This is a genomic window from Nocardia pseudovaccinii NBRC 100343 (assembly GCF_001613225.1).
In the GTDB taxonomy this organism is placed as follows: Bacteria; Actinomycetota; Actinomycetes; order Mycobacteriales; family Mycobacteriaceae; genus Nocardia; species Nocardia pseudovaccinii.
Genome location: NZ_BDBY01000135.1, coordinates 1 through 57,671 on the forward strand (window position 1 = coordinate 1; position 57,671 = coordinate 57,671).

At 65.3% G+C, this 57,671-nt stretch carries 54 protein-coding genes and 2 pseudogenes (1 of these 56 running past the window's edge); 31 read left to right on the forward strand and 25 right to left on the reverse strand.

The genetic code is table 11. The features are described from left to right. From NP3_RS49820 to NP3_RS16075, 5 genes and pseudogenes are all read right to left on the reverse strand, one after another. Positions 1–204, reverse strand: a pseudogene (locus NP3_RS49820) (hypothetical protein); the annotation flags it as partial. 56 nt (positions 205–260) lie between these two features. After that, positions 261–704: an alpha/beta fold hydrolase gene (locus NP3_RS51505; RefSeq protein WP_063042125.1), complete on the reverse strand. Its 444-nt coding sequence runs from the start codon at positions 702–704 to the stop codon at positions 261–263. A gap of 45 nt (positions 705–749) precedes the next feature. Then, the gene (locus NP3_RS16065) at positions 750–2,402 is read right to left on the reverse strand and encodes a thiolase C-terminal domain-containing protein (protein ID WP_063042127.1); all 1,653 of its coding nucleotides are present in this window, start codon (positions 2,400–2,402) and stop codon (positions 750–752) included. After that, positions 2,399–3,631, reverse strand: a complete 1,233-nt coding sequence (locus NP3_RS16070) for an amidohydrolase family protein (RefSeq protein ID WP_063042129.1) — start codon at positions 3,629–3,631, stop codon at positions 2,399–2,401. The genes NP3_RS16065 and NP3_RS16070 overlap by 4 nt, the downstream gene beginning before the upstream one ends. Before the next feature lie 15 nt (positions 3,632–3,646). Then, complete coding sequence (locus NP3_RS16075; RefSeq protein ID WP_063824789.1) at positions 3,647–4,036, reverse strand: pyridoxamine 5'-phosphate oxidase family protein; 390 nt, start codon at positions 4,034–4,036, stop codon at positions 3,647–3,649. 163 nt (positions 4,037–4,199) lie between these two features. Between NP3_RS16075 and NP3_RS16080 the strand changes: the two genes are divergently transcribed. Together NP3_RS16080 and NP3_RS16085 are read left to right on the forward strand one after the other, a co-directional pair. Then, positions 4,200–4,616, forward strand: a complete 417-nt coding sequence (locus NP3_RS16080) for a Zn-ribbon domain-containing OB-fold protein (RefSeq protein ID WP_063042133.1) — start codon at positions 4,200–4,202, stop codon at positions 4,614–4,616. A 17-nt stretch (positions 4,617–4,633) separates the two neighbouring features. Beyond that, positions 4,634–5,782: a thiolase family protein gene (locus tag NP3_RS16085; RefSeq protein WP_063042135.1), complete on the forward strand. Its 1,149-nt coding sequence runs from the start codon at positions 4,634–4,636 to the stop codon at positions 5,780–5,782. A 149-nt stretch (positions 5,783–5,931) separates the two neighbouring features. Here the strand turns inward: NP3_RS16085 and NP3_RS16090 are convergent, their stop codons facing one another. From NP3_RS16090 to NP3_RS16135, 10 genes and pseudogenes are all read right to left on the reverse strand, one after another. Continuing rightward, a complete protein-coding gene (locus tag NP3_RS16090; RefSeq protein WP_063042137.1) occupies positions 5,932–6,153 on the reverse strand; it encodes a hypothetical protein in 222 nt (73 codons plus the stop codon). 152 nt (positions 6,154–6,305) lie between these two features. Further along, positions 6,306–6,902: pseudogene (locus tag NP3_RS16095) on the reverse strand (cysteine hydrolase family protein); the annotation flags it as partial. Between the two features lie 11 nt (positions 6,903–6,913). After that, complete coding sequence (locus NP3_RS16100) at positions 6,914–7,915, reverse strand: aromatic ring-hydroxylating oxygenase subunit alpha (protein ID WP_063042139.1); 1,002 nt, start codon at positions 7,913–7,915, stop codon at positions 6,914–6,916. Between the two features lie 89 nt (positions 7,916–8,004). After that, positions 8,005–8,919 carry a TIGR03619 family F420-dependent LLM class oxidoreductase gene (locus NP3_RS16105; RefSeq protein WP_063042141.1) on the reverse strand — a complete coding sequence of 305 codons (915 nt, stop codon included), beginning with the start codon at positions 8,917–8,919 and terminating at the stop codon, positions 8,005–8,007. A gap of 36 nt (positions 8,920–8,955) precedes the next feature. Continuing rightward, positions 8,956–10,152 carry an acyl-CoA dehydrogenase family protein gene (locus tag NP3_RS16110; RefSeq protein WP_063042143.1) on the reverse strand — a complete coding sequence of 399 codons (1,197 nt, stop codon included), beginning with the start codon at positions 10,150–10,152 and terminating at the stop codon, positions 8,956–8,958. Between the two features lie 13 nt (positions 10,153–10,165). Then, a complete protein-coding gene (locus NP3_RS16115) occupies positions 10,166–11,203 on the reverse strand; it encodes an acyl-CoA dehydrogenase family protein (RefSeq protein WP_063042223.1) in 1,038 nt (345 codons plus the stop codon). Between the two features lie 30 nt (positions 11,204–11,233). Beyond that, positions 11,234–12,073 (reverse strand): amidohydrolase family protein, encoded by an 840-nt coding sequence (locus NP3_RS16120; protein ID WP_063042145.1) that lies wholly within the window; start codon positions 12,071–12,073, stop codon positions 11,234–11,236. Further along, positions 12,070–13,695 (reverse strand): AMP-binding protein, encoded by a 1,626-nt coding sequence (locus tag NP3_RS16125; RefSeq protein WP_063042147.1) that lies wholly within the window; start codon positions 13,693–13,695, stop codon positions 12,070–12,072. Before NP3_RS16125 ends, NP3_RS16120 begins: the two co-directional genes overlap by 4 nt. Before the next feature lie 13 nt (positions 13,696–13,708). Further along, positions 13,709–14,911 carry an amidohydrolase family protein gene (locus tag NP3_RS16130; protein WP_063042149.1) on the reverse strand — a complete coding sequence of 401 codons (1,203 nt, stop codon included), beginning with the start codon at positions 14,909–14,911 and terminating at the stop codon, positions 13,709–13,711. Positions 14,912–15,242: 331 nt separating this feature from the next. Next, the gene (locus NP3_RS16135; RefSeq protein ID WP_245720962.1) at positions 15,243–15,605 is read right to left on the reverse strand and encodes an MTB12 C-terminal domain-containing protein; all 363 of its coding nucleotides are present in this window, start codon (positions 15,603–15,605) and stop codon (positions 15,243–15,245) included. Between the two features lie 533 nt (positions 15,606–16,138). Here NP3_RS16135 and NP3_RS16140 point away from each other — a divergent pair. Continuing rightward, on the forward strand, positions 16,139–16,981 hold the full coding sequence (locus tag NP3_RS16140) for an SDR family oxidoreductase (protein ID WP_063042225.1): 843 nt from the start codon (positions 16,139–16,141) through the stop codon (positions 16,979–16,981). Positions 16,982–17,049: 68 nt separating this feature from the next. Here NP3_RS16140 and NP3_RS16145 read toward each other — a convergent pair whose 3' ends face one another. After that, entirely contained in the window at positions 17,050–18,546 is a 1,497-nt protein-coding gene (locus NP3_RS16145; RefSeq protein WP_063042153.1) for an acyl-CoA carboxylase subunit beta, read from the reverse strand. Positions 18,547–18,599: 53 nt separating this feature from the next. Next, on the reverse strand, positions 18,600–19,835 hold the full coding sequence (locus NP3_RS16150; protein WP_063042227.1) for a cytochrome P450: 1,236 nt from the start codon (positions 19,833–19,835) through the stop codon (positions 18,600–18,602). A 155-nt stretch (positions 19,836–19,990) separates the two neighbouring features. On the opposite strand from NP3_RS16150, the gene NP3_RS16155 reads away from it, so the two are divergent. The 6 genes from NP3_RS16155 (at position 19,991) to NP3_RS16180 (ending at position 25,678) form a co-directional block, all read left to right on the forward strand. Then, positions 19,991–20,776: a coniferyl-alcohol dehydrogenase gene (locus NP3_RS16155; RefSeq protein ID WP_063042229.1), complete on the forward strand. Its 786-nt coding sequence runs from the start codon at positions 19,991–19,993 to the stop codon at positions 20,774–20,776. 124 nt (positions 20,777–20,900) lie between these two features. Continuing rightward, positions 20,901–22,106 (forward strand): cytochrome P450, encoded by a 1,206-nt coding sequence (locus NP3_RS16160; protein WP_063042155.1) that lies wholly within the window; start codon positions 20,901–20,903, stop codon positions 22,104–22,106. Further along, positions 22,093–22,875, forward strand: a complete 783-nt coding sequence (locus NP3_RS16165; protein WP_063042157.1) for an SDR family NAD(P)-dependent oxidoreductase — start codon at positions 22,093–22,095, stop codon at positions 22,873–22,875. The genes NP3_RS16160 and NP3_RS16165 overlap by 14 nt, the downstream gene beginning before the upstream one ends. After that, positions 22,875–24,113 carry a CaiB/BaiF CoA transferase family protein gene (locus NP3_RS16170; RefSeq protein WP_063042159.1) on the forward strand — a complete coding sequence of 413 codons (1,239 nt, stop codon included), beginning with the start codon at positions 22,875–22,877 and terminating at the stop codon, positions 24,111–24,113. Before NP3_RS16165 ends, NP3_RS16170 begins: the two co-directional genes overlap by 1 nt. Positions 24,114–24,125: 12 nt before the next feature. Continuing rightward, positions 24,126–24,926, forward strand: a complete 801-nt coding sequence (locus NP3_RS16175) for an enoyl-CoA hydratase/isomerase family protein (RefSeq protein ID WP_063042161.1) — start codon at positions 24,126–24,128, stop codon at positions 24,924–24,926. A gap of 2 nt (positions 24,927–24,928) precedes the next feature. Then, on the forward strand, positions 24,929–25,678 hold the full coding sequence (locus NP3_RS16180) for a TetR/AcrR family transcriptional regulator C-terminal domain-containing protein (protein ID WP_063042163.1): 750 nt from the start codon (positions 24,929–24,931) through the stop codon (positions 25,676–25,678). A gap of 66 nt (positions 25,679–25,744) precedes the next feature. Here NP3_RS16180 and NP3_RS16185 read toward each other — a convergent pair whose 3' ends face one another. The 6 genes from NP3_RS16185 to NP3_RS16210 form a co-directional block, all read right to left on the reverse strand. Further along, positions 25,745–27,364 carry an MFS transporter gene (locus NP3_RS16185; protein ID WP_063042165.1) on the reverse strand — a complete coding sequence of 540 codons (1,620 nt, stop codon included), beginning with the start codon at positions 27,362–27,364 and terminating at the stop codon, positions 25,745–25,747. A gap of 3 nt (positions 27,365–27,367) precedes the next feature. After that, the gene (locus NP3_RS16190; protein ID WP_063042167.1) at positions 27,368–28,828 is read right to left on the reverse strand and encodes an acyl-CoA reductase; all 1,461 of its coding nucleotides are present in this window, start codon (positions 28,826–28,828) and stop codon (positions 27,368–27,370) included. After that, the gene (locus tag NP3_RS16195; protein ID WP_063042169.1) at positions 28,825–30,246 is read right to left on the reverse strand and encodes a long-chain-fatty-acid--protein ligase; all 1,422 of its coding nucleotides are present in this window, start codon (positions 30,244–30,246) and stop codon (positions 28,825–28,827) included. Before NP3_RS16195 ends, NP3_RS16190 begins: the two co-directional genes overlap by 4 nt. A 366-nt stretch (positions 30,247–30,612) precedes the next feature. Then, the gene (locus tag NP3_RS16200; RefSeq protein ID WP_063042171.1) at positions 30,613–31,794 is read right to left on the reverse strand and encodes an acyl-CoA dehydrogenase family protein; all 1,182 of its coding nucleotides are present in this window, start codon (positions 31,792–31,794) and stop codon (positions 30,613–30,615) included. A 25-nt stretch (positions 31,795–31,819) separates the two neighbouring features. After that, the gene (gene mig / locus NP3_RS16205; protein WP_063042173.1) at positions 31,820–33,484 is read right to left on the reverse strand and encodes an acyl-CoA synthetase; all 1,665 of its coding nucleotides are present in this window, start codon (positions 33,482–33,484) and stop codon (positions 31,820–31,822) included. Positions 33,485–33,599: 115 nt separating this feature from the next. After that, positions 33,600–35,096, reverse strand: a complete 1,497-nt coding sequence (locus NP3_RS16210) for an aldehyde dehydrogenase family protein (RefSeq protein ID WP_245720963.1) — start codon at positions 35,094–35,096, stop codon at positions 33,600–33,602. Positions 35,097–35,421: 325 nt separating this feature from the next. Between NP3_RS16210 and NP3_RS16215 the strand changes: the two genes are divergently transcribed. From NP3_RS16215 to NP3_RS16250, 8 genes are all read left to right on the forward strand, one after another. Continuing rightward, positions 35,422–35,862 carry a hypothetical protein gene (locus NP3_RS16215; RefSeq protein WP_063042175.1) on the forward strand — a complete coding sequence of 147 codons (441 nt, stop codon included), beginning with the start codon at positions 35,422–35,424 and terminating at the stop codon, positions 35,860–35,862. A 24-nt stretch (positions 35,863–35,886) separates the two neighbouring features. Continuing rightward, complete coding sequence (locus NP3_RS16220; RefSeq protein WP_174566223.1) at positions 35,887–36,810, forward strand: alpha/beta hydrolase; 924 nt, start codon at positions 35,887–35,889, stop codon at positions 36,808–36,810. A gap of 177 nt (positions 36,811–36,987) precedes the next feature. After that, complete coding sequence (locus NP3_RS16225; protein WP_063042179.1) at positions 36,988–37,596, forward strand: TetR/AcrR family transcriptional regulator; 609 nt, start codon at positions 36,988–36,990, stop codon at positions 37,594–37,596. A 193-nt stretch (positions 37,597–37,789) separates the two neighbouring features. Then, positions 37,790–39,316 carry a nitric oxide reductase activation protein NorD gene (locus NP3_RS16230; RefSeq protein ID WP_063042233.1) on the forward strand — a complete coding sequence of 509 codons (1,527 nt, stop codon included), beginning with the start codon at positions 37,790–37,792 and terminating at the stop codon, positions 39,314–39,316. Between the two features lie 22 nt (positions 39,317–39,338). Next, complete coding sequence (locus tag NP3_RS16235) at positions 39,339–40,136, forward strand: CbbQ/NirQ/NorQ/GpvN family protein (RefSeq protein ID WP_063042181.1); 798 nt, start codon at positions 39,339–39,341, stop codon at positions 40,134–40,136. A 149-nt stretch (positions 40,137–40,285) separates the two neighbouring features. Continuing rightward, complete coding sequence (locus NP3_RS16240; protein ID WP_063042183.1) at positions 40,286–41,011, forward strand: hypothetical protein; 726 nt, start codon at positions 40,286–40,288, stop codon at positions 41,009–41,011. Between the two features lie 27 nt (positions 41,012–41,038). Beyond that, positions 41,039–41,473, forward strand: coding sequence for a hypothetical protein (locus tag NP3_RS16245; RefSeq protein WP_063042184.1), 435 nt, complete (start codon positions 41,039–41,041; stop codon positions 41,471–41,473). Positions 41,474–41,477: 4 nt separating this feature from the next. Further along, a complete protein-coding gene (locus NP3_RS16250) occupies positions 41,478–42,635 on the forward strand; it encodes a phosphotransferase family protein (protein WP_245720964.1) in 1,158 nt (385 codons plus the stop codon). A gap of 124 nt (positions 42,636–42,759) precedes the next feature. Here NP3_RS16250 and NP3_RS16255 read toward each other — a convergent pair whose 3' ends face one another. Continuing rightward, on the reverse strand, positions 42,760–43,557 hold the full coding sequence (locus tag NP3_RS16255; protein WP_063042186.1) for an SDR family NAD(P)-dependent oxidoreductase: 798 nt from the start codon (positions 43,555–43,557) through the stop codon (positions 42,760–42,762). Positions 43,558–43,773: 216 nt separating this feature from the next. On the opposite strand from NP3_RS16255, the gene NP3_RS16260 reads away from it, so the two are divergent. The 13 genes from NP3_RS16260 to NP3_RS16320 all read left to right on the forward strand — a co-directional run bounded on the left by NP3_RS16260 (position 43,774) and on the right by NP3_RS16320 (position 56,432). Then, entirely contained in the window at positions 43,774–44,601 is an 828-nt protein-coding gene (locus NP3_RS16260; protein WP_063042188.1) for a TetR/AcrR family transcriptional regulator, read from the forward strand. Positions 44,602–44,910: 309 nt separating this feature from the next. Then, positions 44,911–45,678 carry an MlaE family ABC transporter permease gene (locus NP3_RS16265; RefSeq protein ID WP_063042190.1) on the forward strand — a complete coding sequence of 256 codons (768 nt, stop codon included), beginning with the start codon at positions 44,911–44,913 and terminating at the stop codon, positions 45,676–45,678. A 5-nt stretch (positions 45,679–45,683) separates the two neighbouring features. Next, on the forward strand, positions 45,684–46,535 hold the full coding sequence (locus NP3_RS16270; protein ID WP_063042237.1) for an ABC transporter permease: 852 nt from the start codon (positions 45,684–45,686) through the stop codon (positions 46,533–46,535). 15 nt (positions 46,536–46,550) lie between these two features. Further along, positions 46,551–47,708, forward strand: a complete 1,158-nt coding sequence (locus tag NP3_RS16275; protein WP_169814511.1) for an MCE family protein — start codon at positions 46,551–46,553, stop codon at positions 47,706–47,708. Then, on the forward strand, positions 47,705–48,721 hold the full coding sequence (locus NP3_RS16280) for an MCE family protein (protein WP_063042194.1): 1,017 nt from the start codon (positions 47,705–47,707) through the stop codon (positions 48,719–48,721). Before NP3_RS16275 ends, NP3_RS16280 begins: the two co-directional genes overlap by 4 nt. Next, positions 48,718–49,743, forward strand: coding sequence for an MCE family protein (locus NP3_RS16285; protein WP_063042239.1), 1,026 nt, complete (start codon positions 48,718–48,720; stop codon positions 49,741–49,743). Before NP3_RS16280 ends, NP3_RS16285 begins: the two co-directional genes overlap by 4 nt. Beyond that, positions 49,740–50,966 (forward strand): MCE family protein, encoded by a 1,227-nt coding sequence (locus NP3_RS16290; RefSeq protein ID WP_063042196.1) that lies wholly within the window; start codon positions 49,740–49,742, stop codon positions 50,964–50,966. Before NP3_RS16285 ends, NP3_RS16290 begins: the two co-directional genes overlap by 4 nt. Continuing rightward, positions 50,963–52,012 carry an MCE family protein gene (locus NP3_RS16295; RefSeq protein WP_063042198.1) on the forward strand — a complete coding sequence of 350 codons (1,050 nt, stop codon included), beginning with the start codon at positions 50,963–50,965 and terminating at the stop codon, positions 52,010–52,012. Before NP3_RS16290 ends, NP3_RS16295 begins: the two co-directional genes overlap by 4 nt. After that, positions 52,009–53,385: an MCE family protein gene (locus NP3_RS16300; protein ID WP_063042199.1), complete on the forward strand. Its 1,377-nt coding sequence runs from the start codon at positions 52,009–52,011 to the stop codon at positions 53,383–53,385. The genes NP3_RS16295 and NP3_RS16300 overlap by 4 nt, the downstream gene beginning before the upstream one ends. Further along, positions 53,352–54,086 (forward strand): Rv1363c family protein, encoded by a 735-nt coding sequence (locus NP3_RS47975; RefSeq protein ID WP_157124347.1) that lies wholly within the window; start codon positions 53,352–53,354, stop codon positions 54,084–54,086. Before NP3_RS16300 ends, NP3_RS47975 begins: the two co-directional genes overlap by 34 nt. After that, positions 54,083–54,592, forward strand: coding sequence for a hypothetical protein (locus tag NP3_RS16310; RefSeq protein ID WP_063042201.1), 510 nt, complete (start codon positions 54,083–54,085; stop codon positions 54,590–54,592). The genes NP3_RS47975 and NP3_RS16310 overlap by 4 nt, the downstream gene beginning before the upstream one ends. 17 nt (positions 54,593–54,609) lie before the next feature. After that, positions 54,610–55,857: a CoA transferase gene (locus NP3_RS16315; protein ID WP_063042202.1), complete on the forward strand. Its 1,248-nt coding sequence runs from the start codon at positions 54,610–54,612 to the stop codon at positions 55,855–55,857. Positions 55,858–56,003: 146 nt separating this feature from the next. Then, the gene (locus NP3_RS16320; RefSeq protein ID WP_218024862.1) at positions 56,004–56,432 is read left to right on the forward strand and encodes a cupin domain-containing protein; all 429 of its coding nucleotides are present in this window, start codon (positions 56,004–56,006) and stop codon (positions 56,430–56,432) included. Positions 56,433–56,645: 213 nt separating this feature from the next. Here the strand turns inward: NP3_RS16320 and NP3_RS16325 are convergent, their stop codons facing one another. Next, positions 56,646–57,590, reverse strand: coding sequence for a LysR family transcriptional regulator (locus NP3_RS16325; protein WP_063042203.1), 945 nt, complete (start codon positions 57,588–57,590; stop codon positions 56,646–56,648). A gap of 80 nt (positions 57,591–57,670) precedes the next feature. Between NP3_RS16325 and NP3_RS16330 the strand changes: the two genes are divergently transcribed. Further along, on the forward strand, position 57,671 holds a 1-nt sliver of the coding sequence (locus tag NP3_RS16330) for a serine/threonine dehydratase (protein ID WP_063042241.1). The gene runs 926 nt beyond the window's last position; a 1-nt sliver of its 927-nt coding sequence is all that appears in the window; only part of the start codon is in view: it crosses the right edge, with 1 base visible at position 57,671; the stop codon falls past the right edge of the window.

The window sequence follows — 57,671 nt, forward strand, 5'->3', positions numbered from 1 at the left end:
ACCGGTCTGCTCGATCATCTCCCGGTGCGTGCACACCGTATCGAGCCAGTTCGGCCGCCAGTAGAAGTACACGACGAAACACGACAAACGACCCGAATCCACTGCCCGGCAAGCCCATTCATAGTTCGCCGCGAAGTTCGGATCACCGAACGTGCCGTCATTCGACCGGAAACTCAGAATCCCGTACCGGTACGAATCGTCCACTGGCGCCTGAAAATATGACACATCAGCAAAAAGACTGTCGACCATCGGCCGCGGGACTACCCAAGGCAACGGCCTACCGGCTGCTCGACCAGCTGGTCGCGGAAGGGACCGTACAGCGGCTCAGCGGCCGCTATCAGATCGGCCCCCGAGTCTTCCGCCTCGGGCAAACTTGGCAACCCGCGCGGCTGCTGCGGGCCGCCTCGGCACATCCGCTCGGCCAACTGACCACGGCGTCCGATCGTGGCGGCTTCAGCAGCGGACCTTTCACCCGGAAGCGCCGGACCAGCCGACTCGCCGTAGCCGGGCCGGTCCACGGCCAGTACAGTGAATCCGAGGACCGTGCCGATTCGCAAGAGCGACAACCACGGTCGTTCCGGGCAGTCGAAATACCGGGATGTGGTCGCGCCACCATGCACAGCCACCACCACTGCGCGCAAGTCGTCGCCTTGCGCGCACAGCGCCGACATCGCGATCCCATCGATCTCGCTCACCAAAGCCATCGCGCCCCCTGGCGTCGCCGATCAGCAGATCGGCCTCCTCCGCCGTCACCGGTCCGCTCGCAGCAGCAGCACACCGCTCGGCGTCAGCCCACCGCTGGTGACCACACCGACCCGGGCGTCGGGAATCTGTCTGACTCCGGCTTGATTCCGGAGTTGGAGGACGGCCTCGCGGACCAGGCCCATGCCGTGGGTGCGGCCGTGCGAGAGCTGCCCGCCGTGGGTATTGAGCGGCAGTACACCGTCACGGGCGATGTTCTTGCCTTGCGCCAGAAAGTCTTTCGACTCTCCGATACCGCAGAAGCCGAGCGCCTCGATCCAGGACAGACAGTTGAAGGTGAATCCGTCGTAGAGTTCGGCCACATCGACGTCGGCGGGCCTCAGGTCGGTGCGCGTCCACATGTGCGCGGCCTGGCCCAGCACCTGCGGCTCATGGGTGAGGGTGCTCTGATCCCATTCCAGCCGTTCGATGATCTGGGTTCCGACAGCCTCCACCAGGACCGGCGGCTGCGCCAGATCCCCGGCGGTTTCCCGGGCGGAGACGATCACCGCGACCGCACCGTCGCACGGCACATCGCAGTCGTAGAGCCCGAAGGGGGTGGTGATGGGACGCGCCGCGAGGTAGTCGTCCATGGTGAGCGGATCGCGGTAGATCGCGGTGGGATCCAATGCGGCATTGGCTCGTTGGTTGAGTGCGATCCAGCCGAGGGACTCGCGATCGGTGCCGTACCGGTGGAAGTGGCGCTGCGCGGTCTGCGCCAGCAGATGCGCCGCCGATACCGCGCCGAACGGCACGAGCCAGCCGTCGGCAATCCCGCCGGAAGGCGAAATACGCCCGGCGCGAACCAATTCACCGTAGGTCGACTCCCATACGGTGCGGAAACACAGCACGTGCCGGGCGAGCCCGCTGGCCACCGCCAGCATCGCGGCGATGACCGAACCACCGGGCCCGAAGGTCTCGGCGCCGCCATTGTACCAGGTCGGGCGGATACCCAGGGCCGATTCGAGGGCGGTGACACCACCCTCGCCGAATGGGCCGAAGCCACCGGATCCCGGATAGGTCGAGAGCCCGTCGATATCCTCCAGGCGCAGGCCCGCGTCCTCGACCGCCGCCCGGCAGGCGTGCACCGTCAGCGACAGCGGATCGGCCATCAACCGCCGCCCGAGCTCCGACATCCCGATCCCGGTGAGCGCGACCTTGTCCTCGAACTTCTCCGGTGACGCCATCGGCCGCACGTGGCGCGATACCGCGGCAGGCTCGATGTCGTCGATTGGCAAGGGAGCCAACGGCTTCTGCTCATCCGCCGGGCGGAACAGTGGCAGCCACACGTTGCCGAGCTGCTCGAACTCCACCTGCATGCGCATACCGAGAGTCAGCTGCCCCGCCGCACATCCCACCGCATTGGTGGTCAGCCGCACGCGCGGATCCTCTTCCAGGGCAACCTGTGCCACCACGTACGGGGTGGGCAGGCCGGGCACCTGGAAGCGGTGGTTCACGGTGAAACCGATGAGGGTGGCGAAACCGCTCACCGCCCGCACGCCTATCCGGTCGCCCCGACAGTAGCGGCAGACCGGTTGCGGCGGATGGATCAACGCGGCACAGGACAGACATTCCCGGATGCGCAGGCGGCCGTCCGCGCCGGAGGTCCAGAAGAATTCGTTCTCGGGTGTGATGGACGGCTGGGGACGAGTCACGCTCACCGGCTGCTTTCGAATACTGGCGGATGCTGCGCGGCGGGATCGGGATTAGCGATAGGCAGTCCCATGAATCGGCGCGCGTTGTCGCCCATGAAGTCCCAGGTGCGGCGCTCGTCCATACCCTCGGCGTATTTCCAGTAGCTCTTCGGCTCCGGAAGTCCCTCGGGGTGCGGGTAATCCGAACCGAACATCACTCGGTCCCACCCGACCGTCTCGACGACATCGGCGACCGATCCCTCCCAGAACGGGCTGACCCAGATATTGCGCCGGAAAACCTCCAGCGGATCTTCGGGGAAGTTCTGGGGCATCTTCTTGGTCAGATCCGCCAAATCGTGGAAGAGGGGATGAATCCACGAACTGCCGTTCTCCACACTGGCGATGCGTAGCTCGGGGAATCGGGTGAGCGTGCCATGGCAGATCAGGCTGCCGATCATGTCAGAGATCTCCCGATGCCCGAGCGCCAGCCACCGGAATGAACTCATGGCCATGAAGTTCTTGGTGGCCGGTGGTTCCCACTTGTTGATGTACTCATCCAGCGGCGGCTGGCTGGCATGCAGCACGATCGGCAGGCCGGCGTTCTGCACGTCACGCCAGAACGGATCGAACTCCGGCAGTGCGGGGGAGCGCCATCCGTGCAGGCCCTTTACCGGCGCCGGCTTGATCAGGACCACCTTCGCCCCGTTGTCGAGGAGGTATTCGAGTTCGCGCCGGGCGCCGTCGACCTCGGCACAGTTAATGATCGGCGTGCTGAAGATCCGGTCTTGGTAGGCGAAGGTCCAGTGCTCCAGCATCCATTGATTGAGCGCGTGGATGATGGCCAGGGCCAGCTCGGGATCATCGGCCGCCGAGTGCTCGACGAGGCTCGCCAGTGTCGGATAGTTGAGCGTTTCGCGGACACCCTGGCGGTCGAGTTCGATGATCCGGTCGTCCGGATTGCGGGTGGCGGCGGGTGCTTCGATCGCGGCGCCCTGCATTTCGCGCAGGGTGAGGCCTTCGGTGTTCGCACCGGCGAAGAACTTCTCGTGTGCGCCCGGCGCGGCGACACGATCGAAGGTCGGGTTCGGGATGAAGTCCGTGATCCGGCCGTTGATGGCGATCCGGGTGTGCCGTCCGATCTGGACATACTGGACGGCCTGCCGGTACTGCTCGGGCAGGTATCGGGTGAGAGCTTCGACGGTCTCGTACATGTGGGAGTCGGCATCGAAGATCGGGGCGTCCATCGGCTGCGTCATGTCGTGTCTCCTTGGCTATTTGGCGATGAACCTGGTTGCGTCGAGAAGCAGCACGACCCGGTCGTTCACGTCGGCGGGCAGGCCCTTCTCGGGTTCGCCGTACAACTCGTTCAACGTCGAATAGAACGAGCCGTCCGCATCCCCTTTCACGGTGACCAGCCATCCTTGCGCCTCCAAGACCCGGGAAGGGGCGTCCGGGTCGGTGATGAGGAAGGAATAGTTGGGGTTGGCCTGCAGGCTCGTGAACTTCCGCCGCGGAATCGTATGGCTCATGCGTAGGTGTGCGCCGTCCCAGGTGAACCGCATAGGCGTCTGGTCCGGGGATCCGTGTGGGGTCACGGTCGCGAGCACGCCGACGATCGGACGCCGCAGCAGGTCCTCGAATCCAGCAGGCACTTTCGACATCATCCACCACCGTTCACCAATAGCATCGAAATGAATACCGTAATGCTCTCCAGAAACCACCGCAAGCATCGCCGGGAGACAGCTCGACCTCGCGATCCGATGATTGTGAAAGCACTTCCGGTATGGCTTACTGTATAAGTATCTGCAAGCTGGAGGAACGAATATGCGCAGAATGATTGCCCCTGAGATCTCCAACTGGCCGGACGAAGAGTTCCGGCTCGTCGGCGGGTCGTGTGGCGAGTGCGGTGCGACCGTCTTCCCCATCCAGGACCTGTGCCCGCGATGCAGTCGGCAGTCGATCGAATCGATCACACTACCGCGCAACGGAACCCTGGTGGCCTGGACCACCCAGGGGTTCCTCCCGGGAGCCCCCTACCTCGGCGACGAGACGGCGAAAACCTTCGTTCCCTTCGGTGTCGGTCTGGTGCAGCTCGGCGATGTCATCCGAGTCGAAGCTCGGCTCACCGAAAACGACCCGGACAAGTTGGAATTCGGAATGGAAGTAGCGCTGACAGCCGTGCCGCTCGGTACCGACCCCGAAGGCAACGATGTGCTGACCTTCGCCTTCCAACCAGCCTGAGGGACAGGATTTTTCACATGACCAACGATGTAGCGATCATCGGTGTGGGTATGCATCCATTCGGCCGCTTCGAAGGCAAGACGGCGATGCAGATGGGGACGGACGCCATTCGCGCCGCGCTCGCCGACGCGGGATTGGAATGGCGAGACATCCAATTCGCCGTCGGCGGCAGTTGGGAGGTCGCCAATCCCGACGCGATCGTGGGCCTGATGGGACTGACCGGGATCCCCTTCACCAATGTCTTCAACGCCTGCGCCACCTCGGCCAGTGCCACCGAAGCCTGCGCCGACGCAATCCGACTCGGCAAATACGACATCGGCATCGCGATCGGCATGGACAAACATCCACGCGGCGCGTTCACCGTCGACCCCACCCTCGTCGGCATGCCCAAGTGGTACGGCGAGAACGGCCAATACCTCACCACGAAGTTCTTCGGGATGAAAGCCAACCGCTACCTGCACGATCACGGGATCTCCGCGCAGACCCTCGCCAAGGTCGCCGCCAAGAACTACCGCAACGGCGTATCGAATCCGAACGCGTTCCGCCGCAAGGCGGTCTCCGAGGCCGACATCTTGGCCGCGCCGATGCTCAACTACCCGCTGACCCACTACATGTTCTGCGCGCCGGACGAAGGTGCCGCCGCCGTGATCATGTGCCGAGCCGACATCGCCCACCGCTACACCAGCAAGCCGATATACGTGCGCGCTGTCGAGGTGCGCACGCGCAAATACGGTGCGTACGAGGTCAATACGACCTACGCACCGGTGCAGGAAGACGTGTCCCCCTCGGTCTACGCATCACGCGCGGCGTTCGAGTCCGCGGGCATCTCACCGAAGGACATCGACGTCCTCCAGCTCCAGGACACCGATGCCGCAGCCGAGGTCATCCACATGGCCGAGGCCGGATTCTGCGCCGACGGAGACCAGGAGAAGCTGGTCGCCGACGGTGTCACCGAGATCTCCGGTGCGATGCCGGTGAACACCGACGGCGGACTCATCGCGAACGGCGAGCCCATCGGCGCCTCGGGAATGCGCCAGCTGCACGAACTCGTCCTGCAACTGCGCGGGACCGCGGGAGACCGTCAGATAGCCGGTGCTCCCAATGCCGGTTTCGCGCTGCTCTACGGCGCCCCGGGCACCGCAGGGGCAACAATCGTCACCACCTGATCTTCTGGCGAGGTACGTGGTGGACAGCAGAGCCACGAACAGGGTGACGATTGTGATGGATGCGACCCCGGGCACTCCGGTACGTCGAACCCAGCCATGCGGCGATCAGGCCGGCATCAGTAGTACGCAGCCGCGCGGAGCGCTGCCGGTCACGGCCCGAGGAATAATCGTTCGCCCGGCAGGCGCGGCAGCTGCCGAACGTCGTCGGTGATATCGCGGACCAATTCGATTGTGTACCAATTTCTTCGGTTCCAATCGTGGATCAAATTCCGTACCGCCCTCGCGCTGGCCACATAGTCGAAGAACCCGTCGGACAACCAGATCCGCAGGTGTACATCACCCTCGGCTGGGCACCACTGTTCGGCGGTCACGACAGAGTCGACCTTGCGGGGAAGGGCGGGGGAGGCGAAGTTGTCGGCGACGTGTCGCCGCTGCGCGGGCAGGCTGTGCCCGGGGTGTCGGCCTTGCTTTGGTCGGTTCGAATTTCGCCGTTGTTCGCGATGTCGACCCGGGTTGTTGCGCCCCAGGCTTGCAGAAGGTCCTCGGTCGTGGTCACGGTCGCGAGGAGGGACAGCGTGTTCTCGATGACGGCGTTCCCGTACTCGCGCGGCACTCCCGCGACGGCGTCGCGGGGCAGCACAACGCGATAGGCGGCATTCACCGCGTCCATGACCAGGTTCGGGATGGCCACATTGAGTGACACTCCGACCGCGACGATGGTCGAGACACCCAGATTGCGGAGCACCGCATCCAGATCGGTGCCGCCCATGGGACCGAGTCCGTGTCCCCGCGTGAGCACCAGGTCGCTCGGTTCCGGCCCGAGTTCGGGCAGCAGCGCCGCACCGGCACTGCCGGGTATGACAGCGACACCGCGACGGCCGATGGCGAAGAGTTTGGCATTGTGATTGGCTCCTTGGCCGTCGGCCCGCCGCGATACCAGGCAGTGCACCACCCGAACTCCGGCCGCGCGCGCCGCGGGCAGCAGCTTGCCGATATTGGGCAGTGCCTCGCGACGCGCCTCGTCTGCGAGGGCGGGCAGACCGGCCTCGGGCCCGACGACCGCACCCTGGCACTCCTGGGTGAGGATGGCCGTGTGCTCAGGTGCGACCAGATCCGGCAGCGCGAGCCGGCTCACGCGGTGCCGACCGGCGGAACATCGTAGAACTGGGTGGCCCACTTGCGAAGCGACAGATACGGTTTCGCGTCCTTGGGGGAAAGCGGCGGGCGCTCGACGTACTTCTGATGCCGCCAGATGCTCAGGTCTTCCCACACGGTGACCAGGAACTGCTTCTCGACGCGTTCGCGAACCTCCGGCGGCGGAACGTCGGAATCCTCACCCGGATTGCGCGGCCACCAGATCGAATAGAACAGATCCGAGCATTCATCGTCGACCGGCGTCGTGGCGAAAATCAGCCGGTGCTTGGACGATCCGTCGAACGCGCTGATGGAGCCACCCAGACCGAACATCTGCGCGTGGATCTTCAAAGCCATCTTGTCCGGATCGTCACTGCGCGCGTCCGGCCAGCCGGTGAGGAAGTTCCAGGTGTGGTCGACAACGCTGTAGTCCAGCATCCGCGGGGTGACGGTGGCACCGTGCACATACTCGAAATGCAGACTGTCCGGACCGTTCTCCAGCACGACCTGGGGATGCACCGGCTCGCGTTCGGTCTTGCGGGAAAACTCCGGATACGGCCGGTAGAAGTTGTCCGGGTCGGTCTCGAGTTCCGGGAACAGCCGCAGGATATCGGGCATCTCCCACTGCGGTTCCTTGCCGTCGGGCTGATGCCACATGAACACGCAGCCGTTCTGCTCGTTGACCGGATAGACCCGCAATCGCAGACCGCGGTTGGTCCGGTCCTCGCCGGGAATGCGGCGATTGGTGCCGTCCGGGCCCCAGCGCCAGCCGTGGAACGGGCATTCGACACAGTCGCCGACCACTTTGCCCCCGTAGCCGATATGCGCACCGAGATGGCGGCAGTGCCCGGTCAATATGTGCAGTTCACCGGATTCGTCACGGTAGGCGACGAGATCCTCGCCGAAGTATCGGAGCGGGCGAACCTCACCTTGCGGGAATTCGGCCGACCACCCCACCATGAACCACCCGGTGACCTTCCAGGTGAAGGGGACCTTCACGTGACACCTCCAGTCGTGCCAGGCGGAAACCGCCGATACTGATAGCATTACAGTAATATATATGGCATGGGTCTCGCGACCCCCTGCGGTCATCGTTCGCCGATGACGACCTTCCCGAACGTCCGCACGAAATTCACCGCCGCTTCGGGACTCGAACCGTCGACGTGCACCACCGCCCAACCGGCACCGCGCTTTTCGAGATCGTCGAGGTAGGCCCGCGCCGTGCGCACCGTGCCCGCGGCGGCGAAATCCAGATGCGGGCACACCACCTGAACATCGACCGAGTCCGGGTCACGGTCGGCGGCGGCAAGCCGCCGACGCAGTGCGGTGACGGCGTCACCGAACTGGTCGGGATTCTCGATGGCCTTGGTGCGCATCGCGGCGGCCATATCCGCACCCGCGATGATCGGCATCCACCCATCGCCGTGCTGGACCACCCGCCGCAGGGCCGCCGGTCCATTGCCGCCGATCCAGATCGGCGGATGCGGTCGTTGTGCCGGGGCCTGCAGCCACAAAGGCCCCGGTGCCGCGAAATCTCGGCCCTCAACCGGCTTTTCGGGTTCGGTCCAAATCCGCCGCAGCGCGCCCAAAGCCTCGTCGAGTAGTTCGGCGCGGCGTTCGTGGCGCACGCCGACGGCGGCGAACTCCGCCCGCAGATAGCCCGCACCCACACCGGCGATCAACCGCCCACCCGAGACGATATCCAGACTGCCGAGCGCCTTCGCGGACAGATAGGGGTTGCGGAACGGAAGGACATAGAGGTTGGTCAGCAACCGAATTCGCGTGGTGACGCCCGCCATGAAACTCAGCGCGGCGATCGGGTCGAGGGTGTTGTGGCCGCCGTTGCGCCGCCATTTCAGCGACGGGGCCGGATGTTCGCTCAATGCCACCGCCGAGAATCCGGACTCCTCGGCCGCCGTGACGACCGAGCGAATCACCTCCGGTCGCAGGAACGCATCCGAGGCGGTCGGCAGTTCGCTCGGGTATTCGAGCACGTATTTCATTGCGCCGGTGTCCTTGTCGAGTGCCGCGCTCCCCCTTCAGCTCGCCTTCGCCTGCACCGGCGCGGCATAGTTGGGCCGTCCGAGACCGAGCACGTGCTGCGCGATCAGATTGCGGAAGACCTCGAGGGTGCCGCCGTAGATTCCGCACAGCGGCGCCCAGCGGTAGATGTATTCGGCGCCGCCGTCATCGATGGCGCCCTCGGTGTCGATCGGCAACGCCGAGGCGGACCCGAGGATGTCCATCAGATCCGGGGCGATGTCACGCATGGCCTGTGCGATCGCGACCCGGCCGAACATATCCGGCGCCGACAGCGCGGCCTCCAGCCGGGCGATGCTGCGGCCGAGTCGATACGCGACCGACCCGTCGTCGAGCAGCCGACGACCGTCCGGACCAGGCCGCGCGGTTATCGCCGCCACCTTGTCGGCCGACGTCGCCATCACCAAGCCCTGATGCACCAGCACCGACACGTCCTGCAGGCCGTCCGCGGCGACGTCGACCACGCCGTGCTCGACACTGAGCGGCTCCATGAGCACGCGCCAGCCGCCGTTCACCTCGCCGAGCCGATATTTGTCGTCGATCCGGACGTCGCTGTAGTAGACGATATTGGTGCGATCGCCGTCCACCGTCCGGATGCCCTGGATCTCGATGCCCGGGGTGCCCAGCGGGACCAGGAACATGGTGAGGCTCTTGTGTTTTCGCGCCTCGGGATCGGTATTGGTGATCAGGAAGACGTATTGGCAGTTGTGCGCGCCGGTGGTGAACATCTTGGCGCCGTTGATGATCCACTGATCCCCGTCGCGGACGGCGCGGGTCTTGCACGTCGCGACATCGGAACCGCCCTCGGGCTCGGTGTAGCCCAGGCACAATCGGACCTCGCCGGTGAGCACGCGGGGCAATACCTCCTCGCGCAGCTCGGCCGATCCGAACTCTTCGACGGATTGCGCCACGATGATGGTGGTGCCCCAGGTGACCCAGGGCACGTGCGCGCGCCGCTTCTCCAGATCCCAGATGCGCCGCTGCACACGGGTCATGCCGTCGTCGGCGCCGGTATTCATCTCGGCCGTCAGCCACCCTTCGGCGCCCATGGCGAGGTGCACGCCCGCGTCGAAGTTGTCACCGGTTTCGCGATCGCGGCGGCGCACCTCGTCGGTGACGTGGGTGTCGAGAAACGCGCGCACCCGGTCGTGGAAAGCCGCATCCTCGGCGGAGAGCTCAACGAGAGAAAAGTCCATCGGTAGCTCCGTCCTAGGCCCGAACGAACAGCTCGGCGACTCGCACGGCGCTGGCGCCCGGATCGCCCGCCGCCAGCGGCCAGCCCCGGGCACGCACCAAATAGGCCGAGGCGGCCGACTCGGTCGTCACACCCAGTCCGCCCTGGACGTGCACGGCCATGGTGGCCGCCTTGGCGGCTTCCTCGGCCATGTACACAAAGGCCGCCGCCGCGAGTCCGGGCTGGACGTCGGGTTCGTATTCGAGGAACCAGGCGGCCCGCCGAGCCAGGTTGCGCCCGCTCTGCACAACGATCGCGATATTGGCCAGCGGATGGGAGATGCCCTGCAGGGTCGAGATCGGAACACCCATGGTGTAGCGGGTTTTCGCGAATTCGGCTGCGATGCGCATCGTCTCTTCGACGAGTCCGACCAGCGCGGCCGCGGTGAGCACGCGCCATTCGTCAAGGGCGAGCTCGTAGTTCGCGAGCGCCTCGGCTCCGCTGGCCAGCACGACCCGCCCATCGGCGGCCGCCGGTTCGACCCATGCCATCGGCAGACGGCCGATATTGTCGACTTTCGCCGGTCGGCTGGCGAAGCTCAGCGCGACGATATCGTCGCCGTCGCGCACGATGATCCGATCGGCGATCGCCCCCGACGGGATGAGCCGGATTCCGGCGACGGCATCGAGGCGCGGATCCAGCGCAACCACCTGTCTGCCTCCGACCACATCGGCCGCCTCGGCACCTGATGCGCCGAGGCGCCCGAGCAGACGAGCCGCACAGACGTGATCAATCCACGGCACCGGTGCGATGGCGCGGCCGAGTTCCTCCGCGACCAGGACGAGGTCGACCAGTGTCGCGCCGTCGCCGCCCACGGCTTCGGGCAGCGCCATGGTGGTCGCGCCGGTACCGCACAGCTGCTCCCACAGATTCTTGTCGAAACCCGTCGGTTCGGCCGCGCGCACGACCTCCAGGGGGCAGCGGCTTTTGAAGAACTTCGCATACGCGGCCTGGAGTTCCGTTTGGTCTTCCGACAGGCTGTAATCCTGCCTGCGCAATTCGTAGCGGTCCATATTTCCCTTGCTCCTCATTCCGCGCGCGGCTCAGCCGGCAACCGCTCGGTCACCGAAAAAGAATTCCTGTGCATTGTTGTAGAGATAGTTGTCCAGCACGTCTTCGGGGAGGTCGAGCGCCAGCGCTTCCGGCACCACCCGGCTCATGCGAAGCACCGGCCAATCCGAGCCGAAGATCACCTTCTGCTTTCCCCGGGTCCGCATGAAATGCACTAAACTTTCCGGCAGCCGTTTAGGCGACCAGGCCGAGGTCATGAGCCGGAGATTCTCGTATTTCATGAGCAACCGGATCGCGATATCCCACCACGGATCGGCGCCGTGGATCATGCACAGCCGGAGCTCCGGGAACCGGAAGCACACCCGATCCAGGTAGATGGGATTCTGCACCTCGCCCGGAATCGGTGGTCCCGGTATTCCGGTATTCATACACAATGGCAGACCCAGCTCGGCACATTTGTAGTACAGCGGATAGTAGACCGCGTCGGACGGCGGATAACGACCGTCGCCCCAGAAACTCGGCCCGGCCGTCGTGTAGACCACCGGAAGATCCTTGACCAGTGCATCGAGTTCACGCAGAGACCGAATCGGATGCAGGAGATCGACCCCGTTGATGGCCAGACCGAATCGGTCCGGGCGCGCTTCGACGAATTTCAGGGCGGTCTTCGACGGTTTCGCCATCGAATACATCAGGACCGCCTTCTCGACGCCCTGCTCATCCATCTCGTCGAGCAATTCTGCGAGATCGACTTGCGCGTACAACGACGCCGGACCCTTGAAATAGTCGTCCCGGACCTTCAGCATCCAATCCGGCTGGTCGCGCTCACCGAAATGCACGTTCACCAGGCCGTCGATTACTTTGCGCACAGTCATGCCCCAATTTCCTCCGCGACGCCCGGCACCACACGTTTCGCGGCCCAGCGGTAATCAGGCTTACCGTTGCCGAGGCGTCGGATCTCCGCTACGAAAATGAATTCCTTCGGCACCTTGAATCCGGCAAGCTCGAGTTTGCACACCTGCCGCAGCGCCGCATCGGTGATTTCCTCCCCCACCCGAAGGCACACCAGTGCGACGACCTCGTGCCCCCAGCGATGACTCGGCCGCCCCACCACCAATGCGTCGAATATCCCCGGATGCGCCCGCAGCACCTCCTCGACCTCTTCGACGAAAACCTTCTCGCCGCCGGTATTGACGACCAGCGAATCGCGGCCGAGCAACCGGAGGGTGCCGTCGGCATCGACGCTCGCCCGGTCGCCGGGGATAGCCATGCGCTGACCATCGATCTCCGGAAATGTGCGCTCGGTGGCCGCGCGGTCTTCGAAATAGCCCAAGGGAACCCGACCGATTCTGGCCGCCCACCCGATCTCGGTGTCACCGGGCGCGAGAAAACGGGTGCGGTCCGGTGACACCGCGGTCGCGCCGGGGCCTGGATCAAACGTCTCGACCTCGGCGCCGTGCCGACTACGCCCGTAGGCCATACCACCGGTCTCCGAGGCTCCATAACCCTCGACGAGCATGACGTGCGGCAGCAGCTCGAGCAGTTGCCGTTTGTGCAGCGGGTTGGTCGCCGCTCCCCCGGTCCCGAGGACCAGCAAGGACGACAAATCGTAAGGGCGCGTTTGCATTTCGCGTACCAACGGCCCGGCGTAGGCGTCACCGACGATCGTCATCAGCGCGGCGTTCTCACGCTGCGCGGTTTCCAGCGCGATGCGCGGATCGAAGGGATCGCGATCGTCGTACAGGACGATCGTCTGCCCGGCCAGCAGTCCCGCGAGCGCGGTCATGATGCCCGCGGCGTGCGAGAGCGGCGACACCGCGAACCAGACCTGCCCGGTCATCCGTGCGAGATCGCGTAGCGGACCGGCGGAGTCGTGGTCGGCGCCGTTCATCGATGACACATACAGATCGCTCTGCCGCCACAGCACACCCTTGGGCCGTCCGGTCGTGCCGCCGGTGCACAGCATGACCAGATCGTCGGGTGTCGTCGCGATGACCCGGCCCGCGTCCCCGAGGCGCACGGCATCCTCGAATGCCACCGTGCCCTCCGGTTCGGTGGCGTCGCTGCCGTCGTCGACCGATATCAGCAGTTCCACGTCGTCCGGCGCGGTCTCGGCTACCACCGGTCCGAACGACCGGTGGTAGACGATGCCGCGCGGCCGGACATACGCGAGCAGCTCCCGGATCTCGCGCGCGGTGTAGTGATAGTTGATATTCACCGGGACGACGCGCGCCTGCACACACCCGAGCAGCACATCGAGATACTGATCGTTGCGCATGAGCAGGGCAATGCGGTCCTGACCGCACTCCCACCGGTCGAGCCGGTGCCGCGGCGTGTGCTCTCCGAAACCCTGTGCCGCAACGAAATTGGCGAACCTCCGGATGCGCGGCGCCGACTCACCGAAGGTGCTGCGCCGCTCGCCGCAGACGGTCATCGTCCGGTCCGGCACCGCCGCCGCGACAGCGTCGAAGACGGCACCGACACTCCATTCGGTCAACGCGGCCTCGATCTCACGCGGTGGCTGCGACGGGCAGCCCCAGGAATTCCAGAGCGTTGTCGCGCATGATCTTTCGCACGTCGGTCGCGTCGAAGGCGGCCAGCTCGTCGGTGAAGGCAACCGGCTCGGCCAGCCCCTCGCCGTGCGGCCAGTCCGAGCCGAACAGAATGCGCTCGGCACCGATCTTTTCCGCGAGCGGCGGCAGATCGTCCTCGTAGTACGGGGCGACCCACACGTGCTCGCGCAGGGTGTCGACCGGATCGTTCGGGAATGCGCGCGGCGACTGATTGGCCAGCTTCTTCATCCGCTTGGCCAGCCGGTGCACGAAGTCCGAGCCGTTCTCGATACTCGCTACCCGCAGCTTCGGATGCCGATCGAATACACCGTGGATGATCAGCGAGGCCATGGTGTCGTGGATCGCGCGGTCGTCGACGACGATCTTGTCCAGCGCATCCCCTGGCCCGAACGGCTCGAACGTATCCTTACCGCCCCACATGGCGGCGATCTTCAGATATCCGCTGTCGCCGAGGTGGAATGCGACGGGCACATTCGCCTCCGCCAGTCGCGCCCACACCGGATCGTGCGAGCGATCACCGAGCGAGCGCGGCTTGCCGACACCGGGCACAGGGGCGGGCCGAATGTGGACGACGCGCGCACCACGAGCCAGCACGAAGTCGACCTCGGCGACCGCGGCCGCCGGATCGGCCAGCGAGATCATCGGCGCCGACAGGATCCGGTGGTCCGGCCGGTCGAAACCCCAATCCTCGTCCAGCCACAAGTTGAAGGCGTGCAACGACGCAGCCGTCGCCTCGACATCGTCCCTGAGGGCCTCTTCCACGCCGCAGCCGAAGGTCGGGAACATGAAGATCGTTTCGATGCCCTGCTTGTCGAGCACGGTCACGCGCGCATCCCGATCCTGGTATTCGGGCCGCATTTCCAGGCTCTCGACCTGCATCAGTGTCGCCGGGTCCACGCCCTCGGGGACCTGACCGCGAAAGATCAGATCCAGGCAGCCCGGCACGATGATCGGATTGAAGGTCGGGTTGGGAATGAACCGGTTCACCCGGTTGCCGATGATCGCCGTGTGGTACTTGCCATCCTGGACGATCTGCACACCCCGACGCCGGAACTTCTTGTCCAGGTGCCGAGTGAACGCGTCCAGCGGCTCGTAGTAATGGTTGTCGACGTCGATCGCCTTGTAGTCGAGCGCAGTCATCAGCGTCCTTTCAATTCGCCGGATGGTCGTTTCGACCTGTCCGGTGGCCGGCCACAACACCGGCTTCGACGACAACGGAACCCGCGGCCGTGCGGCGCGGTCCTATCTGGGCGAATAGTGCGGCGTGACAGCCCATTCCGGATGCCACCTCCTGCTACCGAACGACCTGCCACAGGTCGAATAGATGTGTCTACTGTATACCTATCGGTAGCGCATTGCACAAGGCCTCTACCCAAGGCCGGATCCGGATATCAGCCGCCGAAAAAGCAAAGCGCCCGGGTGCCGGAACATTCGTTCCGACACCCGCGCGCTCCGGGTTCGCGACGATCGGTCAGCAGGCCGAGGACTGACCACCCTGGAGTGCCAGCAGGGCGCAGAATGTCGTCGCGGCGACCTTCCACTGCGCGCCATCCTTGATCGCCTGGCCGGTTTGGTCCGGCAGCACCGGATTGCCTCCCATCAGCAGGGTGTAGGTGACATCGGCATGGGTGGCGTCGACCGGCTTGACCGCAGACACCGTGACCGAGATGCCCTGCGCCTGCGGGTTGCCCGCCTGCGCCTGCAACACCGGCGCGAAGACCTGCCCCTTCTCCACGACCGCGATCCGCTGGTCCGCGGGCGCCCCGCCATTGAAGAAGGTCACATACGCATCGGTAACGGCCTTGATGGTCGCCGAATCAGCCGAAGCTGCCACAGTGGCGGCGCTGGACGATGCGGCCGACGTCGATGCCACGGCACTCGAATCGTCGGAACAACCGGTCAGAACCGCAGCCGCAATGACCGCCGGACCACAGCACGCCACGGCCGCGCGAAGGAGTGAATCACGCATGGAAATCCTCATCTCGAGTGCCAACTTGTGTACTGTAATAAATACAGTATGGACGCCTGGCGGATTGCTCGAATTTTGCCCAGGTGCGCCAGCAGGCACCTGAGCTGACGCCGCCGCCAGCACGCACGGAAGTATAACTTCATTTTCGTACATGAGAATGTAATTTCCGGAGATTGTGACGACGGACCTTCGCTCCAGACGTATTGCCCGACCGGTCCGCACCGGCGCGGGGCGGGCAAACCATTTGCAGGTACACGGCCGAGTGATCCGATTTCGCGTGAGTATGCCCAGAATGGGCACTCAGGAAGGCCAACGGGCACCGGGTGCGCAGGAGCGTTACCATCACAGAGAATCCAATTACCGGGTGAAGGCGCCCGGTCGCACGAATGGAGATGACCGTGGTTCGTGACGTGGTGGTAGTCATCGGCGCCGGTGGAATGGGCCGGGCGATCGCGCGGCGGCAGGCCGGTGGCAAACAGGTGCTGCTCGCGGATTTCGACGAAACCACATTGCGGACGGCCGCCGATGCCATGGTGGACGACGGTCATACGGTCATCGCCGCGAGCGTCGACGTCTCCGCGCGCGAGTCGGTCGCCGAATTGGCGAAGACGGCGGAGTCCCTTGGACCGGTCACCCAGATCGTGCACACCGCCGGGCTATCCCCCGCACAGGCGCCGACGGCGGCGATCCTGCGGGTGGACCTCGTCGGCGTCGGCCTGGTACTGGAAGAATTCGGTCAGGTCGTCGCACCGGGCGGAGCCGGTGTGGTCATCGCGAGCATGGGCGGACATATGGGCACCCTGCCCGCGGATCTGGAGGCCGCGCTGGCCACCACGCCGACCGACGAGTTGCTGAATCTGCCCGCCCTGGCCCCGGACGTACTGACCGAGCCGGGCTTGGCCTACGCAATCGCCAAGCGGGCCAATCATTTACAGGTTCGTGTCGCGAGCGTGGCATGGGGCGAGCGCGGCGCCCGGATCAACTCCATCAGCCCCGGCATCATTTCCACCGCGATGGGGCGTCAGGAATTGTCCTCGGCGGCCACCGGCGACGGGATGCGCGCCATGATCGGCATGTCGGCGGCCGAGCGAGCAGGCACTCCGGACGATATCGCCGCCGCGGCGGCCTTCCTGCTCGGCCCGGACGCGGCCTTCGTCACCGGCACCGACCTGCTGGTAGACGGTGGCGTGGTGGCCGCATTCCTCGGGCGCGCCGCCAGCGCTGCCGCCGAAACACACTGATCCGCAATATCTTTGGCGGACACCGAAAGGCGCCGCCCACATGTCCGGCGCCCCCGTACCGGCATCGATCACGGCACGATGACCGTGCGAGAAACCGGTTCGGCGGCGGCCTGCCGGGCATGGATCCCCCGCTGCAGTGACAGCAGCAGCGCGTTGCGTGTCTCCTCGGGACGGATGAGTTCGTCGAAGCCCATATGCTCGGCCGAGTGGTACGACGCCTGCAGCTCCATGGCGCGCAGGGAGGCCGAGAGATCTTGCTCGGCGTGCGAGGCACTGCTCAGGGCGGCGGCGCTCATCGCGCCCATGGTCGCGCCCGGGTACGCGAAGGTGGCCACCTGGCTGTCGAATCCGATCAGCGACATCACCATGGACCCGAATCCATACGCCTTGCGCAAGGTGAGATGCAGCTTCAGTGTCGTTGCCGCCGTTTGTGCGACGAACATCCGTGCGCCACTGCGCAATACGCCGTCTTGCTCGGATTCGCTACCCGGCAACATGCCCGGATTGTCGGCGAGGAACACGATCGGCAGGTGGAACGAGTCCGCGACGGTGATGAAATGGGCGGCCTTATCGGCGGCGGCGGCATCGATCGACCCGGCCAATACCTGCGGCTGATTAGCCACCACCGCGACCGGGTGACCGCCTAGGTGACCCAGCGCGCAGATGATCGCCTCGCCGAAGTCGGGCTGCACCTCGAACCAGTCGGAATGATCCAGGACCACATCGAGCACCGCACCCATATCGTAGGTGCGCCGGTTGTCGCGGGAGATAATGTCGAGCAGTTCCGGCGTCGGCCGTGGCCCGGCCGATTCGTCGGGAACCAGCGCTGGTGGATAAGACCAGGCACTCGACGGAAAATACGACAGGTAGCGGCGGATCGCATCGAGCACATCCTCGTCGGTTTCGCCGAGGTTGTGGATCAGACCACTCGGCAGCGCGACATCCGGACCGCCGAGCTCCTCCTTCGAAATGTCTTCCCCCGTAGACACTTTCACTACCGGCGGCCCGGCGGTGAAGATCGCGCCCTGGCGGCTCATGATCGCGAAATCGGCCACCGGAGCGATCAGCGCACCGTGTCCGGCCGAGGGGCCGAGCACCCCGGTGACCATCGGCACCCGGCCGGAGCATCGAGCCTGAGCCAGCAAATCGGTCGGCGTGCGACCGTAATGGTCGCCGGTGGGCCGAAATCCCGCACCCTCCAACAGCATTATCAGCGGCACCTTATTGCGCAGCGCGAGTTCGGCCAGCCGGTAGCGTTTGGAATTGCTGCCCGGCGCGATGCTGCCCGCCAGGGTCGTGAAATCCTCGGCGCCTACCATCACGGGCGCGCCGTCGATCAGTCCGGAACCGGTCACGACCGCGTCGGCGGCGACCGCACCACCGACCAGGGTGCCGAATTCGTGGAAGGTACCGGGATCGAGCAGCCGCTCGATGCGCGCCCTGGCGTCGAGCTTGCCCTTGCCGCGATGTTTTGCGACCCGTTCGGGCCCGCCCATGGCCTGTGCGCGCGCACGGCGGCGCCCGAGGTCTTCTAGGGTTTCGTCCCAGGTCTGGGCATTCGTCATCGCTACGTCCTAATCCGCATTGATCGTTCGTCGATTCGAGTCTGGCGTTCCGGTCACATCAGGGAGTAGCGAATCGGAAGATGTTTGAGCCCGCCCACGAATGTGGTCGCACTGAGTTCGGGCACACCGTTGAGCTCGATCGAGCGCAACCGCGGCAGCAGTTCGGTGAGGAATTTATTGATCTCCATCCGGGCCAGCCCGGCGCCGAGGCAGAAGTGCACGCCGAATCCGAATGCGACGTGCTTATTGGGCTCCCGCTCGATATCGAAGCGGAACGGGCCATCGAAGGCATCCTCGTCACGATTGGCCGAAACGTAGGACAGCAGTACCGATTCCCCGGCCGCGATGGGCACATCGTGGACCGTGGTGTCCTCGGCGGCGGTCCGCATGAATGCCTTGACCGGGGTGACCCAGCGGATGATCTCCTCGGTCGCCTGCGGCATCAGATCCAGATCGGAACGCAGCCGTTCACGCTGATCGGGATGCTCGATCAGCGCGCGCACGCCACCGGAAATGCTGCTGCTGGTGGTGTCGTGCCCGGCCGTTGCGATGATGGCGTAGTAGGACATGGTGTCGACATCCGAGAGCGGTTCGCCGTCGATACGCGCATTGGCGATCGTGGATCCGAGGTCTCCGGTGGGATTCTCCCGCCAGGACGCGGTCAGATGCTGGAAGTACGCGAACATTTCCAGCAGCGAGTTCATCTTCTCGTCCGTCGGTGTGCTGCGCTGCAATTCGGCGTCGTCGCTGCCGACCAATTCCTGCGTGAGCTTCAGCATCCGCGGAAAATCGGCCTCGGGGACGCCGAGCAGCGACATGATCACATACAGCGGGAAATTCACCGCAACCTCCTGAACGAAGTCGCATTCCCCACCGGCATCGCGCATCTTGTCGACGTAGCGTTTGGCCAGTTGTTCGATCCGATCACCCAGTGCCTTCATAGCTTTCGGGCTGAACCAGTCCGCGGCGATAGCGCGCACGACCCGGTGCTGCGGCTCATCCATATGGATCAGCGTGCGAATTCCGGCCGCCGCCTGCATGTCATCCGATTCGGCTGTCATGAGCACCGGTCGAGGCCAGTTCGTGAACAGCCGGTTGGCCCGCTCGATCGCCATGATGTCGGCATGCTTGGTGATCGCCCAGAACGGCTTGTACGCAGGCACGTCGACCAGCGATACCGGAGCCTTCGCCCGCAGCGCGGTGAGCGCGCCGTGCAATCGTGCCTCGTCGGTATACGCGGTCGGGTCCGCGAGAACATTGGCGGCTTCGTCGACGATCGGCATGCTCATCAGCGGGACTTCCGTTCCATCCGTCTTCATACGGGTCCGATCCGGCGGGCGCACCGCGTCCCAGATCGTTTGTATCGGCCAACAGCCTGATTTATAGTTACCCTTACTGTCAAGCATTCTATAACGCACATCCGTGCAGCGGAACGGTGGTATTCATGGACTCCGGGCAACGCAGAATCGTGGTGGTAGGCGCCGGATCGGGAATCGGCGCCGCGACCGCCAGCCACTTCCACGACAACGGCGACCACGTGCTCGCGGTGGATCTGCGCCCCAACGAAACCCCGGCCGCGCAGCATGAACAGTGCGACCTGCGCGACGCCGCCGCGATCACGGCGCTGCTGGACCGGATCGGTCCGGACTGGGATCTGCTGGCCTACATCGCCGGTGTACCCGGCACGGCACCCGCCGCAGACGTTCTGAAAGTGAACTATCTCGGTATGCGGCTGACGGTCGAGGGGATGCTGCCGCGACTGCGGCAGGGCGGCGCGATCGTCACAGTCGCCTCGGTAGCGGCCCTCGGCTGGCAGCAGCGCATGGACGAGCTGGCCGGGCTGCTCGCCGCGACCGACGCCGAAGCCGTCGAGCGCTGGCAGCAGAGCCAAGATCCGTCCTATCCGGTGTACAGCACATCGAAGCAGGCCGCGATCATCTACACGAAGCGGCTGGCGCCGACGGCATGGCAGAAGTACGGAATCCGGGTGAATACCGTGAGTCCGGGACCGACCGAGACGCCGATCCTGGCCGACTTCGAGGCGTCGATGGGCAAGGACGTCCTCGACACCGTCAAGGCGACGATCGGCAGGCATGCCACCGTGGACGACATCGTGCCCGTGATCGCCTTCCTCGGCTCACCGCAGGCACGCTGGATCAACGGACAGGACATCCACGTAGACGGCGGATTCGTCGCGCCGCTGGTCGCGGGGGCGCCCATTCAGCTGTAGCCGAGGACCTGTCGAAATAACAATCTCCGCCAGCCCGACATGCTGTCGATACGGCTATACTGTATATATTACAGTAGCTTGTACCGGTAAGGTGCCGACCGCTCTGACGACGTAGAGGTGAGCTGTGGATATCCCTGTTCGAGACCAATCGGCCGAAGAAGCCCTCGACCTGCGTGACCCCTACCCGTTCTTCGCCGCCAAACGGCGCGACGGTGGCGTCTTCCACGGAACGGTCATGGACTATTCCCGGACCCCGGAATCGCTGCGCCCTTCGGACAGCTATGCCGCCGTCTCCTACCCGGCGGTGAGCACCGCATTGCGCAACAGTCGGGTATTCAGTTCCAAGCTCTACGATTCCACGATCGGTGTGTTCATGGGCCCGACCATTCTGGCCATGGACGGCAAACAGCATCGGGCGCACCGGAATCTGGTGGCCACGGCATTCAAGCCGCAATCACTGCTGCGATGGGAACCGGAGATCGTCCGGCCGATCTGCAACGCGCTCATCGACGAGTTCGCCGAGCGCGGCAGCGCCGACCTCGTCAAGGAATTCACCTTCGAATTCCCCACCCGTGTCATCGCACGCCTGCTCGGACTCCCCGAAGAAGATCTGCCCTTCTTCCGCGCGGCGGCAGTGTCGATCATCAGCTACGCCAACAAGGTTCCGCAGGCGCTGCAGGCTTCCAACGACCTGAAAGAATACTTTCTCAGGCACATCGAACAGCGGCGGTCCGAACCCACCGACGACATCATCGGCGATCTGGTGACCGCCGAGGTCGACGGGGAGAAGCTGACCGAGGAGGCCATCTACTCGTTCCTGCGGCTGCTGCTGCCCGCCGGACTCGAAACCACGTATCGGTCGTCGGGAAATCTGCTGTACCTATTGCTCACGCACCCAGAACAATTCGAGGCGGTGCAGCGCAACCACGACCTGATCGCCCAGGCCGTCGAGGAAGGGCTGCGCTACGAAACGCCGCTCACACTGGTGCAGCGATACGTGACCGAGGACGCCGAACTGGAAGGCGTCGCCATTCCGCAGGGCGCGGTGCTCGATCTATGCCTGGGCTCGGCCAACCGCGACGAGACCCGCTGGGAGCGACCGGAGGAATTCGATATCTTCCGGACCCACATTCCGCACATCAGCTTCACCGCCGGTGCGCACACCTGTCTCGGCCTGCACCTGGCCCGGATGGAGACCCGAGTCGCCATGGAGGCCCTGCTGAGCCGCCTCACCGGATTCACCCTGGAGGCAGAGGGCGATCCGCATATCTTCGGCCAGCCGTTCCGCTCGCCCAACACACTCCCGGCGACTTTCGATGTCATCGCCTGAGCCGCAACAGAATCGAACCCGCTTCGATCTGTCCGGGCGCGCGGCACTGGTCACTGGCGCCGGCGGCGGCATAGGTGCGGCCGTCGCCGCCGCGCTGGCAGAGCAGGGCGCGGCAGTGCTGGTCACCGATCTCGACGCAGCGGCAGCCGCGACAACGGTGGAAAAGATCGTTGCCAACGGCGGGCGGGCCGCGAGCACCGCCCTGGATGTCCGGTACTCCCGGGCCGCCGATGCCGCTGTCGCCGCGGCAGCCGAATTGGCCGGGGGCACTTTGCATATCGTGGTCAACAACGCCGGGGTCACGGCACCGGCGATGTTCGGTAATACCACCGAGGAGTCAGTGCAGCTGCTACTGGACATCCACGTGCTCGGTGCGTTCCGTTGCGCGAAGGCGGCGCTGGAATATCTGCCCACCGACGGCACCGGCCGCATCATCAACGTGACCTCGTCGGCCGGTCTGGCCGGGGCACTCGGGCAGGTCAACTACTCGGCCGCGAAGTCCGCCATCGTCGGGTTGACCAAATCGCTGGCTCGTGAGTTGGCGCGCAAGCAGATCACCGTCAATGCGCTGGCGCCCGCGGCCGCCACCGCCATGACGGCCAAGATCCGCACCGATCCGAAGTTCGCCGAACAGATGCTGAATCGAATTCCGATGCGCCGGTGGGCCGAACCAGACGAGGTTGCGGGGGCCTTCGTATTTCTCGCCTCCGACGCCGCCTCCTACATCACCGGTCAGGTACTGCCGGTGGACGGTGGCCTGGTGATGTGATGGCCGATCCGACTGCGGGCCCACTCGCTGGAGTCACCGTCGTGGCGCTGGAGCAGGCCGTGTCCGCACCCATGTGCACCCGTACCCTGGCCGATTTCGGGGCCAGGGTGATCAAGATCGAGAATCCGCGCGGCGGCGATTTCGCGCGCGACTACGACGATGTGGTCAACGGCCTCGCCGCGCATTTCGTGTGGGTGAACCGCGGCAAGGAATCGGTGACTCTCGATCTCAAAGATCCGGAGGGACAAGCGGTTCTGCACCGGTTGCTGGAATCGGCCGACGTATTCGTCTCCAATCTGGCACCGGGTGCGACGGCCGCACTCGGCTTGGCCGCAGATGATCTGGCGGTGCGGCATCCGGACCTGATCGCCATGGAGATCGACGGCTACGGCCCCGGCGGGCCGCTGTCCGATAAGAGAGCCTATGACCTGCTGATTCAGGCCGAATCGGGGGTCTGCGCGGTCACCGGATTCCCAAATGCCCCCGCCAAACCCGGTCCGCCGATCGCCGATGTGTGCTCGGGCCTGTACGCGGCGTTGACGATCGTGGCGATGCTCTGCGGCAGACGAGCGCCGGGCGGGCCCGCGGCGAAACCCACCGCGGCGTCGGTGAGCCTGTTCGATACGGCGGCCGAATTGATGGGGTACGCGCTCAACTACACCCGGCACACCGGAATCGATCAGCAGCCGCTCGGCATGAGTTCCCCGGCGGTCGCCCCCTACGGCGCCTATCCCACCGGCGACGGCCACACCGTGGTACTCGGCACGACGAACAACCGAGAATGGCAGCGCCTGGCCCGCGACATTCTCGACCGGCCCGATCTCGCCGATGATCCGCGATTCACCACCAATGCCGGACGGGTGCGCCACCGGGGCGAACTCGATGCAACGATCGCGCAGTGGTGCGCGCGGCACGACCTGGCCACTGTCCAGCTGTGCGCCGACGCCGCCGGAATCGGGAACGCCCGCTACAACACCCCCACCGATGTGGTCGCCCATCCGCATCTCGCGGCCCGCCGACGTTGGCGGCCGATCGATACGCCCGCCGGTCCGGTACCCACTCTGCTGCCGCCACCCGTCATCACCGGATACGAACCGCCCATGGGGGCCATTCCCGCATTGGGGCAGCACACCGAAACCGTCCTGGCCGCAGCCGGATTCAGCGCTGACGACATTGCCCGCCTACGTGACCGGGGTGCCATCGGGCCCGGTGCCGACCAACCCGTGATCCGGACATGAAAGGACGATGTTGTGACCGATGAACCGGTATTGCTCATCGAGCAAGTGGGTGCAGTGCTGACACTGACGTTGAATCGCCCGCACCGTAAGAATGCGCTCACCCGCGAGGTGTGGGCGGGGCTGCGCGAGCAGTTGCGCCGGGTCGCACACGGTCGTGAGGTTCGCGCCGTGGTCCTGACCGGGTCCGCGGGCACGTTCTGTTCGGGCGCCGACATCTCCGATGCCGCGGGCATGGACGAGTTTCCCGATCCCAGCCGGGAGTTGCGCACCATCAACGAGGTCGTGCAGCAACTGCACGACCTGCCGGTGCCCACCGTCGCGAAGGTACGCGGGGTGGCGGCGGGCGCGGGGTGGAATCTCGCGCTCGGGTGCGATCTGGTGGTGGCCACCCCCGACGCACGGTTCTGCCAGATCTTCTCCCGGCGCGCGCTGTCACTGGATTGCGGAGGCTCCTGGCTGCTACCCAAACTCGTCGGCATGCAGCAGGCCAAGCGCCTGGCATTGCTGGCCGACATGATCGGTGCCGAGGAAGCGCACGCCCTCGGACTCGTGACATGGATACAACCCGACGAGGCTGTCGACAAGTTCGTCGACGAGCTGGCGGTGCGGCTGGCGGCGGGGCCGCCGTTGGCACTCGCGCAGACCAAGGCGCTGTTGAACGACGGAACGGATCGGACGATGCGCGAGGCGCTCGCCAACGAGGCACGCGCCCAGACCATCAACCTGTCAGGCGCCGATGTGATCGAGGCGTTCGCCGCGTTCGCCGAGAAACGCGAGCCGGTTTTCACCGGGGCATGGGGCACAGGAGGTTAGCAATGGCGAAACGGGTCACCGTCGAGCGGCGGCAGCGACGCGAACGCGGCTCGCTGAATCCGGAGGACATCATCGATGGCGCCTTCGAACTCGCGCAACAGGTTTCGATCGACGGTCTGAGCATGCCTCTGCTGGGTAAGCATCTCAATGTCGGGGTCACCAGTATCTACTGGTACTTCCGCAAGAAGGACGATCTGCTCAATGCGATGACCGACCGCGCGCTGCGACTGTATGTGTATGCCGTGCCCTACCCGTCCGTCGAAGCGAGCAATTGGCGTGAGACGCTGGGCAATCACGCGCGGACCATGCGGCGCACCTTCCTGGCGAGCCCGATCCTGTGCGATCTGATTCTGGTCAGATCGGCGCTGAGTCAGCACGCCGGGCGGGTGGGCGCCGAGCAGGTGGAGCGGACGGTGGCCAGCCTGGTCGAAGCGGGACTATCGGTCGAGCAGGCCTTCGACATCTACTCGGCGGTCAATCTGCATATTCGCGGATCGGTTGTGCTACAACGGCTCTACGACAAGAACCAGGAGCTGGAGGCGGAGGGCCGGGCGTACTACGACAGCATTCTGGTCGAGCCCGAGACGACACCGCTGCTCGCCGAGGCCATGGCCAAGGGCCTACGATCGGGTGCGCCGGACGACCGCAATTTCGAATACGGTCTGCGCTGCATCCTCGATCACGCGAGCCTGCTGATCCAGCTGAATTCGTCGGCGCACGCGAATTCCGGTGACACCACACCGGCCTCGTAGCACTGTCCGACACAATTCGTCGTCCCGGCCCGGCACCCGCCTGCCGGGACGACGAATTGTGGATGGCTAGTGTACGATTCCCGCCGTACTGGGCTTGCGTCCGTGGCGCATGATCAGCGCGATGATCAGCGAGACCAGCGCCAACCCGGACATGACCCAGAAGGTGAGCACATAGCCCTGGTCGGCGAAAACCTGTGGTATCGGTTGTGTCGCGCCCCGACCCATCGCGCTGACCTCGGCATTGATCGGATTGCCCGACTGGAACGCGGCCATGAGGGCGGCCCCGACCGCTGACCCGATGCCCATGGTCACACCGAGCATGCCGGATCCGATACCCTGCTGTTCCTCGGGCAGCGCATCGACCATCAGGATGGACGCGGCGGCGAAGAACAATCCGAAACCGATCCCGAACAGTGCGTTGAGTACCCCGAACAGTTGCCAGCTGTAATGCGGTGTGGCCAGCGCGAAGCCGATTCCCACACCGATCATCACCACACAGGCGATGATCGCCGGGATCCGGGCGCCGATCCGGCGCGCGAGCACACCGGCGATCAGGCCGAATATCATGCTCACCACACCCGCCCAGATCCCCAGATGGGTTGCGAACGACAGCATTCCGAAGCCACTGCCATAGTGGTAGGTGGGATCGAGCCTCACGTGCACCACCGAAAGGGGCAAGTTCATTCCGGTCATCTCGTGTGCCTTGTCGACCGCACCTTGCGCCACCATCTGCTTCAGCTGCTCCGAACTGGGCGTCTGGCTCATGTAACCGAGCGCGGTCGCCACGACCATGAGCATGCCTGTGGCGAACATCGTCATCAGCATCGTGAGACCAACCGCTGGCCGGGCCAGCAGCTTGACGTTCATGACGGGTCGGCTCGATCGGGACTCGATCACGACGAACAGCACGATCAGCGCCGCTCCGCCGATGGCCCAGGCCAGCGCCGAGGCCCGGCCCCAACCCCAATCCTGTCCCTTGGACAGATACAGCAGGATACCGAAGGTGCCCGCGGACAACATGATGATGCCGAAGGGCTGGATCCGCTCACGCACTCGCAGCTTGGACTCCGGAACAACGACCGCGAACAACACCATCACCGCCGCGGTGTAGGCAACCAGGAACCAGAACAGTGCGCGCCATTGGAAATGGTCCACCAATGCGCCCGCGATGATCGGCCCCAGCAGCCCCGAGACTCCGACACCGCCCGCGACCACACCGAGGCCGAGCGCTGAATACTTGCGCGGCAAAAGATCTCGAACGAGTCCGTAGGACAGCACAAGGGTGGCGGTCGCGAATGCCTGTAGGCCACGGCCCACCAGGAACAATGTCCAGCTGGAGGTCATCGCATCGAGCAGGCTGCCGAGCAGGAACAACCCGCCGCAGACCAGGTAGACGCGCTTCTTGCCCCACACGTCACTCAGCTTGCCAAGCACCGGCGTCGCGGCGGCCCCGATGATGCCGGTGATGATGATCGCCCAGTTGATATCGGAACCGACCGTCGAAAACGTTGTCGTCATCTTCTGCAGCGCCGCGCCGACCATGACGGTCTGGAATGCCGAGGTCTCGGTGAGCAGCACGATGGCCGCGAGCACCGCGATGATCCGCGGCCCGGAGGCGCCGTCGAGCCGTCCGGTGTCGACTGGTTCGACACCCTCAGGCGGGGTGGTAGTAGCTGTCGTTGTCATCGGTCACCTCACCAGATCCGAGGCTTGCCACAGCGGGAACACCTGCTGTGGATCGCACTGTTCGTCGACGATCCATTTGCACATCCGCCGTACCGGTTCCATCGCGTCCTGTGGAATCGTGAAGTTGACACTGGCGGCATAGCCCAAAGAGGTGAGTCGTTGCGCGCCGAACAGCGGAAGCCGATCGCGCAGTTCGGTTTTCAGCGACTCGGGATAGATTCCGATCGTCTGGGTATAGGCGTTGACCGCGTCGGTCACCTTGTCGATGCTGTCGACCGGGACGATATTGGCCACCCGCCCGGACAGCATCATCGAATAGTGCACCGGTTCGTCGAGCTGGGATACGACGATCGCGCCCTCGCTGTTCTCACCGCCGTAGACGCGGTACCAGTCGTCGTTCAGCCGCGACCCCTCGACATGTTCGAGTAGCGTGCGGTTGACGACCTTCGGCTTGGTGCTCAGCGATTCGGGCAGCTGCAGCATCGATTCGTAGATGAGTTCACCGAGTCGGTTCGCCCGTTCCAGTCCCTGCTCGTCGGTGCCGCTGAGCAGATAGATGACCCGGGCATTGACGCAACCCTCCTGATTGCCCGCCCCGACGTCGCAGGCCGCGCGCACGGCAACCTCGCGCAAGGTGTCCTCGCTCTCGAACGCCTCGGATCCGATGATGGTCGCGCTGCGCTTGGGATCGAGCGAAATCAGTTCCAGCCCCGGCTGGATGTACTTCGTCACGTGCTTGACCGAGGCGAAACCGCCCCAGGCGACGATCTTCTCGATGTGCTCGGGCTTGTAGAGCTGCTCCTCGAAGGCGGTATCGCCGCCCTTCCAGTAGCCGACCGACAGGTGTTCGGTAATCGGGTGGTCGGGGGCGATATCGCGCAGGGTGCGCGCGATGGCCATTGCCGTGAGCGGATCGTTGGACGGCGCCTTGATGATCACGTCACTGCGCGTGATCGCCGAACGCAGGATGGTGACCGCCGAAACAAGTCCACCATTGCCCGCGGCGATATGCAGCGTGCGGGAGCCGAATGCGCGGACCCGGAGATTGCGACCATCGAGCGAGGTGCGGGGCACCCAGCCTTCGAGATACTCGATGCCGACCGAGGTTTCGGCGAGCTCACGAATGAACTCGCGGCTGAACATCGCCTGCAGTCCGACGTAACCGGTGCGCAGGATCGACTCAGGGAACGGGTTGGCCAGGATGGACGCCTCGTACGCCTCCTGGATGTAGGGGTTCTGGTCGAGCTCGAGATGCTTCCCGAGCTCCTCCAGCAGATCGAGGATCTCCTCGAAGGACAACGCGTACAGATCGGCCATATCCGCCGGACTGCGCAGCGGCAGCGCGTTGACGTACTTGTGCGGATCCGGCGCCTGGAAGCTGTGTTCGAGGCGGGTGCCGAACGAAACCAGATCGTCGGTGATCACCTCACCGCGAATGAATAGCGGAACGGTGAAAGCGCTCACGACCGGAACTCCTTCAGGAAATCGATGGCCTCGTTGTGGACCTCATGGCTGGCCGCGCACGAGATGCGGTCGTCGTCGACACCCTGCTTCTCGCTGAAGCGGATGATGTGGTGCTCGAGAGCGATTGTGGTTCGCCCGCACGGGCATTCGAGTGACCAGTCGACGGTCACCTCGTCGCCGGTGATCACACCGCCCCAATGGCTCTGGTTGACCAGGTCATATACCGCGAACCGTCCGGTCTGGCGGCCGGTGCGTGGCAACGGCTCGCTGGTATCGGGGTCGAGCACATACGGAATCACCCACGGCTGGAGGTGATAACGGCCCTCGGCGCACGCGGCGTGGATGCCGTTGTGTTCGGAGAACCCGTACCCCTCCTGCACCTCGTTGCCGTAGAACTCCCTGATGACGTCCATGAATCCCTCGGGCAGCACGTCACCGGCCTTGCGCCCGCCGCCGGTCTGGATCGCCGAATTCGGCGCGAACGCACCGCGAATGCCCTCCGCGAGCCCGGCCGAGGCCAGGTCGTACATGAGCTTGTAGGTGCTGGACATGAACACCCGCTTGCCCCGCAGCTGGTTGGTCAACCGCTGCAGGAACTCGCTCACCTCGAGCGGCGCGCGCTGCTGCATGGCGATGAACTCGTCCTTGCGGGCGGCCAGTGCCGGATCGATCTGCAGGCGATCCAGCTCGCCCTTGGCGGCGGCGGCCCGCATCTTCGCCGCCAGGAACATCATGTCGGTGTCGAGATGGCCGGAATACAGGGCGTGGAACCGGCTCTCGTCACCGCCGGTGAACTCGAGTTTGATCCACGGCACCACCCGAGTGTGGCCCACCCGGCCGCCGCTGTAGTTCGGCCAGATCACATCGACGACGGGATCGAGCTGGTCCTCGGTCGGCTCCTGTCCGAACTGCTGGAACAGCGTCGCGCGCCAGACCTGCATGCCCTCAACGGTGGTGAGCTCGTCCTTGGGGATGATCGAGAGCGTTCCGGTTGTGCCCGACGAGGTGATCACCTGCAGCTTGCTGGCGGACTCCACGGCCTCGAGCCACTCGTCGATGGACTGCGCGCCCGAGGCATCCACCCTGGACAGATCGTGGGTGGTGACCTTGGCCAGCCAGCGGGTCATCAGATCGAAGCGCTTGTTGTCGATCAGCGCCGGCGGATAGGACTTGTAGGTGGTGTGCGAGAACATCAGCGGCACAACGTCATTGAACTTCTCGACCGTACTGATGCCGAGCCGGTCGGCCAGTTTGCGCACCATCTCGATGCCCTCGCGGTGCTGCGCGAACCGCAGCATCATCGCCTCGCGCTGCAATTCCTCGAGTTCCGCGCGGGGAAGGCTGTGCATTTTCGTCACGGACTCGTCGAAGTAATCGAATGGGTGGTCCATGAAAGTCACGACAGTGTGCTTGCTCATCAATGTGCTCCCAGTTCGTCGAGCCTGCGCTCGGCGCTATCTCGGCCTCGCCTCATGCACTGGATCACATCGACCACGCACGAGACTCTTAAAACATCGGCGGTTTCTTAACCGTACAAGCGCGGTCGCACGGGCGCAAGAGGTGGCGAGCAAGTCGACGATCCCGGGTCGGTCAATGCTTCTGAGCTGCAAGAAATCCCAGCCAACACGGCACGGAAGGAATCAGCGCAGCAACGTGAAATAGGCTTACCGCAAATGACACGGTAAGCCTATTTGAAAATAGCTTTTCGCTATAATTTATCCGAGTGTGGTCAGGTAGGTGGCGGACAAACCCCAAGCGATACCTCGGCTCTGCGTTGTTTCGGACTATTTCGCAGCCGAGTAATTCGGACGTCCCAGCCCGAGAATGTACTGCGCGATCATATTGCGGAAGACATCCAGCGTCCCGCCGTAGATACCGATCAACGGCGCCCACCGGTAGAGGTATTCGGCCGCGGCGTCGGCCACCGCTCCCCCGCCACCCGTGGTCAGCGCCGCCTCATCGCCGAGGACATCCATGAGATCCGGGGCGATATCCCGCATGGTCTGCGCGATGGCCACGCGCCCGAACAGACTCGGCGCGCTCAGCGCCGCCTCGATGCGGGCATGGGCCCGGCCGAGCCGATACGCGATCGATCCATCGTCGAGCCCCCGTCGGCCGTCCGGCCCGGCCGCGGCGGCCAACGCGGTCACCCGGTCGGCGGTCACGGCCATCGTGGTGCCGAAGCCGCTCATGATCGCGATATCGGCCAGCCCGTTCGGGTCGGCACCACCGGCGCCGTGCTCGGCGGACAACGGACCGTTGAGCACCCGCCAGCCGTCGTCAACCTCGCCGAGCCGGTATCGATCCGGAACCCGAACATCCTGGTAGTAGGTGATATTGGTGCGTTCACCGTCCACGGTCCGCAGGCCCTGGATATCGATGCCGGGCAAGTCCAGCGGCACCAGGAACATGGTCAGATTGCGATGTCTGCGCCCGTCCGGATCGGTATTGGTCAGCAGGAATACGTACCGGCAGTTGTGCGCGCCGGAGGTGAACATCTTCTGCCCGTTGATAATCCAGTCCGTGCCCGCGCGCACCGCTCGCGTCGCGCAGTTGGCGATATCGGATCCGCCCTCGGGTTCGGTGTAGCCCATGGCGAACCGGACCTCGCCGCGATACACCCCCGGCAACACCTCCTCGAGCAGCTCCGGCGAGCCGAATTCGCGGACCGCGCGCAGGATCATCATGGTGGCACCCCAGGTCACCAGCGGCACCTCGGCCCGGCGTCGCTCGAGATCCCAGATCCGACGCTGCACCGGCGTCAGTCCCCCGTCTGCCGCGCTGTTCGCCTCCCGCTCGAGCCACCCATGCGCCCCCATCGCCAGATGCAGTTCCTCGACGAATCCGTCGCCGGACTCGTGTGCGCGGCGCAGCACGTCCTCGGTCACGGTGGCCGCGAGGAATTCCCGCGCCCGGTCCAGGAATTCCTGATCTCCGGCGGTCGGCTCGACCCTGGCGAAGTCCACTTCGGTTCCCTTTCTCTGTCGCGAATCAGCTCGCGGCGATCGCTTGTTCGCGCGCCCAGCGGTAGTCGGCCTTGCCCACCGGACTGCGTACGATCTCCGGGCGGAACAACACCGCCTTCGGAAGCTTGTACCGCGCAATGGATTCCGCGGCATGGGCGATCAATTCCTCGGCAGTCGGCTCGGTCCCGTCGGCCGGTGCGATGATCGCGACGACCTCCTGTCCCCATCGCTGGCTCGGCCGGCCAACCACCACGACGTCGGCGACGGCCGGATGCGACGAAATCGCCAATTCGACCTCCTCGACGAAAATCTTCTCGCCGCCGGAATTGATCGTCACCGCATCGCGTCCCAGCAGTTCGATGGATCCGTCGGCCAGCAGTCGGGCCCGATCGCCCGGCAGCACATACCGCGCACCAGCGATGACCGGGAAGGTGATCGCGGTCTTGGCGGCGTCGCCCTTGTACCCGAGCGGTGTGAAGCGGCGTTGCGCGAGCCATCCGATACCGTCGTGACCCGCTGCCAGCACCGAACCGAAGTCTTCGGCCACGATGCAAGTGTCCGCCCCCGGGATGAATGTGCCGGTCGATACGGATCCAGACGACGAGACGTGATTGAGCTGAGTGCCGCCCTCCGAGGACCCGACGGCATCCATCACGACCAGACCGGGAACCGCGGCAATCCACCGCTGTTTGACCGACGGGCTCAGCACAGCACCACCGCTGGCCAACGCCACCAGCGACGATACGTCCGCCGCACCCGACTCGATCGCGGCGAGCAGCGGACGGGCCATCGCGTCGCCGACCACGATCAGAATCGCCACCCGCTCCCGCTCGATGGTGCGCACGATTTCCTCGGCATCGATACGGTCCACGACCGAGGACAGGAAAACGCTCTGGCCGGTCATCGTGGCCGTCAGGACCGCCCACTGCGCCGCACCGTGGATCAGCGGCGGCAGGAGCATGAGCCGGACACCGGGATTCGCGGCCGCCCGAGCGGCGACCTCGTCGTTCGACCCGATGAGCGATCCGCTGAACATATCCCGCCCGCCGCAGGCGGCCATGAAGATGTCGTGCTGGCGCCACAGGACAGCCTTCGGCATACCAGTGGTGCCGCCGGTGTAGAGCACATAGAGATCGTCGGGAGAGGGCTGCACGGGCAGCGGCTCCGGCGCGGTCGAGGCGATGACGGTCTCGTAATCGACCGCCCCGTCCAGCAATTCGTTACCCGACTCGTCGGCGACCTGTATCAGTACTCGCAGTGTCGGCAACTCGGGCAGCACCGCGGCGACCCGTGGCGCGAAGGCGGCGTGATAGATCAGCGCGGTCGCACCGGAATCCGCCAGCAGATGCCGCAGCTCGCTCTCGACGTATCGATAGTTGACGTTGAACGGTGCGACACGTACTCGGAAGGCGCCCATCATCGCCTCCACGTACTCGTGTCCATTGTGGGCGTAGATCCCCAGCAGGTCCTGCCCCACCTCGTGGTCCGCGAGTGCCGAACGTTCGGTGTGACAGCCCAGTCCCTTGGCGTGCAGGTAGGCCGCCAACCGCTTGGAACGCTCGGCGATCTGCGCGAAGGTGTGGCGCCGATCGCCCTGGCAGATCAGTTCCCGATCCGGAATGGCGGCCGCGGCGGCATCAGCGGCCGCCACGAGCGTGAATTGCGCCGTCGACGGTTCGGATCTGGTCACGGAACGAGACAACAGTGGCTCCTCGGTCGTGTGCTGCCCGAGCGCAGTCGGACGGTCAAACTGTAAGTGATACGGTATTTATTACAACAGGGATATTCGTGCCCGGCGATGGAACTCAACGTCCGGAGCCACGGGCGCCGAGACGTCGACGCGTACGCTGATGCGCAGTGCGCAGCGCGATATCGATGACGCGATGAATGAACCGCGAGAACGGCGGTGCGGCCAGCGCGGTGACGACGAACGGGAGATCGGTGCCGACCACGGTGCGGTAATGGGTGAAGGTGTCGAACCCCGCCTTGCCACGGTAGGCCCCCATACCGCTGGCCCCGACCCCGCCGAAGGGGGCGTCCTCCGGAAACATATTGAGCGCGAAGTCGTTTCGGGAGACACCGCCGCTGCGCGTATTCCTCACGAAGGCGCGGAAGTCCCGCCCGCCCGGCCCGTACCAGTAGGCGACCAGCGGCGAGTGCCCTCCATTCAGGTGGTCGACGACATCGGCGAGCTGCGTGTACGGCCGCAGGATGAGAACCGGCCCGAAGATCTCCTCGGTGGCGATCCGCATGTCATCGGTGATATCGCGGACGACGGTCGGCGGGATCTTCCGAGTGCCCGGATCGGGCAGCGTCTCGTCCGCCGGCACGATCTGTTCGACCCGCGCTCCTTGGGTGCGCGCCTCGTCGATGAGGGCGCGAACCCTGTCGTAGTTGGCTTGGTCGACGCAGGCCGTGTAGTCCTCGTTGGCCGCGATGGCCGGGAACGTATCCCGAAAACTCGTGCCGAGCGCGTCGGCGAAGACGTCGATGCGCCCCTCGGGCACGAAGACGTAATCGGGACTCACGCAGACCTGCCCGCCGTTGATCATCCGGGCGCGAGCGATTCGCGCCGCCGCCCTGGTGATGTCGGCATCCGGTGCCACGACCACCGGATTCTTCCCGCCGAGTTCCAAGGTCACCGGGACCAGATTGGCCGCGGCGGCCCGCTGAACCAGTCGGCCGACCCGGGTCGATCCGGTGAAAAACAAATGGTCGAAAGGTAATTCGGCAAAGGCGGCGCCCACCTCGGGACCGCCGGTCACCACCGCGAGCTCGGACGGATCGAAATACTCCGGCGCCAGCGATCGGGTCAGTTCCGCGGTGCGCGCGGTGATCTCCGACATCTTGATCATGACCCGATTACCGGCGGCGAAGGCGGCCGCAGCGGGCACGACGACCAGTTGGAGCGGGAAATTCCAGGGCCCGATGATACCGACCACACCGACCGGAGTGGGTTGCACCTGGGCACGGATCCCGTATAGGCGAGCCGTCGGCTTGGGGTTACGGGGGCGCATCCATTTGCCGGTATGCGAGCGGGTGTGCTCGAGGGTGGACAGCATGCCCATGATCTCCGCGAACAGAATCCCGGTTCGGGACCGGGTACCGAAATCGCGAGCAAGCGCGTCGACATACGAGTCGAGATTGTCCAGAACCATGGCGAGCAACCGGTCGATCCGGTGCCGCCGGACCGCCGCCGAGGGTGGCCCTTCGCGCAGATAGGCCTGCCGCTGCAGTTCCAGGATCGCGGCGGGCGCCAGGGCGCTGTCGCTGATCGGCTCTTCGGTGGTTCCAGTGCTCATGCGTGATGTCTTTCCAGTCGCAACTCAGCTGAGATCGAGCGGGCGATCGCGCATCCGCGCCGAAGGCCGACCCAGATCCTGTTGTCCGCGGTCGCGTCCGAGCGCGCCGAGACGGAAATAGTTAATCATCCAGTAATGCCAACTGTAACATCTCCCACAAGAGCGAGGCAGGTGAACGCCGATACGTGGCGCAACCAATGGATCGGCGACCGCTTGCGGCGATATACTGAATATTTTACAGTTGATGACACAAGAGCGTCGGTGCTCGACAATGAGCCTTGGTTCGCGCGGCCACGATCCGGGTCCGGTGCGCTAGGAGAGAATTATGAGCGACAACGGGGTCCCCGGTCTCACATCGCGAACCGTCGAGGAACTGCTCGGCGCGGGCGAGGCGCTGGCCCAGCAGGTGCGGACGAAGATCCCGCACAGCCCGCGGCCGGTATTCCTGCACTACATCGAGCAGACCTTCGACGCGTTGCGCACAAAGCTCTCGCGCGGACTCGACCCGCATCCGGACACTCCGGCGCAGCAGCTGTGCCTGTATCTGATGGTCGCGTACGCGGAGCGACGGATCGGATCGCTCGATGCCGATCTCATCCGAATCCACCATGCGCTGCTCGCCGACGACGACGCTCTGGCCGAAGTCTGCCGCGTCGGCGGGGACCCCGGTCAGTCCTACGACTTCGTCGCACTCGGCGACGCACTGACCGGACGCGGCATGAGCGCGTTCTTCGCCCCGCTCGAACCGGACGACCTGGTCGCCTGACAGCCCGCGAGAGGACGAACCATCGTGGGTTCGGATTCCACCTTCCACCCCGAACTCCGCATTGCGCGCTACCTGCGGCGCTCCACGGTCGGTGCGCGCACCATCGGGCCGGTCCGCAGGCTGACGAAACTCACCGGGCGCGGTCGACCGGCGGGCGGGACGATCGAGGCGGTCGACGCGCACGTCTCGGTGCGCGTATTCCGACCGGCACGGGCCCCGCGCCAGGCACCGGGCCTGCTGTTCATCCACGGGGGCGGCTACGTCATCGGCACCGCCGCGATGGGAGATAGCTTCTGCCGCCGAGTCGCGGACCGCCTGGGGGTCATCGCGGCATCGGCGGAATACCGGCTGGCACCCGAGCACCCCTTCCCGACACCGCTCGAGGACTGCTATGCCGCGTTGCGCTGGCTCGCCGACCAACCGGATGTCGATCCGGACCGTATCGCGATCGCCGGGGAGAGCGCGGGCGGTGGCCTGGCCGCCGCGCTTGCGCTGCTGGCCCACGAACGCGCCGAGGTGCACCCGGTACTGCAGGTGCTGTCCTATCCGATGCTGGACGATCGGACCACCGCGCGCACCGATATCGCCCACCGCGGACTACGTCTGTGGAGCCCGCGGAACAACGGCTTCGGATGGCAGTCCTACCTGGGCCCGGCCGCGACCGGCACGGTGCCCGCACTGGCCGCGCCGGCCCGATACGAGAACCCGGCCGGGGTCTGCCCGGCCTTGATCGGCGTCGGCACCAACGATCTGTTCCACGACGAGGACATCGCCTATGCCGAACGCCTGCGCCAGGCCGGTGTCCCCTGCACGGTGCACGTGGTGCACGGCGCGTACCACGGCTTCGATCTGATCGAGACTTGGGCGCCGGTCTCACGAGCCTTTCTCCAGGAGCGGCTGACGGCATTGAACGACGTACTGAACGGTGGTGCACACACTCGCGGCTGATCCATCGATGTCATTGACTAGATTCAATGACATCTGTCAGTATGTTCTCAGCCGCACTTCGAAGATTGCTTCAGGCACAGCAAATCGTAAGCTGGAGAACATATTTCGATATCTATCCGAATCGTGCGGATCGTTCTTCATTGACACTCGTCAGTGACAGAAGTTAGAAATTGGCGCATGAGCGAAGTTCAGGACAAGCCGCAGGGCCGCGAAGCCCAGCGTCTGCAGACCCGGCAGCGCGTATTCGACGCGGCCATCGCCGAATTCAAGAACGTCGGCATGGCCGATGCCGATATCGGCACGATTGTCGAGGCGGCGGGCGTCGCGCGCGGCACCTTCTATTTCCACTTCCCGAGCAAAGAACACGCGCTGCTGGAACTGGAGGCACGTGAGGAAGCACGGATCGCCAAGGAACTCACCCGGTTTCTCGCCGCACCGCACGATCTCCAATCGGCGCTACGGAAAACGATTCAGCTGATAGTCGGCCTGGAACGCCGCCTGGGCAGCCTGCTGTTCAAAGAGCTGCTGGCGATTCACTTTTCGCCGACCCGGCCACTGGACGACGAATGGCGTGAGCATCCGGTGATCGTCCTGGTGGTCGAGGAGATCGAGCGCGCCCGCGACAACGGCGAGGCCGAGATCGCCGTCGATCCCTATCACAGCGCGGTGTTCTTTCTGCTCGGGCTCTACGCCCTGCTGACCACGACCTCGGGCTCGAAGGCGTTGCGCGCCAACGCACTCGACAACTACCTGATCACCGTTCTGCGCAGTCTGGAGCCTCGATGAAGCAATCATCGCGGACCACCCATCGAACCACTTCGAACCGACGAATATGGAGATACGGCCATGCTATTGGACCTTGTGCGCATCGCCCTCGCGTGGGGCGCGGTGCTGCTGATCATCGCGTTCTGGTACTGGATCATGAAGAATATCGGCACATTCTGAGCAGGTCCGGCCCCTGCGGCAGTGGATGTTCGTCATGAAGGGTGCGGTGCAAGGGCTCTCGATCGAGCGCAGTTGCGCCGTCACGGCCGTCGCATTCTCCGGACGTCGCCGGGAGGGCGTGCGGCTGGTGACCGGTGAGCGGCGCAGTTTCGGTCTGAACACCACCCGCACCGTCGTGCAGGTCCCGTATCCACCCGTCGCCGCGGATTGGACCAGAGCAACGCTCACATGCGGTGTGGCACTGCAATGTTCGCCATCGAAAGACCGCATCGCACGGTACCCGTTGCACGAGCTGTCACCCCGGGAACTGGGCGCGCTGTCGATCGTCGAGGGTGGTGTGGCGGCGGGCTGGATCGCCGACCGGCTGCCCGGCCTGCTGCCCGAACTCCGTCGGCTGCTACCCCACCTCGAGATCGCCGAGCACGACCTCGATGGCGACGAAATAATGGACCGTGCACTGGGTTTGGCGCGATCACGGCAGCAAATTCGCGGGCATCCACTGCTCGGCAAGCTCCCGCTGGCGGCTCCCGCACGCGGCGGCCTGGCCGTAGCGGCACGTCGGGCCTACTCCCGGATGCCGTGGACGTCGACGCGCAGCGACTCCTATCGCGTCATGTCGATACCGGTCGGCGGTGACGGCGGCAGCCGCAATACCAACCTGCCCCCACCGAGCCGACCGGAGAACGAAGACGTCGAAATCCGAGCCGATCAACGCGCGGGCCTGCCCTATCCGGAATGGAACCTCTGGACGAAAAGCTTTCTGCGCGACCACGTCGCGGTGCTGGAACGCAAACATGCCACCCGCCCGCGACCGCTCGCACCGGTCTCCCCCGACATCCGCCGCTGGTTCGAAGAACACACCCACCGCGCCATGCGCAGCGGCCTCGAGGACGGGTCGGATCTCGATATCGACCGGTATGTCGGCCATTACGTCGACATGCTCTCCGGTGCGACCGCCGAGCCACGGGTGTTCCGCGAGTTGCTGCCCAGTTCCCGTGACGTCGCCACCGCGGTACTCCTGGACGGTAGTTCCTCCCTCGGGGTGCACGGCGGCCGGATCTTCCGGCTCGAATTGGCCTGTGCCGACGCCCTGTCCCGAGCCATGACGCTCGCCCGGGAACGCCACGGCCTGTTCGTCTTCACCGGCAATACCCGCCACCGGGTCGAGGTGCGCTGCCTGAAGGACTTCGACGATGCCCGTTTCGTGGACCCGAGCAGTCTGGGGCTGATCACCGGCGGCTACACCCGGCTCGGCGCGCCACTGCGGCACCTGACCCGCCGCCTGCTAGAGCAGCCCTCGGAGCGGCGCCTGATCATCGTGATCGGCGACGGCCTGATGTCCGACGAAGGCTACGAGGGCCGCTACGCGTGGGCCGATGTCGCGCACGCCATCGAAGAGGCCGACGACGCTGGCGTCGCGATCTACTACCTCGCCATCGGCCCCACCCGCGTGGATCCGCTCCCCGAGGTATTCGGCGCGCGCCGTTCGCGCCGGATCCTGCAGGTGGAGGAGTTGCCCCGCGTGCTCGCCCATATCCACCGCGAGTTGGTCGCCCAATGATGTTAGGAATTCCGGAGTTCCGATGACAACCGATCTGTACTATGCCAGCGGCACCGAGGTGCAACTGTTCGAATGGGCCTTCCAGCAGCACATGCCGGTCATGCTCACCGGACCGACCGGCTGCGGCAAAACGCGATTCGTCGAGCATATGGGCCACCTGCTCGGTCGCCCGGTGGTCACGATCAGCTGCCACGACGATCTCACCAGCTCCGATCTGGTCGGCCGATTCCTGGTATCCGGCGGCGACGTCGCCTGGCGGGACGGCCCACTGACCAAAGCCGTCAAATCCGGTGCGATCTGCTACCTGGACGAGGTCGTCGAAGCCCGGCACGACTCGCTGGCCATACTGCATTCGCTCACCGACCACCGGCGCACGCTGTTCCTCGATCGTGCCGACGAAGTGGTGTCCGCGCCCGCCTCGTTCATGCTCGTCTGCTCCTACAATCCGGCCTACCGCAGCTCACTGAAGGAGTTGAAGCCCTCGCTGCGACAGCGGTTCGTCACCATCGCCATGGGTTATCTGCCGCCCGAGCGCGAGGCCGAGGTGCTGGTCGCGGAGACCGGTATCGATCTTTCCGTCGCACGGCGACTGGTCAACTGCGCCAACACCATTCGCAATGCCGATGACGTCTTCCATTTCGAATCGCCGTCGACGCGCGTGCTGGTGGCGGCGGCGCGGCTCATCGCCGCGGGCGCGAACGAACTCGAGGCCGCCGACGTATGCGTCCTCGCGCCGCTGAGCAGCGACGGCGCCATCAACGAAGGCCTACGCGAGATCGCGGCGGCCAGCCTGCTCACCGCCGAAGACCCGGCCGTGTAGTCACCCGAGGAGGACCGTTCGATGAACGAACAAGATCGGCAGCGCCGCCGAGCGCTCATCGTTTTCCAGATCGTCATATACGGATTTCTACTGGCGATGTTCCTGATCCAAATACAGATGTATATGACCAGGGACTGGTAGGGGCGATCATGAATATGCCGACATTCACCCTGCGCCGGAGCACCGGAAAGACAGCGCCGGAAACCTCGGTGACCTACGACGAACACCACGAGAAAAGTCGCCGCGCGCAGCGCCGGGCCGACCAGTGGCTCACTGTCGGAACCGCGCTGATGGGCACCTTCATCTTCGGATTCGTCGGATTGCCGATCTTTCTGCGCGGAGTGTGGTTGCAGCGCAAGGCACAACGCGACGGGCTGTCCGTCCGGCCGATCATCGTCACCCTGATCGGCTATCTGGTCATCCTCGACGCCTTCCTCAACAGCATCGGCTGGGTGCTGGACCTATTCGCCAACCACACCGTTGTCACCCGCGTGTTCTTCACCGCGTGGGGCAATTTCGTCGATGCCGGATACTTCTGGCACTACAACGAATTGTGGATCGGCGGCGCGGGCGCGCCCGGCGAAAAAGGCTGGGAAGTCGCGCTGATATTCACCGTATTCCCGATGCGGGTCGCGGCCGCGATCGCATTTCTGCAGATGAAGCGGTGGGGCCACCAGTGGCTGATCGTCACGTGCTGGTTCGGTGTGGTGATCTGGATCGGCTACGTCGTCAATATGACCATGTACGCCGATGTGCGCTTCCACGGCGTCGTGCTGCCGGTGACCGGCTGGTGGTTGTACGACATCTTCTACATCACGCCATTCCTCGCGATCCCCTATCTGCACACGGTCAACCGCGAGATCTTCTCCGACTGACCTCGAATCCGGTTCCAGGAGAACACCATGAGCAACAAATCACCCGCGGCCGAGTCGTCGCCGGAACAAGATCTGCCGCTCGGTACGACGGCACCGTTCGCGCGAATGCACAAGTGGCTCAAGCGCGGCATCCTCGTGTGCCTGATCGCGTTGGTCGTCGAGGGTTCGCTGACCGTGCCCGCCCTCGCCCTCTGGTACGGCTGGCCCACCTTGTCGATCACCGAAATCTGCGACGAGATGATGAAGGTGCGCTACTCCGACGACACGCTCGAATGCAACCAGGGTGCGCTCAACGCGCCACCGCTCGGCGGCAAACCCGAAGCGGCAGGCCAGACCACCGCCCAGGATCAATGGGGAGTGCAGCCGAAACCGCAGTGGAAGCATATCGGTTACCGTGAACTCGTCCGGATTCACAACGAGCGGATCGCCCGCGAACAGGCACAGCAATCGGGCCACCGGTAAGACCTTGCGATCACTCGACACCACCCTCGGCCTCGGCATGGCCGCACGAGAAGCCGTCCGGGCCGGACTCGATCGCACCCTCCCCGGCCCGGCGGCGATTCCACTGCGCATCCACGAGGTGAACGAACACTGGCTCGGCGCGGCACTCGGTTTGCGGCCGGGCACGATCACCTCGGTGCACGTGCTGGACGCGCATTCCGGTACGGCGGCGCGCGCTCGTATCACCGTGAAATCCGACAGCGGCGAGGTGCCCGAGCAGCTGTTCGTGAAATTGCCGCCGCGCAACTATTTACAGCACGTCCTGATGAACGTCTTCCACCTCGGGACCCGCGAGGTCATCGCCTATCGCGCACTGGGCGCGAATCCCTCGGTGCGGGTGCCGAGATGCTATGTCGCGCAATGTGATCGACTCCGGCGCCGCAGCATCCTAGTGCTGGAGGATCTGTCGGGATCCGCGCAGTTCCGTACTGTCGTCGATACGGTCACGCGCGCCGAGGCTGCGGCCGTGATCGACGCCATGGCAGATCTGCACCTCACGTTCTGGGGTAGCGGCCGGTTCGCCGACGACCTGCGGCCGCTCACGGTTCGAACGACGGCGGATCTCCGGCTCGGTGATCTCATCCGCCGCCGGTTCCTTCACGAGATCACCGGGCATACCAAAGATCTGATACCCGAGCCGATGAAGCGTCAGTGCCGGATCTTCTATCAGCGCAGCGCGGATATCGATGCCTTCTGGGCCGCGCAGCCGCAGACTCTGATCCATGGCGACCCGCACCTGGGCAACCTGTTCTTCACCGATACCGGGCCCGGCTTCCTGGACTGGCAGATCGCCACGGCCGGGGTCGGCATCCGCGATGTCGCCTACTTCGCGAACGCCTCCGTCGAGCCGGACCTGCTCCGCACGATCGAACGAGAACTCGTCGAGCGATACACGGCCCGGCTCGCCGCCGCCGGGATCGGAGTCGACCTCGAACGCCTGTGGACGCTGTATCGCGCGGGTATCACCGAACTCTTTCTCGCGGCCGTCTGCACCGCCGAGGCCGGGGAGCGGATGCAGCCGTTCGAGGTGTCGCGGGTCGGCGTCGTACGTGCCGTCGCCGGTGCCGCGGCACACGACAGCTTCGCGGTGCTTGCCTCGCTCGTCGACGGTGAGCGAGTCTGACGCGCTGGGCGGCCGTCCCCGGGCTCGGACGCAGGCGGCCGTCGGAAGATCGGACGCAGGCGCCCTCGGGATCGGAGTCAGGGACCCCCGGGATCGAGGTCAGGTGGCCCTTCGGGTATCGGGCTCAGGTGAAATCCGAACCGCCGTCGACATTGACATTCGCACCGGTCATATACGAATTTCGCCGCGAGGCCAGAAAGGCGACGACCGGACCGATCTCCTCGGGGCGGCCCGCCCGGGGCAGCTGCGCCGGATGTCCGTAATGCTCGGCGATCTCGGCCATCAGCAGATAGGGATCGTCGCTCTCGACGCCGACCGAGTGAGCCCAATCGACCAGCGCCGGGGTCACGAAGGTGCCGGGCGAGACGACATTCACCAGAATCTCTTCCGCGGCAAGCAACAGTGACAGATTCTTGGACGCACTCGTCAGCATCGCCTTCGCGGCGGTATAGGCCGCCAGCGGAATGCTCTGCCGCTGCGTCGAATGCGCCGAAAAGTTCACTATCCGCGCCCATTCGGCCTTGCGCAGCAACGGCAGCGCCGCACGCACGCTGCGCACCATCGACAGCACGCCGTCCTCGACGGCCTCGAGCCACTGGTCGTCGGTGAGGATGTCGAACCGGCCTTGCACAGTCGGCCCGACTGTATTGACCAGCACATTGAGTTCGCCATGCCAGCGCTGCCCCAGTTCGGCGAACGCGGCGGCGATCTGATCGGCGTCGCGCACGTCCGCGACCAGCCCGATGGCGTCGGGGCTACCGCGGTGGGTCAGGTCCTTGACCGCGTCATCCAGGTCGGGGCGGGAACGCCCCAGCACCGCCACCCGAGCGCCGTCGTCGGCCAAGCAGCGAGCGGCGGCAAGTCCCATGCCCCGGCTACCGCCCACGACCACCGCTGCCGCGTCGGTCAATCCCAAATCCATTGCGCTACCGCCTCCGTCGCGAGCTTATAGATAAGCATACTGTATCTTTATCAGTATTCACTCCGCGATGACCATGCCGATACGCGGGGCCGCGACGCGCCGATAGAAGGCATCGCAGTAGGATTTACGGTTATAGGTACGATGGCTGTTGCTGTCGGTTTCCCGGGACCGGGAAACGATTGCGTCGGAGCGGACTTCACGGAGGTGGGCGCACATATGGCGAAGCGGGCAGCCGCGGAGAAACGGCCGCGGCGTGAGCGCGGATCCCTCAATCCCGGGGACATTCTCGACGGTGCGTTCGAGCTCGCGGATCAGGTGTCGCTGGACAACCTGAGCATGCCGATGCTGGCCAAACATCTCGACGTCGGCGTGACGAGCATCTACTGGTACTTCCGCAAGAAGGACGAACTGCTCAACGCCATGACCGACCGCGCGCTGCGCCAGTACGCCACCTTCGTCACGCCTTTCGTCGTCGCGAGCGACTGGCGCGAATCGCTGCGCAACCACGCCCGCACCATGCGGGAGACGTTCAACGCCAATCCCATTCTCTGCGATCTGATACTGATCAGGTCGGCACTGAGCCCGGAAGCCGCACAGCTGGGCGCACGGCAGACCGAGGAGGTCATCGCCAATCTGGTCGAGGCCGGACTGTCGCTCGACGACGCCGTCGCGACCTACTCCGCGGTTCAGCTGCATGTGCGCGGATCGGTTGTACTGCAACGTCTCTCCGACAAGAACGAGGAATCGGAGTCCGGCGCGGGCGCATACTACGACAGCCTCACCATCTCGCCCGACACCACACCGCTACTGGCGGAGGCGAGTTCGAAGGGCCTGCACACCGGGGCCCCGGACGATCGGAATTTCGAGTACGGCCTCGACTGCATTCTCGAACAGGCGAGCCGGTTGCTCGAATCGGGATCGGGTGCGAAGGCGAAGAAAGCACCCGCCAAGAAGGCACCCGCTAAAAAGGTACCTGCCAAGAAGGCAGCGCCGACGAAGTCATCGGCTACGCGCCGTCCTACCAAGGCCGCTGCGGCGAAGTAGTCACCCGCTATCCGTACCCGCCGGAACCCGGCGGGTACGGCCGTTTCCGACGGCGTCCCACACGGCTCGATCGAGCGTGCGGCGATATCTCCAGCTCGCCGCGATCCGTTGTCGCCCTTCATGTCCGGCGACAACGCGCTTTCGTCTGTCGTAATTACGCTCAAACAGCTGGACACAATTCATCGCAAACGCCTGGGCAAGCCCCTTGCCGTGATGTATCGTCGGTCACACTGTAAGAGCAATAGTTAGTCATTCGACCAGCCCGGTGCCGACATCGTCCACAGCGCCGAGTGGTCCGCTGGAGGATCGATGGAACTAGAACGGCTGCACGCGCCGGTTCGGGAAGTCGGTCAGTTCTTCGCCATGATCGCCGAGGTCGGACGGGGTTTGGTGCGGACGCGATTCCGGTTCGGCGAATTCATCGAGCAGAGCTGGATGCTGGCGCGGGTGTCGCTGCTGCCGACCATCCTGGTGGCGGTGCCGTTCACCGTACTGGTGAGCTTCACCCTCAATATCCTGTTGCGCGAGATCGGTGCGGCCACCATGAGCGGGGCAGGTGCGGCATTCGGCGCGGTCACCCAGGTCGGACCGATGGTGACCGTACTGATCGTCGCCGGTGCGGGGGCGACGGCGATGTGCGCGGATCTGGGATCGCGAGTCATCCGCGAGGAAATCGCGGCCATGGAGGTGCTCGGCATCGATCCCATTCAACGGCTGGTCATTCCGCGCGTGGTCGCCTCGACGATGATCGCGGTTCTGCTCAACGGTCTGGTGTGCGCCATCGGCATCACCGGCGGATTCGTGTTCTCGGTATTGCTGCAGGGCGTGAATCCAGGAGCGTTCGCCGCCGGTGTCACATTGCTGACCGGGTCGACCGAGCTCGCCATCTCCGCGGTCAAGGCCATGCTGTTCGGACTGATCGCCGGACTGGTGGCGTGCTATCGCGGCCTGTCGGTATCCGGTGGCCCGAAAAGCGTCGGGCAAGCGGTCAACGAAACCGTGGTCTACGCGTTCATCGCCCTCTTCGTGGTGAACACCGTGGTGACCGCGGCCGGAATCCGATTCTCGGGGAGGTGATTTCGATGGATATCGCCGAAACCGGCAAATTCGTCCGCACCCGGCAGCGGCTGGGCCGCTGGAACCGCGAAATCGACGCCGTCGGTGCGCGAATCATCTTCTACGGCAAGGCAATTCTGCAAACTCCCGGCGCGGTGGCCAGACATCCCGGCGAAACCCTGCGCCTGGTGGCCGAAATCAGTATGGGCAGTGGCGCTCTCGCGATGATCGGCGGAACCGCGGCGATCGTCGGATTCATGACGCTGGCGACCGGCAGCACCATCGCCATCCAAGGATTCAGCTCTTTGGGCAATATCGGCATCGAGGCGCTGTCCGGATTCCTGTCGGCCTTCATCAATGTGCGGATCGCGGTGCCGGTGATTTCCGGGATCGCCTTGTCAGCGACGCTCGGGGCCGGGGCGACGGCACAGATCGGGGCCATGCGGATCGCCGAGGAAATCGACGCACTCGAGTCCATGGCCATCCGGCCGGTGCCCTATGTCGTCAGCACCCGGGTCGCGGCGGGCATGATCACGATCATTCCGCTGTATTCGCTGGCTTTAGCGGCGTCGTTCCTGGCGGGACGATTCACCACAGTGGTGATCTTCGGCCAGTCACCCGGGCTGTACGACCACTACTTCTCGACCTTTCTCAACCCGATCGATGTGGCGTGGTCGTTCGTGCAGGCGATCGCGATCGCGGTGCTGGTCATGCTGATCCACACCCACTACGGATTCACCGCCGCGGGCGGTCCGGCGGGCGTCGGCGCTGCGGTCGGGCGCGCGGTGCGGATGTCGCTCATCATGGTGGTCCTCGTCGTGCTCCTGGTGTCACTCGCGTTGTACGGCGGCACCGGCAATTTCCACCTCTCCGGATAGGGCGTGGATGCAATGGTGCGGCAAATAACGCGGAAACTCGCGGTGCTCGGGCTGGTGGTCGTGACAGTAAGCGTCGGATGGCTGGTGCTGGGCAGCTACCAGCAGCGCTTCGACGACTGGGTAACGGTGACGGTGGTCGCCGATCGTGCCGGGCTGGTCATGGATCGCGGCGCGAAGGTCACCATGACCGGCGTCGACGTCGGCGAGGTGACCGCGATCGAATACGGCTCTGATCAGGCCCGGCTGACGCTGCGCGTGCATCGCTCGGCGCTGGCGTCGATTCCGGCCGATGTCACTGCCGAGATCACCTCCAATACCGTCTTCGGTGCGAAGTTCGTCAGCCTCGACGCACCCGCCCAGGCCGCCGCCGCACGGCTGGCTCCCGGTGCGGAGATCGACATTTCGCGCGTCACCGTCGAGATCAATACCGTCTTCGAGCAACTCACCAACCTGTTGCGGGTGGTCGACCCCGCGCAGCTCGAGGCAACCCTCGGCGCGCTGGCCACGGCACTGCAGGGCCGCGGTGATCGGCTCGGCGCGGCAATCGACCACGCCGCCGGGGTGCTCGCGCAATTGAATGCCGCCGATCCGGGATTCGCCGAGCTGCTGCGCACGGCCGCACCCACCACCCAGCTCTACGCCGACATCGCACCGGATCTGCTTCGCACGCTGGACGCGCTGACCACAACAGGCCACTCGGTGGTCGACGAGCAGCGCCAACTGTCGGCGTTGCTCATCAGCACCACGGCCGTCTCGAATACCGGGTCGGATCTGCTGGCGCACAACGGTTCCGGTCTCGCGGACCTACTGCGGCTGCTGGATCCCACCACCGCACTGCTGGCCTTGTACTCACCCGAGATCCCGTGTGTGTTCAGGGGAATCACGGCGGGCAACGCGTCCAACCCGGCCGCCTACGCCGGGCAACCTGGCATCAAGATGTTCGCCGGGCTGATACCGGGCGCGACGCCGTACCGCTATCCGGAAGACCTACCCAAGGTCAACGCGACCGGCGGCCCGAACTGTATGGGGCTGCCCTACACCGACCCAGTCGTCAATGTGCCGTACATGGTCACCGACACCGGCGCGAATCCGTACGATCCGTCGCGCCAGGCGATCGGGCTGCGGACCCCCGACCTCGTCAGCTACCTCTTGGGTATCGGAGGTGGCCGATGAACCGGTCGCGCGCAGTGAAATTGGGCATCTTCGTGCTCGTCATGCTCTTGGTGAACGGCGCGATGATCCTGGTGTTCACACAGGTCGAGGCCGGGGGCTCGCGGACCTATCACGCAGTGTTCACCGATGGGTCCGGAATGCGTCCCGGCGCGAAGGTCCGCATCGCGGGAGTCCCGGTCGGATCGGTCGGCGCGGTGCGCTACGGCGCGGATCACCGGGCCCATGTCGACTTCTCGATCACCACGAACGACCGGCCGACCACCTCCACCCGGGCCGCCATCCGGTACGAAGACCTCGTCGGCAACCGCTACCTCGAATTGCAGCGCGGCCCGGACACCACGCCGCTACCGGTGGGCGCAACCATCCAACCGCCGAACACCGCACCCGCACTCGATCTGGACGCCCTGCTCGGCGGGTTCCATCCGCTGCTGCAAGCGCTGGACCCGCGACAGGTCAACGAGCTATCGATGGCATTGCTGAAGATCTTCCAGGGCCGCGCGGGAACCATCGCTGATGTACTGACCCGGGTCGGTTCGGTGACCAGCACGCTGGCCGATCGCGATCAGGTCATCGGGCGGGTGATCACCAACCTGAATACCGTCCTCACCGAAATCGCTTCGCGGGGTGACCAATTCAGTAGCACGCTCGACCATCTGCAGCAGTTGGTGTCGGGTTTGGCGCAGGACCGGGACATCCTCGGGCACGCGGTCGAGGGCCTCGACGGCGCCGCCGACGCGTTCACCGGACTGCTCGCCGACGTGCGCCCAGACCTATCCGCCACGGTCAGCCAGTTGAATGCCGCGCTCACCCCGACCACCAACCACATCGACACCCTCGACGAAGTGCTCAACCGGCTTCCAGATGACTACCGCAAGCTGATCCGCATGGGCACCTACGGGTCCTTCTTCAACTTCTACCTGTGCGGCCTGTCGTTCAAACTGACCGGCGCGGACGGCCGCCCCGTGGTCATCGAGATGACCGACCAGCAGACCGGCAGGTGCGCGCGAAAATGAATCGACTCTCCCAGCGCGAAGCCGGTCGCATCGGTCTCATCGGCATAGTCCTGACCGCGGCGATATGTCTGGTCTCACTGCAATTCGACAAGATCACGCTGCTCAATGGCCAGCCGCTGCGGTACGGCGCTTTGTTCGACGATGCGAGCGGTCTGCGCGTCGGCGACGATATCTCGGCTGCGGGAGTGCGGGTCGGCACTGTCACCGATATCACCGTGGACGCTGGTCATGCGCGGGTCACCTTTACCGCCGACCCGGATATCGCACTAGGCGACGCGACCACCGCTACCATCAAGACCACGTCACTATTGGGTCGGCGCGCCGTCGAACTGGTCCCTACCGGTGTCGGTCGGCTCCGCACCGGCGACACCATCCCACTGGACCGGACCCGCTCCGGTTACACATTGCCGACCATCCTCAACGAGGCAACCACAACCATCCGCGATATCGACCTCGACCAGTTGACCCGCGCACTCGACAGCGCCTCCGATGTCCTATCGGCGGCGGCCCCGCAGGTGCGGCCCGCACTGGACGGGATGCGACGCCTCGCCGAATCGGTCAACCAGCGCAATGCCGCGTTGCGTGGCCTGCTCGCGGGCGCCGAACAGGTGACGTCGGCACTGGCCAAGCGCGGGCCACAGGTCAATTCCCTACTGCTCGACGGCAATTCGCTGCTCGCAGAACTCCAAGCCCGCAGTGCGGCGCTGGGCGGGCTCATCACCGGAATCGACCAACTGTCGCGGCAACTATCCGGTCTGGTGCACGACACCGATGCCGACCTGGCACCGGCCCTGGACAAGCTCGGACAGGTGCTGGCGGTGCTGAACAACAACCGCGACAACGTGGCGAAGAGCATCCAGGGCCTCTCCATGTACATCGGCACGCTCGGCGACGCCGTGGCCAGTGGTCCCTACTTCTACGCATACCTGCAGAACCTCGTACCCGCCGACTACACACAGCCCCTGGTCAATACGGTGCTCGGCCTCCCGCCTGCGCCCCTACCGATCCCACAGGTCCGATGATCGCCCGAATCCGAGCCGGTGCCTTGCGAATTCGAACCGGCCTCCCCCGCCGACGGTGGCTGTCGCGAATCACCGCCGCCGCGCTCGCACTCGCACTCGTAGTCGCCGGATACGACCTCGTCCAGCGGTCGCGCTATTACACCGTCGCGGCGCATTTCACCTCCACCAGCGGCCTGTACGTCGGTGACGAGGTTCGCGTGGTCGGGGTGAAGGTGGGCACCATCAAGGCGATCGAGCCGCACGGCACCGAGCTCACGGTGCGTATGCGACTGCCGCGGTCGCTGCGGTTACCGGTCGACGTGAAGGCCGTGATCATGGCCCAGAGCCTGGTCGCCGCTCGGTTCATCCAGCTCACCCCCGCCTGGACCGGTGGGCCCAGTGCCGGTCGCGAGGTCGATATCCCGGTAGACCGCACCGCAGTGCCGGTCGAATGGGATCAGGTGGAGGAGCAACTGTCTCGGGTCACCAGCGCACTCGCGCCGCGCCCTGATGACCCCACCGGACCCGGCGCACGGTTTCTCGGATCCGCCGCCACGGCGATGAACGGCAACGGCGACACCCTGCGGGCCAGCCTCGACCAGCTCTCCGCCACCATGGCGACGCTATCGGCGGGCAGTACGGACCTGTTCGGCACCGTCCGCAACCTGCAGGCGTTCACCACCGCGCTCGCGGCCAGCGAGCAGCAGATCGTCGTGTTCCAGGGTCGGCTGGCATCGGTCACCGAGGTGCTGGCGGGCAACCGCAGCGATCTGTCGACCGCACTGACCACGCTGGACACCGCCATCGGCGATATCCAGGCATTCGTCACCGAACATCGCGACGGGCTCACCACACAGGTGCACCAGCTCGTCGAAGCCACCGATGTGATCGTGGCCCAGCGCGATGCGCTGGAAACCGTGCTGCACCGCGCTCCCACCGCACTGTCGAACTACTACAACACCTACAACCCCGGACAGGGCGCGATGACCGGCGTTCCTGGACCCCAGAACTTCGGCAACCCCATCAATTTCATCTGCGGCGGCATCGCCGCCCTCGCGAACGCCACCTCCGAGCAAGGAGCCCAGCTGTGCGCGCAATACCTCGGGCCGCTGCTGAACACGCTGCGGATGAACTACCCGCCGGTGAGCATCAATCCGAGCACCGGCACCGGCGTTGGTCCCGGCCAACTCGTCTACAGCCCACCGCAATTGCAGCAGCTCCTGCTACCGGGACAGCCGCGATGAGCACCGCCCGCCACCGCCGTCCCGTAGCACTGCTGTGCGGGATCGCACTGTGCGCCACGGTGTCCGGATGCCAGTGGACCGGGTTGAATTCGCTGCCGCTGCCGGGGACGCAGGGCCACGGCCCCGGCAGCTACCACGTGGTCATCGAGATGCCGGACGTCACGACCATCACCCCGAACTCGCCGGTCCTGGTAGACGATGTGGAAGTCGGCACCATCACGACCATCACCACTGAAGACTGGCACGCGCGAGTGACCGTGGCGCTCAACGGTTCCGTCGTACTACCCGCCAATGCCACCGCCAAAATCGGACAGACAAGCCTGCTGGGCTCGACCCACATCGAACTCACCGCACCGGCCGACCCGCAGGGCTGGCTGGTCGAGGGCAGTGTGATCCCGCTGGCGCGAGCGGGCAGCTACCCGACTACCGAGCAGACGCTGGCCGCGCTGTCCATGGTGCTCAATGGCGGCGGGCTGGGACATCTGCAGACCATCGTCACCGAGGCCACCAAGGCGATTGCCGGACATGAGGATTCGATCGGCAATGTGCTCGACGGGATGAATACGCTACTGGGTGAGTTGGATTCGCAGCGGAACGCGATCACCGCCACACTCGACAATCTCGACCGGTTCGCCGCGCAGCTATCCGGTGACGCCGACACCATCGGCCGGGCCGTCGCCGCCATCGACCCCGCTCTCGGCGTGCTCAGCCAGCAGCGAGGAGACCTGACCAATGCCTTCGCCGCACTGACTCGATTCGGCGACGCCGGAACCGCCCTGGTACGACAGATCCACGGGGACCTGAAGCAGAACCTGGCCAACCTCGCGCCGACCCTGCAGCAGATCGCCGCAACCGGTGACGATCTCGTCGCCAATATCAACCAGCTCGCCACCTTCCCGTTCCCGCCGGTCGCCATCACCAATGGCATCCACGGCGACTACATGAACCTGTGGGCGGAAGCGGATCTCACCCTGCCGCGGCTGCAACAGGGCCTGCTGTTCGGCACCCCCTTCGCCGCCGCACCGGCGACCGGAGGTGGCCGATGAGTACCGAATCGACCAGGCGCACTTCCCGGCTTGTCCGCAACCAGCTGATCGTCTTCACGATCATCGCGCTGGTGTCGACGACTTTCACCGGCATCTACTATCTCCGGATTCCGGCGGCGCTCGATATCGGCCGCTATCGCGTCACCGTCGAATTGCCAGGGGCCGGTGGACTTTATCGCAATGCCAACGTCACCTACGACGGGCATACGATCGGCCGCGTCACCTCCGTCGACCTGGCACCCACCGGAGTCATCGCGACGCTGTCGCTCATCGACTCGGTCGCCGTGCCTGCCGACCTGACCGCACGGGTCCGCAGCATGTCGGCGATCGGCGAACAGTACGTGGATCTGCAGCCCGCCGTGCAGCACGGGCCTTTCCTGCGCGATGGCGATACGATCGCCGTCGACCGGGTGCGGATCGCCGATCGGATCGGTCCCATCCTCGAGCAGACCCGCGCGATCCTCGCCTCGCTCCCACCCGAAACTCTGCATACCGTGCTCGATGAGTCCGCGCGCGGATTCGGCGGTGCAGGAAAGGATCTGGCGAGCCTGCTGGACTCCACCGTCAGCTTCGTCGACGCCATGGCCGCCAATGGCGACGCCCTCACCACCCTCGTCCAGCAACTCACCCCGCTGCTGAACACCCAGGTGGTCAGCAGTGCCGAAATCCGCGATTGGACCGCGAATCTGGCCTATCTCACCGACCAACTCCGCACCGCCGACCCCGCCGTGCGCAATATCCTGGAACGCGGTCCGGCCGCGGCCGACGATGCCAACCAGCTGTTCCAGAACCTGGCACCGACACTGCCGCTGCTGCTGGCCAATTCGACCGCGGTGGGACAGGTCGCCCTGACCTACAACCCAGCCATCGAGCAGATCCTGGTCCTGCTGCCGCCCCTGATCGCGGCCGAGAACACCGCCGGTGCGCGCGGTGCCGCCGACGGGGGCGCCAATGTCGTCTTCTCCGTGGAGGTTCAGGATCCCGCCGCCTGCACCACCGGATATCTCTCTGCCGACGAACGACGCAGCCCCACCGACGCCAGCACGCCCGATACCCCGCCCAATCTGTACTGCAATGTCCCGCAGGATTCGCAGTTCGCCGTGCGCGGCACCCGGAACCTGCCGTGCCTGGAAAATCCGGGCGTGCGCGCCGCCACTCCCGAGCAGTGCCGCAACGGGGTGGTACCGCCCTCCGGAAACAACGGGCCCTTCGAGTTGAGTCCCTCGCCCGCTCCTGCCGGTGTCGCCCACTATCTGCCCGGTAGCCCCATGTATCTGACACCGGACGGACATCCCTACCGCCACATCGACATCAACCGACCAGACTCCCAGGAAGCGTCATGGACCTCACTGTTGACCGCTCCGATTCCCTGACCGCGACCGACGCCGCGACCGCGTTGATGACGGAACCGCCGCGGCGTCGGCGGGCAACCCGCCCGACCGGGCCACCGAGCGAGTCCCCAGATCCCCCGGAAGCCATGGTGAGCACTGATACAACGCCATCCGCGGGCAGACCACCGAGGGAGCCCAAACAACGCCTGCGACTGCGGCACGCTCGTCCGAAGCTGGGGCACAAGAGTTTTCGCACCGCTGCGGTAGTGCTCGCCGTCGCCGCGCTGCTCGCCGCGACCACGGTGACGGCACTGGCGCTGCGCGAGCATCGGCGGACCGACGTCGCCGCGAATCACCAGGCCGCCATCGTCGACACCGCCCGGCGCGGTGTCACCGCCCTGATCAATATTCGCCGCGACAGCGCCGATTCGGACTTCGCCCGTCTCAGCGATATCACCACCGCACCGTTCGCGGACGAACTGCACAGCCGGTCCGGGAACTACCTGCAGGCCATCCGAGACGCCGACGTGCTGTCCACCGGCGAGGTCGTCGCCGCGGCCATCGCCGCCGACGACGGCGCCGAGGCTCCGGACGACGGCACGGTCACCGTCATCGTCGCCGCGAACGCACAGGTCACCAACACGCAGACTCGGCAACAGGAACCGCGCTCCTACCGGTTCAGCGTGAAGATCAAGGAAGTCGACGGCACCCCGAAGGTATCCAACGTGGAGTTCGTGCCATGACCGATCGATTCATAGTAGTCCTGCGAAACATTCTGCGGCTCAGCATGATTCCGCTGCTGACTGCAGTGATCGTCGCCCTGACCGTCGCCGCGGTGCTGCTCGTGCGAGACAACCGGCACGACGCCGCCACGGTCGCCGCTCGCCGGGACGCCCCGACCGCCGCCCGCGAAACAGTCGCGGCAATGCTCAGTTACACCTCGGCCACGGTCGACAAGGATCTGGCCACCGTGGCGGGACTCACCGGCTCGTTCCAGGACGACTACCGCAATCTGGTGAACAAGACGATCGTGCCGGTGGTCAAGGAGAAGGGTGTGAGCACCAGAGCGCGGGTGGTATCCGCAGGCGTACTGTCGGCCTCCACCGACCGTGTGACGGTGCTGATGTTCATCGACCAGGTGACCATCAGCACCGCCGTGCCCGCACCGACCACCAGTTCCAGCCGGGTGACCGTCACCGTCGAGAAGCACGACGACCACTGGCTCGTCAGTGGTATGACACCGCTGTAGCCGAAAGGATGATGTAGATGCCGAATCCCGGGACCTCCGCGGCGCAGCCGCTGGCCGGTGTGCGCATCGTCGAGATCTCCAGCTTCGTCGCCGCACCGCTGGCGGGTATGACGCTGGCGCAGCTCGGCGCGGAGGTCATCCGCGTGGACCCGATCGGCGGTGCCGCCGATTACCGTCGTTGGCCGCTCACCGACGACGGCGAGAGCATCTATTGGACCGGACTCAACAAGGGAAAGCGCTCCATCACAGCCGATTTGCGCGCACCGGCCGGGCAATTGCTCGTCACCCGCCTGATCACCGGCGGCGGCCCCAGCGGCGGTATCCTGCTCACCAACGCCGCCGGTCGGGATTGGCTCGACTACGAGACGCTCACCGCCACGCGGCCCGACCTGATCCAGCTGGAGATACTCGGCCGCGCCGACGGTTCGGCCGCCGTCGACTACACCGTCAATGCTGCCACGGGTTTCCCGCTCGTCACCGGGCCCGCCGACCACGAAGGCCCGATCAATCATGTACTGCCAGCATGGGATCTGCTATGCGGTGTGTACGCGGCGCTGGCGATCACCGCGGCGGTGCGCCACCGCGACGCAACCGGACAGGGCAGCCGGATCACCGTCCCGCTGGAGGACGTCGCGCTGGCCACGGTGGGCAACCTCGGCTTCCTCACCGAGGCAGCGCTGTGCGGGCGGCAGCGCCCGCGCATGGGCAATGCCATCTACGGCCAGTACGGTCAGCACTTCACCAGCGCCGACGGCGTCTCCTTCATGGTGGTTGCCTTGACCTCCAGGCATTTTCGTGACCTGACCGAACTGACCGGCAGCACCCCGGCGGTCGACGCGCTGGCCACCGCGCTGGCGGCGGACTTCACCGACGAGGGCACGCGCTACCGTCATCGCGACGTACTGACCGGACTGTTCACCCCGTGGTTCCGCGACCGCCCCGCCGAGGAGATCGCCACCGCCCTGGCGAAAACATCGGTGCTCTGGGAGCGCTACCGCAGTTTCGACGAACTCGCGACCGACCCCCGCATCACGGCGAACCCTCTGTTCACCCTGCTCGATCAACCCGAGATCGGCGAATACCTCGCCCCCGGTTCCCCGATCTCGGTGAACGGTGCACACATTCCCGCCCGCCCCGCACCCCGACTCGGCGAACATACCGAGTCCGTACTGCAGGATCGGCTCGGACTATCCCCCGAATCTATTGCGGCACTGCGCATGTCGTCGATCGTCGCAAGCGAGCCCCCGGAACGAATCGCCCGATGATCGGTCTGATGTGTCGCGGCCTCAGGACAGCGGGGGGGAGCCGCGGCTATAGCGACGTGGAATCGGCGCGGACCGTGCCCGCAAGGTGGCGCTGAATCCAGCCTTTGAAGCGGCGAATCCCGCTCGCGATCGCGCTCAGGATTCCGTTGACCGACTTGCTGACCCGCGACACCGACCCCGGCCCGGTATTCCTAGCCGGTACCGAGATCTGCGAGGGCGAGGTCGGCCGGGAGTTGCTGCGGCGGATCAGCAGCGGTAACAGCCTGGAGATCTGGCGGTTGCGGATGCCTGCTCATACCGATCTGGCGGGCGTGCCACACGCGAACCGCACAGTGGAGCACCTGCTGGTCGCCTCGGGCCGGTTGACAGCAGGCCCGACCGATGACCTGCGCCTGCTGGGGCCTGGTGATCTGCTCGCGTTCACTGGAGACGCCCCCATCGCTACCGCACCGACACCGAACCGGCCGATGCCACCGTCGTCATCGCCTCGCCCGTCGTCAGCTGAGAAGCCACTCGAAGGCTGCGGGGGCAGGCCCACATCATTGAGCCCACCGCCCCCGTGCGTTCACGAGTGACAGTGCCCGGCGGCGCTGGCCGCGCGAGATCGTCGACTCCATGCGCCCGTTGCCTGCGACGACTCCGAGGCGCGATGGTCGCTGCCGGGCACAAGCCTCGCGGAACCGTCAGCGCTCCCGGCCGCAACACTTCCGGGCCTGATCGGGCTGAAAGATCCACTACGCCACGTCCCCGGCCTGCCGGGAATGCGAACAACTCGACGGTGCGCATGGCTATGGCAGTCGGGGCGAACCGCTCAGGCTGGTGCCGTTTGCCGCAGTGTGCAGGAAGGTGGCCAGTTCGTGGACGAGCGCGGTCGGTCGGCGACGGTGGACGATGCTGATCTCGCGGGCCGGGGTGTGTCCTTGCAGATCGTGGACCGAGACGTGGCTGTGGTCGGCTCCGGCGAGGATGCTCGCGGGGACGAGCGCGATTCCTAGTCCTGCGCCGACCAGCGCCAAGATGACGTGGTAATCGGCGGACTCGTAGGCGACGCGCGGCTCGAAGCCGACTGGGCGTGCGAGAGTTTCCAGACAGGTCCTGTTCGGTATGCCCGGTGCGCCCGAAATCCATGTTTCGTTCTCGAGGCCGTCGAGGTCGATGCCCCCCCGTGCTGCGCCTTCGGTGAGCCTGTGGCCGACGGGCACCACCAGTCGTAGCGGGTCGTCGAGCAGCGGCTGCCGGTCCAGTCCAGGGTGCGGTACCGGAGCCACGCCGGGGTAGCGATGGGTGATCAAGACGTCGAGATCGCCGGAGGTCACCAGTCCGTAGCCCTCGGGCGGTTCGATGGCGACCAGCGATAATTCGGCTCGAGGATGCCGGGCTTGCAGCGCCGCCAGCGCCGTCGGCACCAGCAGTTGAGCCGCGGTGGCGAAGGAGCCCAGCGCAAGACGCTGCGGCTGAGTTGCGATCGCGGCGTCGAGTGCTGCGCGCGCTTGCCGTAGCTCACCGATGACGCGCTCCGCGTGATCCACCAGAACCGCGCCGACCGGTGTCGGGGTGACCCCGCCCGGGCGACGTTCCAGCAGCCGGGTACCGAGCTCGGTTTCGAGTTTGGCGATCTGCTGTGACAGTGCCGAGGGGGTGAAAGCAAGTTTGCGCGCCGCCTCGGCGATGGATCTGGCGTGTGCCACCTCCATCAGGACCAGCAGGCGGTTCACGTCGAGCTCTCGCACCATACGGCCAGCATAAGCGCTGCTAACGTCCGCTTACTGAACGTTGCTTGCGCTAATTGGCTGGCGCGCGAACCATGAACTCCA

What these genes read in the sequence shown, in the direction of transcription:
- NP3_RS51505 (WP_063042125.1), bottom strand. Translation starts at nt 704, where the DNA reads ATGGCTTTGGTGAGCGAGATCGATGGGATCGCGATGTCGGCGCTGTGC.
- NP3_RS16070 (WP_063042129.1), bottom strand. Translation starts at nt 3,631, where the DNA reads ATGACGCAGCCGATGGACGCCCCGATCTTCGATGCCGACTCCCACATG.
- NP3_RS16075 (WP_063824789.1), bottom strand. Translation starts at nt 4,036, where the DNA reads ATGTCGAAAGTGCCTGCTGGATTCGAGGACCTGCTGCGGCGTCCGATC.
- NP3_RS16080 (WP_063042133.1), top strand. Translation starts at nt 4,200, where the DNA reads ATGCGCAGAATGATTGCCCCTGAGATCTCCAACTGGCCGGACGAAGAG.
- NP3_RS16085 (WP_063042135.1), top strand. Translation starts at nt 4,634, where the DNA reads ATGACCAACGATGTAGCGATCATCGGTGTGGGTATGCATCCATTCGGC.
- NP3_RS16105 (WP_063042141.1), bottom strand. Translation starts at nt 8,919, where the DNA reads ATGAAATACGTGCTCGAATACCCGAGCGAACTGCCGACCGCCTCGGAT.
- NP3_RS16110 (WP_063042143.1), bottom strand. Translation starts at nt 10,152, where the DNA reads ATGGACTTTTCTCTCGTTGAGCTCTCCGCCGAGGATGCGGCTTTCCAC.
- NP3_RS16115 (WP_063042223.1), bottom strand. Translation starts at nt 11,203, where the DNA reads ATGGACCGCTACGAATTGCGCAGGCAGGATTACAGCCTGTCGGAAGAC.
- NP3_RS16120 (WP_063042145.1), bottom strand. Translation starts at nt 12,073, where the DNA reads ATGACTGTGCGCAAAGTAATCGACGGCCTGGTGAACGTGCATTTCGGT.
- NP3_RS16130 (WP_063042149.1), bottom strand. Translation starts at nt 14,911, where the DNA reads ATGACTGCGCTCGACTACAAGGCGATCGACGTCGACAACCATTACTAC.
- NP3_RS16145 (WP_063042153.1), bottom strand. Translation starts at nt 18,546, where the DNA reads ATGACGAATGCCCAGACCTGGGACGAAACCCTAGAAGACCTCGGGCGC.
- NP3_RS16150 (WP_063042227.1), bottom strand. Translation starts at nt 19,835, where the DNA reads ATGAGCATGCCGATCGTCGACGAAGCCGCCAATGTTCTCGCGGACCCG.
- NP3_RS16155 (WP_063042229.1), top strand. Translation starts at nt 19,991, where the DNA reads ATGGACTCCGGGCAACGCAGAATCGTGGTGGTAGGCGCCGGATCGGGA.
- NP3_RS16165 (WP_063042157.1), top strand. Translation starts at nt 22,093, where the DNA reads ATGTCATCGCCTGAGCCGCAACAGAATCGAACCCGCTTCGATCTGTCC.
- NP3_RS16170 (WP_063042159.1), top strand. Translation starts at nt 22,875, where the DNA reads ATGGCCGATCCGACTGCGGGCCCACTCGCTGGAGTCACCGTCGTGGCG.
- NP3_RS16180 (WP_063042163.1), top strand. Translation starts at nt 24,929, where the DNA reads ATGGCGAAACGGGTCACCGTCGAGCGGCGGCAGCGACGCGAACGCGGC.
- NP3_RS16185 (WP_063042165.1), bottom strand. Translation starts at nt 27,364, where the DNA reads ATGACAACGACAGCTACTACCACCCCGCCTGAGGGTGTCGAACCAGTC.
- NP3_RS16195 (WP_063042169.1), bottom strand. Translation starts at nt 30,246, where the DNA reads ATGAGCAAGCACACTGTCGTGACTTTCATGGACCACCCATTCGATTAC.
- NP3_RS16210 (WP_245720963.1), bottom strand. Translation starts at nt 35,096, where the DNA reads ATGAGCACTGGAACCACCGAAGAGCCGATCAGCGACAGCGCCCTGGCG.
- NP3_RS16215 (WP_063042175.1), top strand. Translation starts at nt 35,422, where the DNA reads ATGAGCGACAACGGGGTCCCCGGTCTCACATCGCGAACCGTCGAGGAA.
- NP3_RS16225 (WP_063042179.1), top strand. Translation starts at nt 36,988, where the DNA reads ATGAGCGAAGTTCAGGACAAGCCGCAGGGCCGCGAAGCCCAGCGTCTG.
- NP3_RS16230 (WP_063042233.1), top strand. Translation starts at nt 37,790, where the DNA reads ATGAAGGGTGCGGTGCAAGGGCTCTCGATCGAGCGCAGTTGCGCCGTC.
- NP3_RS16235 (WP_063042181.1), top strand. Translation starts at nt 39,339, where the DNA reads ATGACAACCGATCTGTACTATGCCAGCGGCACCGAGGTGCAACTGTTC.
- NP3_RS16240 (WP_063042183.1), top strand. Translation starts at nt 40,286, where the DNA reads ATGAATATGCCGACATTCACCCTGCGCCGGAGCACCGGAAAGACAGCG.
- NP3_RS16245 (WP_063042184.1), top strand. Translation starts at nt 41,039, where the DNA reads ATGAGCAACAAATCACCCGCGGCCGAGTCGTCGCCGGAACAAGATCTG.
- NP3_RS16255 (WP_063042186.1), bottom strand. Translation starts at nt 43,557, where the DNA reads ATGGATTTGGGATTGACCGACGCGGCAGCGGTGGTCGTGGGCGGTAGC.
- NP3_RS16260 (WP_063042188.1), top strand. Translation starts at nt 43,774, where the DNA reads ATGGCGAAGCGGGCAGCCGCGGAGAAACGGCCGCGGCGTGAGCGCGGA.
- NP3_RS16265 (WP_063042190.1), top strand. Translation starts at nt 44,911, where the DNA reads ATGGAACTAGAACGGCTGCACGCGCCGGTTCGGGAAGTCGGTCAGTTC.
- NP3_RS16270 (WP_063042237.1), top strand. Translation starts at nt 45,684, where the DNA reads ATGGATATCGCCGAAACCGGCAAATTCGTCCGCACCCGGCAGCGGCTG.
- NP3_RS16280 (WP_063042194.1), top strand. Translation starts at nt 47,705, where the DNA reads ATGAACCGGTCGCGCGCAGTGAAATTGGGCATCTTCGTGCTCGTCATG.
- NP3_RS16285 (WP_063042239.1), top strand. Translation starts at nt 48,718, where the DNA reads ATGAATCGACTCTCCCAGCGCGAAGCCGGTCGCATCGGTCTCATCGGC.
- NP3_RS16290 (WP_063042196.1), top strand. Translation starts at nt 49,740, where the DNA reads ATGATCGCCCGAATCCGAGCCGGTGCCTTGCGAATTCGAACCGGCCTC.
- NP3_RS16295 (WP_063042198.1), top strand. Translation starts at nt 50,963, where the DNA reads ATGAGCACCGCCCGCCACCGCCGTCCCGTAGCACTGCTGTGCGGGATC.
- NP3_RS16300 (WP_063042199.1), top strand. Translation starts at nt 52,009, where the DNA reads ATGAGTACCGAATCGACCAGGCGCACTTCCCGGCTTGTCCGCAACCAG.
- NP3_RS47975 (WP_157124347.1), top strand. Translation starts at nt 53,352, where the DNA reads ATGGACCTCACTGTTGACCGCTCCGATTCCCTGACCGCGACCGACGCC.
- NP3_RS16310 (WP_063042201.1), top strand. Translation starts at nt 54,083, where the DNA reads ATGACCGATCGATTCATAGTAGTCCTGCGAAACATTCTGCGGCTCAGC.
- NP3_RS16315 (WP_063042202.1), top strand. Translation starts at nt 54,610, where the DNA reads ATGCCGAATCCCGGGACCTCCGCGGCGCAGCCGCTGGCCGGTGTGCGC.
- NP3_RS16325 (WP_063042203.1), bottom strand. Translation starts at nt 57,590, where the DNA reads ATGGTGCGAGAGCTCGACGTGAACCGCCTGCTGGTCCTGATGGAGGTG.